Origin of the sequence: Rhizobium sp. BT04 (assembly GCF_030053135.1) — a bacterium.
In the GTDB taxonomy this organism is placed as follows: Bacteria; Pseudomonadota; Alphaproteobacteria; order Rhizobiales; family Rhizobiaceae; genus Rhizobium; species Rhizobium binxianense.
In genome coordinates this window covers 1,343,029-1,396,410 of sequence record NZ_CP125652.1, presented here as the reverse complement: position 1 = coordinate 1,396,410, position 53,382 = coordinate 1,343,029, and the positions used below count along the sequence as shown (strand labels likewise).

58 protein-coding genes, 1 tRNA gene and 2 pseudogenes (2 of these 61 cut by a window edge) are annotated in these 53,382 nt (G+C 61.9%); 28 read left to right on the top strand and 33 right to left on the bottom strand.

Annotation, left to right across the window (positions count from 1 at the left end):
* The 3 genes in view from QMO82_RS15450 to QMO82_RS15440 are tightly spaced (at most 34 nt apart) and all read right to left on the bottom strand, a layout consistent with a single transcriptional unit that may run on beyond the window.
* On the bottom strand, positions 1–624 hold the 5' portion of the coding sequence (locus QMO82_RS15450; protein ID WP_183606720.1) for an anti-sigma factor. Its footprint begins 159 nt before the window's first position; only the first 624 of its 783 coding nucleotides appear in the window; it begins with the start codon at positions 622–624; the stop codon falls past the left edge of the window.
* Complete coding sequence (locus tag QMO82_RS15445) at positions 621–1,136, bottom strand: RNA polymerase sigma factor (RefSeq protein ID WP_183606721.1); 516 nt, start codon at positions 1,134–1,136, stop codon at positions 621–623. Before QMO82_RS15445 ends, QMO82_RS15450 begins: the two co-directional genes overlap by 4 nt.
* A gap of 34 nt (positions 1,137–1,170) precedes the next feature.
* Positions 1,171–1,551, bottom strand: coding sequence for a hypothetical protein (locus QMO82_RS15440; RefSeq protein ID WP_183606722.1), 381 nt, complete (start codon positions 1,549–1,551; stop codon positions 1,171–1,173).
* A 376-nt stretch (positions 1,552–1,927) separates the two neighbouring features.
* Between QMO82_RS15440 and QMO82_RS15435 the strand changes: the two genes are divergently transcribed.
* A complete protein-coding gene (locus QMO82_RS15435) occupies positions 1,928–2,416 on the top strand; it encodes an Rrf2 family transcriptional regulator (protein ID WP_183606723.1) in 489 nt (162 codons plus the stop codon).
* 62 nt (positions 2,417–2,478) lie between these two features.
* Here QMO82_RS15435 and QMO82_RS15430 read toward each other — a convergent pair whose 3' ends face one another.
* From QMO82_RS15430 to QMO82_RS15415, 4 genes are all read right to left on the bottom strand, one after another.
* Positions 2,479–3,960, bottom strand: a complete 1,482-nt coding sequence (locus QMO82_RS15430; protein WP_183606724.1) for a mechanosensitive ion channel family protein — start codon at positions 3,958–3,960, stop codon at positions 2,479–2,481.
* A 97-nt stretch (positions 3,961–4,057) separates the two neighbouring features.
* Positions 4,058–4,474, bottom strand: a complete 417-nt coding sequence (locus QMO82_RS15425) for a cupin domain-containing protein (RefSeq protein ID WP_183606725.1) — start codon at positions 4,472–4,474, stop codon at positions 4,058–4,060.
* A 66-nt stretch (positions 4,475–4,540) separates the two neighbouring features.
* Complete coding sequence (locus QMO82_RS15420) at positions 4,541–5,296, bottom strand: SDR family oxidoreductase (protein ID WP_183606726.1); 756 nt, start codon at positions 5,294–5,296, stop codon at positions 4,541–4,543.
* 68 nt (positions 5,297–5,364) lie between these two features.
* Positions 5,365–5,844 (bottom strand): carboxymuconolactone decarboxylase family protein, encoded by a 480-nt coding sequence (locus QMO82_RS15415; RefSeq protein WP_183606727.1) that lies wholly within the window; start codon positions 5,842–5,844, stop codon positions 5,365–5,367.
* Positions 5,845–5,975: 131 nt separating this feature from the next.
* On the opposite strand from QMO82_RS15415, the gene QMO82_RS15410 reads away from it, so the two are divergent.
* The gene (locus QMO82_RS15410) at positions 5,976–6,902 is read left to right on the top strand and encodes a LysR family transcriptional regulator (RefSeq protein ID WP_183606728.1); all 927 of its coding nucleotides are present in this window, start codon (positions 5,976–5,978) and stop codon (positions 6,900–6,902) included.
* 104 nt (positions 6,903–7,006) lie between these two features.
* Positions 7,007–8,134 (top strand): ATP-dependent RecD-like DNA helicase, encoded by a 1,128-nt coding sequence (locus tag QMO82_RS15405; RefSeq protein ID WP_183606729.1) that lies wholly within the window; start codon positions 7,007–7,009, stop codon positions 8,132–8,134.
* Between the two features lie 42 nt (positions 8,135–8,176).
* Here the strand turns inward: QMO82_RS15405 and QMO82_RS15400 are convergent, their stop codons facing one another.
* On the bottom strand, positions 8,177–8,869 hold the full coding sequence (locus tag QMO82_RS15400) for a MerR family transcriptional regulator (protein ID WP_183606730.1): 693 nt from the start codon (positions 8,867–8,869) through the stop codon (positions 8,177–8,179).
* Between the two features lie 440 nt (positions 8,870–9,309).
* On the opposite strand from QMO82_RS15400, the gene QMO82_RS15395 reads away from it, so the two are divergent.
* Complete coding sequence (locus QMO82_RS15395) at positions 9,310–10,062, top strand: pyridoxine 5'-phosphate synthase (protein ID WP_183606731.1); 753 nt, start codon at positions 9,310–9,312, stop codon at positions 10,060–10,062.
* 341 nt (positions 10,063–10,403) lie between these two features.
* On the opposite strand, the gene QMO82_RS15390 is transcribed toward QMO82_RS15395, so the two are convergent.
* Positions 10,404–11,312 carry an SDR family oxidoreductase gene (locus tag QMO82_RS15390; RefSeq protein WP_183606732.1) on the bottom strand — a complete coding sequence of 303 codons (909 nt, stop codon included), beginning with the start codon at positions 11,310–11,312 and terminating at the stop codon, positions 10,404–10,406.
* Positions 11,313–11,435: 123 nt separating this feature from the next.
* Between QMO82_RS15390 and QMO82_RS15385 the strand changes: the two genes are divergently transcribed.
* Positions 11,436–11,852, top strand: a complete 417-nt coding sequence (locus tag QMO82_RS15385) for a helix-turn-helix domain-containing protein (protein ID WP_183606733.1) — start codon at positions 11,436–11,438, stop codon at positions 11,850–11,852.
* 153 nt (positions 11,853–12,005) lie between these two features.
* Here QMO82_RS15385 and QMO82_RS15380 read toward each other — a convergent pair whose 3' ends face one another.
* The 4 genes from QMO82_RS15380 to QMO82_RS15365 all read right to left on the bottom strand — a co-directional run bounded on the left by QMO82_RS15380 (position 12,006) and on the right by QMO82_RS15365 (position 15,892).
* Complete coding sequence (locus QMO82_RS15380; RefSeq protein WP_183606734.1) at positions 12,006–13,229, bottom strand: MFS transporter; 1,224 nt, start codon at positions 13,227–13,229, stop codon at positions 12,006–12,008.
* Positions 13,230–13,327: 98 nt separating this feature from the next.
* The gene (locus QMO82_RS15375) at positions 13,328–13,951 is read right to left on the bottom strand and encodes a TetR/AcrR family transcriptional regulator (RefSeq protein WP_183606735.1); all 624 of its coding nucleotides are present in this window, start codon (positions 13,949–13,951) and stop codon (positions 13,328–13,330) included.
* Between the two features lie 72 nt (positions 13,952–14,023).
* A complete protein-coding gene (locus tag QMO82_RS15370) occupies positions 14,024–14,941 on the bottom strand; it encodes a MarR family winged helix-turn-helix transcriptional regulator (RefSeq protein WP_183606736.1) in 918 nt (305 codons plus the stop codon).
* 231 nt (positions 14,942–15,172) lie between these two features.
* Positions 15,173–15,892 (bottom strand): aspartate/glutamate racemase family protein, encoded by a 720-nt coding sequence (locus tag QMO82_RS15365; protein WP_183606737.1) that lies wholly within the window; start codon positions 15,890–15,892, stop codon positions 15,173–15,175.
* Between the two features lie 17 nt (positions 15,893–15,909).
* On the opposite strand from QMO82_RS15365, the pseudogene QMO82_RS33825 reads away from it, so the two are divergent.
* Together QMO82_RS33825 and QMO82_RS15360 are read left to right on the top strand one after the other, a co-directional pair.
* A pseudogene (locus QMO82_RS33825) lies at positions 15,910–16,011 on the top strand (hypothetical protein); the annotation flags it as partial.
* A 37-nt stretch (positions 16,012–16,048) separates the two neighbouring features.
* The gene (locus QMO82_RS15360) at positions 16,049–16,513 is read left to right on the top strand and encodes an Lrp/AsnC family transcriptional regulator (RefSeq protein ID WP_183606738.1); all 465 of its coding nucleotides are present in this window, start codon (positions 16,049–16,051) and stop codon (positions 16,511–16,513) included.
* A gap of 216 nt (positions 16,514–16,729) precedes the next feature.
* Here QMO82_RS15360 and QMO82_RS15355 read toward each other — a convergent pair whose 3' ends face one another.
* Positions 16,730–17,035 (bottom strand): hypothetical protein, encoded by a 306-nt coding sequence (locus QMO82_RS15355; protein WP_183606739.1) that lies wholly within the window; start codon positions 17,033–17,035, stop codon positions 16,730–16,732.
* 172 nt (positions 17,036–17,207) lie between these two features.
* Between QMO82_RS15355 and QMO82_RS15350 the strand changes: the two genes are divergently transcribed.
* From QMO82_RS15350 to QMO82_RS15340, 3 genes are all read left to right on the top strand, one after another.
* On the top strand, positions 17,208–17,753 hold the full coding sequence (locus tag QMO82_RS15350; RefSeq protein ID WP_183606740.1) for a BA14K family protein: 546 nt from the start codon (positions 17,208–17,210) through the stop codon (positions 17,751–17,753).
* A 288-nt stretch (positions 17,754–18,041) separates the two neighbouring features.
* Positions 18,042–19,307 carry an NAD(P)/FAD-dependent oxidoreductase gene (locus tag QMO82_RS15345; protein ID WP_183606741.1) on the top strand — a complete coding sequence of 422 codons (1,266 nt, stop codon included), beginning with the start codon at positions 18,042–18,044 and terminating at the stop codon, positions 19,305–19,307.
* A gap of 363 nt (positions 19,308–19,670) precedes the next feature.
* Positions 19,671–21,611, top strand: a complete 1,941-nt coding sequence (locus tag QMO82_RS15340; RefSeq protein ID WP_183606742.1) for a translation factor GTPase family protein — start codon at positions 19,671–19,673, stop codon at positions 21,609–21,611.
* Positions 21,612–21,848: 237 nt separating this feature from the next.
* On the opposite strand, the gene QMO82_RS15335 is transcribed toward QMO82_RS15340, so the two are convergent.
* Complete coding sequence (locus QMO82_RS15335) at positions 21,849–22,895, bottom strand: NAD(P)-dependent alcohol dehydrogenase (RefSeq protein WP_183606743.1); 1,047 nt, start codon at positions 22,893–22,895, stop codon at positions 21,849–21,851.
* 205 nt (positions 22,896–23,100) lie between these two features.
* Between QMO82_RS15335 and QMO82_RS15330 the strand changes: the two genes are divergently transcribed.
* Complete coding sequence (locus QMO82_RS15330) at positions 23,101–24,009, top strand: AraC family transcriptional regulator (protein WP_183606744.1); 909 nt, start codon at positions 23,101–23,103, stop codon at positions 24,007–24,009.
* A 28-nt stretch (positions 24,010–24,037) separates the two neighbouring features.
* On the opposite strand, the gene QMO82_RS15325 is transcribed toward QMO82_RS15330, so the two are convergent.
* Positions 24,038–24,403 (bottom strand): DUF4087 domain-containing protein, encoded by a 366-nt coding sequence (locus QMO82_RS15325; protein WP_183606745.1) that lies wholly within the window; start codon positions 24,401–24,403, stop codon positions 24,038–24,040.
* 22 nt (positions 24,404–24,425) lie between these two features.
* Positions 24,426–24,866 carry a hypothetical protein gene (locus QMO82_RS15320; RefSeq protein ID WP_246718252.1) on the bottom strand — a complete coding sequence of 147 codons (441 nt, stop codon included), beginning with the start codon at positions 24,864–24,866 and terminating at the stop codon, positions 24,426–24,428.
* Positions 24,867–25,036: 170 nt separating this feature from the next.
* On the opposite strand from QMO82_RS15320, the gene QMO82_RS15315 reads away from it, so the two are divergent.
* Positions 25,037–25,702, top strand: coding sequence for a TetR/AcrR family transcriptional regulator C-terminal domain-containing protein (locus QMO82_RS15315; RefSeq protein ID WP_183607665.1), 666 nt, complete (start codon positions 25,037–25,039; stop codon positions 25,700–25,702).
* A gap of 50 nt (positions 25,703–25,752) precedes the next feature.
* A complete protein-coding gene (gene ilvC, locus QMO82_RS15310) occupies positions 25,753–26,772 on the top strand; it encodes a ketol-acid reductoisomerase (RefSeq protein WP_183606747.1) in 1,020 nt (339 codons plus the stop codon).
* A 49-nt stretch (positions 26,773–26,821) separates the two neighbouring features.
* Here the strand turns inward: ilvC and QMO82_RS15305 are convergent, their stop codons facing one another.
* The 5 genes and pseudogenes from QMO82_RS15305 to QMO82_RS15285 form a co-directional block, all read right to left on the bottom strand.
* A complete protein-coding gene (locus QMO82_RS15305; RefSeq protein WP_183606748.1) occupies positions 26,822–27,409 on the bottom strand; it encodes a bifunctional 2-polyprenyl-6-hydroxyphenol methylase/3-demethylubiquinol 3-O-methyltransferase UbiG in 588 nt (195 codons plus the stop codon).
* Complete coding sequence (locus tag QMO82_RS15300; RefSeq protein WP_097621719.1) at positions 27,399–27,734, bottom strand: type II toxin-antitoxin system RelE/ParE family toxin; 336 nt, start codon at positions 27,732–27,734, stop codon at positions 27,399–27,401. Before QMO82_RS15300 ends, QMO82_RS15305 begins: the two co-directional genes overlap by 11 nt.
* Positions 27,718–27,969: a transcriptional regulator gene (locus tag QMO82_RS15295; protein WP_183606749.1), complete on the bottom strand. Its 252-nt coding sequence runs from the start codon at positions 27,967–27,969 to the stop codon at positions 27,718–27,720. Before QMO82_RS15295 ends, QMO82_RS15300 begins: the two co-directional genes overlap by 17 nt.
* A 121-nt stretch (positions 27,970–28,090) precedes the next feature.
* Positions 28,091–28,258, bottom strand: a pseudogene (locus QMO82_RS15290) (PIN domain-containing protein); the annotation flags it as partial.
* A 53-nt stretch (positions 28,259–28,311) separates the two neighbouring features.
* Positions 28,312–29,412: a branched-chain amino acid aminotransferase gene (locus tag QMO82_RS15285; RefSeq protein WP_183606750.1), complete on the bottom strand. Its 1,101-nt coding sequence runs from the start codon at positions 29,410–29,412 to the stop codon at positions 28,312–28,314.
* Between the two features lie 240 nt (positions 29,413–29,652).
* On the opposite strand from QMO82_RS15285, the gene QMO82_RS15280 reads away from it, so the two are divergent.
* A complete protein-coding gene (locus tag QMO82_RS15280; RefSeq protein WP_183606751.1) occupies positions 29,653–30,873 on the top strand; it encodes a PLP-dependent aminotransferase family protein in 1,221 nt (406 codons plus the stop codon).
* Between the two features lie 124 nt (positions 30,874–30,997).
* Here QMO82_RS15280 and QMO82_RS15275 read toward each other — a convergent pair whose 3' ends face one another.
* On the bottom strand, positions 30,998–32,386 hold the full coding sequence (locus QMO82_RS15275; RefSeq protein WP_183606752.1) for a tetratricopeptide repeat protein: 1,389 nt from the start codon (positions 32,384–32,386) through the stop codon (positions 30,998–31,000).
* An 85-nt stretch (positions 32,387–32,471) separates the two neighbouring features.
* Between QMO82_RS15275 and QMO82_RS15270 the strand changes: the two genes are divergently transcribed.
* Positions 32,472–32,747: a DUF4242 domain-containing protein gene (locus QMO82_RS15270; protein ID WP_183606753.1), complete on the top strand. Its 276-nt coding sequence runs from the start codon at positions 32,472–32,474 to the stop codon at positions 32,745–32,747.
* Positions 32,748–33,080: 333 nt separating this feature from the next.
* Here the strand turns inward: QMO82_RS15270 and QMO82_RS15265 are convergent, their stop codons facing one another.
* Together QMO82_RS15265 and QMO82_RS15260 are read right to left on the bottom strand one after the other, a co-directional pair.
* Complete coding sequence (locus QMO82_RS15265) at positions 33,081–34,124, bottom strand: DUF2278 family protein (RefSeq protein ID WP_183606754.1); 1,044 nt, start codon at positions 34,122–34,124, stop codon at positions 33,081–33,083.
* A gap of 100 nt (positions 34,125–34,224) precedes the next feature.
* Positions 34,225–35,277 (bottom strand): aldo/keto reductase, encoded by a 1,053-nt coding sequence (locus QMO82_RS15260; RefSeq protein ID WP_183606755.1) that lies wholly within the window; start codon positions 35,275–35,277, stop codon positions 34,225–34,227.
* Positions 35,278–35,575: 298 nt separating this feature from the next.
* On the opposite strand from QMO82_RS15260, the gene QMO82_RS15255 reads away from it, so the two are divergent.
* From QMO82_RS15255 to QMO82_RS15245, 3 genes are read left to right on the top strand one after another with little or no spacing between them, the layout of a single operon-like run.
* The gene (locus QMO82_RS15255) at positions 35,576–36,553 is read left to right on the top strand and encodes an ABC transporter substrate-binding protein (protein ID WP_183606756.1); all 978 of its coding nucleotides are present in this window, start codon (positions 35,576–35,578) and stop codon (positions 36,551–36,553) included.
* A 7-nt stretch (positions 36,554–36,560) separates the two neighbouring features.
* Positions 36,561–38,255, top strand: coding sequence for an iron ABC transporter permease (locus QMO82_RS15250; protein WP_183606757.1), 1,695 nt, complete (start codon positions 36,561–36,563; stop codon positions 38,253–38,255).
* A complete protein-coding gene (locus QMO82_RS15245; RefSeq protein ID WP_183606758.1) occupies positions 38,243–39,262 on the top strand; it encodes an ABC transporter ATP-binding protein in 1,020 nt (339 codons plus the stop codon). The genes QMO82_RS15250 and QMO82_RS15245 overlap by 13 nt, the downstream gene beginning before the upstream one ends.
* A gap of 47 nt (positions 39,263–39,309) precedes the next feature.
* On the opposite strand, the gene QMO82_RS15240 is transcribed toward QMO82_RS15245, so the two are convergent.
* Entirely contained in the window at positions 39,310–39,516 is a 207-nt protein-coding gene (locus QMO82_RS15240; protein WP_183606759.1) for a hypothetical protein, read from the bottom strand.
* Between the two features lie 194 nt (positions 39,517–39,710).
* Here QMO82_RS15240 and QMO82_RS15235 point away from each other — a divergent pair, with 194 nt between their 5' ends.
* From QMO82_RS15235 to QMO82_RS15215, 5 genes are all read left to right on the top strand, one after another.
* Complete coding sequence (locus tag QMO82_RS15235) at positions 39,711–40,820, top strand: endonuclease/exonuclease/phosphatase family protein (RefSeq protein WP_183606760.1); 1,110 nt, start codon at positions 39,711–39,713, stop codon at positions 40,818–40,820.
* Between the two features lie 8 nt (positions 40,821–40,828).
* Positions 40,829–41,599: an NUDIX hydrolase gene (locus QMO82_RS15230; protein WP_183606761.1), complete on the top strand. Its 771-nt coding sequence runs from the start codon at positions 40,829–40,831 to the stop codon at positions 41,597–41,599.
* Between the two features lie 382 nt (positions 41,600–41,981).
* Positions 41,982–42,893 (top strand): PhzF family phenazine biosynthesis protein, encoded by a 912-nt coding sequence (locus tag QMO82_RS15225; protein WP_183606762.1) that lies wholly within the window; start codon positions 41,982–41,984, stop codon positions 42,891–42,893.
* Between the two features lie 227 nt (positions 42,894–43,120).
* Positions 43,121–43,196 (top strand) — tRNA-Lys (locus QMO82_RS15220).
* A 142-nt stretch (positions 43,197–43,338) separates the two neighbouring features.
* Positions 43,339–43,635, top strand: coding sequence for a hypothetical protein (locus tag QMO82_RS15215; protein ID WP_183606763.1), 297 nt, complete (start codon positions 43,339–43,341; stop codon positions 43,633–43,635).
* Positions 43,636–43,663: 28 nt separating this feature from the next.
* On the opposite strand, the gene QMO82_RS15210 is transcribed toward QMO82_RS15215, so the two are convergent.
* Positions 43,664–44,008 carry a hypothetical protein gene (locus tag QMO82_RS15210; protein WP_246718253.1) on the bottom strand — a complete coding sequence of 115 codons (345 nt, stop codon included), beginning with the start codon at positions 44,006–44,008 and terminating at the stop codon, positions 43,664–43,666.
* Positions 44,009–44,124: 116 nt separating this feature from the next.
* Here QMO82_RS15210 and QMO82_RS15205 point away from each other — a divergent pair, with 116 nt between their 5' ends.
* Positions 44,125–44,427: a hypothetical protein gene (locus tag QMO82_RS15205; protein ID WP_183606764.1), complete on the top strand. Its 303-nt coding sequence runs from the start codon at positions 44,125–44,127 to the stop codon at positions 44,425–44,427.
* Positions 44,428–44,778: 351 nt separating this feature from the next.
* Here the strand turns inward: QMO82_RS15205 and QMO82_RS15200 are convergent, their stop codons facing one another.
* Positions 44,779–45,096, bottom strand: a complete 318-nt coding sequence (locus tag QMO82_RS15200; protein ID WP_183606765.1) for a hypothetical protein — start codon at positions 45,094–45,096, stop codon at positions 44,779–44,781.
* A gap of 335 nt (positions 45,097–45,431) precedes the next feature.
* Between QMO82_RS15200 and QMO82_RS15195 the strand changes: the two genes are divergently transcribed.
* The gene (locus QMO82_RS15195) at positions 45,432–46,247 is read left to right on the top strand and encodes a chromate resistance protein ChrB domain-containing protein (RefSeq protein ID WP_183606766.1); all 816 of its coding nucleotides are present in this window, start codon (positions 45,432–45,434) and stop codon (positions 46,245–46,247) included.
* 1 nt (position 46,248) lies between these two features.
* A complete protein-coding gene (gene chrA / locus QMO82_RS15190) occupies positions 46,249–47,682 on the top strand; it encodes a chromate efflux transporter (RefSeq protein ID WP_183606767.1) in 1,434 nt (477 codons plus the stop codon).
* Positions 47,683–47,693: 11 nt separating this feature from the next.
* Here chrA and QMO82_RS15185 read toward each other — a convergent pair whose 3' ends face one another.
* Together QMO82_RS15185 and QMO82_RS15180 are read right to left on the bottom strand one after the other, a co-directional pair.
* Entirely contained in the window at positions 47,694–49,025 is a 1,332-nt protein-coding gene (locus tag QMO82_RS15185; RefSeq protein WP_097621970.1) for a hemolysin family protein, read from the bottom strand.
* Between the two features lie 166 nt (positions 49,026–49,191).
* Positions 49,192–49,575 (bottom strand): VOC family protein, encoded by a 384-nt coding sequence (locus QMO82_RS15180; protein WP_183606768.1) that lies wholly within the window; start codon positions 49,573–49,575, stop codon positions 49,192–49,194.
* Positions 49,576–49,881: 306 nt separating this feature from the next.
* On the opposite strand from QMO82_RS15180, the gene QMO82_RS15175 reads away from it, so the two are divergent.
* A complete protein-coding gene (locus QMO82_RS15175) occupies positions 49,882–50,205 on the top strand; it encodes an RcnB family protein (RefSeq protein WP_183606769.1) in 324 nt (107 codons plus the stop codon).
* A gap of 202 nt (positions 50,206–50,407) precedes the next feature.
* Here the strand turns inward: QMO82_RS15175 and QMO82_RS15170 are convergent, their stop codons facing one another.
* From QMO82_RS15170 to QMO82_RS15160, 3 genes are all read right to left on the bottom strand, one after another.
* Positions 50,408–50,599, bottom strand: coding sequence for a hypothetical protein (locus tag QMO82_RS15170; RefSeq protein ID WP_183606770.1), 192 nt, complete (start codon positions 50,597–50,599; stop codon positions 50,408–50,410).
* Positions 50,596–51,801: a zinc metallochaperone GTPase ZigA gene (zigA, locus tag QMO82_RS15165; protein ID WP_183606771.1), complete on the bottom strand. Its 1,206-nt coding sequence runs from the start codon at positions 51,799–51,801 to the stop codon at positions 50,596–50,598. Before zigA ends, QMO82_RS15170 begins: the two co-directional genes overlap by 4 nt.
* A 145-nt stretch (positions 51,802–51,946) precedes the next feature.
* Positions 51,947–52,966 (bottom strand): zinc ABC transporter substrate-binding protein, encoded by a 1,020-nt coding sequence (locus QMO82_RS15160; RefSeq protein ID WP_183606772.1) that lies wholly within the window; start codon positions 52,964–52,966, stop codon positions 51,947–51,949.
* A gap of 102 nt (positions 52,967–53,068) precedes the next feature.
* Between QMO82_RS15160 and QMO82_RS15155 the strand changes: the two genes are divergently transcribed.
* Positions 53,069–53,382, top strand: the 5' portion of a protein-coding gene (locus QMO82_RS15155; protein ID WP_183606773.1) for a metal ABC transporter ATP-binding protein. 646 nt of this gene lie beyond the right edge of the window; the window shows 314 of its 960 coding nt (coding positions 1–314); the start codon lies at positions 53,069–53,071; the stop codon falls past the right edge of the window.

Here is a 53,382-nt window from a genome sequence, read left to right as displayed (position 1 = left end):
ATTGCGGCCGACCATGACGGTCAGGCGCTCGCCGGACTGGTTTTCGTACATGAACATCGCCCCCGGCCTGCCGTCGACCGGCAGCAGGCGGCCTCCGACCAGCTTGAAGCCGAGCGGCTGCAGGTTCGGGATCTTGAGGTTTTCGATCGCCAGTCGCTTGCCGAGCCAGGTGGCAAGATGCGCCTCCTCATCGGCGAAGACCTCGACGGGGTGGCGGACCTCGGCAGCATAGACGGTGAAGGCGGTCTCGGCCTGCTTCGGCAGGGTTTCGGAGCTGGCAAGCTGCAGCTCCGGCTCTTCCAGAAGTGCGGTGCCATAATGGCCGCTGACGGCGCCGAGCGCGAAGACGAGGAGAGCCGCGGCGGCAACCGCCCAGCCTTTTGCGGTTGGCGAGACCGCGCGCGGGGGCGCGACGAGCAAGGCATCGGTTTCCTTGGCCTTCTCGTAACCGGCAAAAAGGGAGCGGATGCTTGTGTTCTGCGCCTGCCATTCGGCGACCATCTCCGCCTCGTCGGGATTGTCGGCAAGATAAGCCTCGATGCGGGCACGCGCCGATTCCGGCAGCTGGCCGTCGGCATAGGCGTGGAGATCGGCTTCGGTGACGATCGGGTTGGCTTCGTTCATTTCGGTCTCCGAAGCGTAATGACGTTGTCGGCCTTCAGCCGCTCCGTGACGCGCTGGCGGGCGCGCGACAGGCGGGACATGACGGTGCCGATCGGGATATCGAGGGCTGCGGCAACTTCGCCGTAAGTGTATCCCTCAATGACCACGAGCATCAGCACGGCGCGGTGCTCCTCCGAGAGGCTGTTCAGCGCGTCGTCGAGCCGCGCGCGCTCCAGCGGATCGGCCGGCGGTTCGGGTGCGGCGATATCCTCCGCGGCGACGAGTTCAACGAGGCCGTCGCGCGCCTTGCCGCGCCGGCCGTTGCGGTAGAGATTGGTCATGATGGTCAGGACCCAGCCGCGGAGGTTGAGGCCGCGCCATTGGCCGCGGCGCGCCAGCACCTTTTCGACGCAATCCTGGAGCAGGTCCTCGCCATCGGCATCCGAACGCGTCAGGCTGCGCGAATAGCGCCTGAGCGCGGGCAGGAGGGCCAGGATCTGGCCCTCGAAACTTTCGGGTGCGGGTGTTTTCACGCCAGCCGCTCTCTTGTGATCAAGGCTCCTGCGATCAAGGTTTGGCGAGATCCCAGTTGCCGCCGACGCCGTCGCCGGTGATGTCGCCGGACTTCTTGTCCTTGACCCAGTAGTAGAGCGGCATGCCGTTCTTGGCCCATTGCTTCGTGCCATCCTTACGGTCGATGATCGAATATGCACCATCGGCCTTGGCATCGGAAGCCGCCATCAGCGGCGGCCAGTTCTTGGCGCAATCGTCGTTGCAGTTGGAAACGCCCTTGGCATCCTTTTTGAAGGTGTAGAGGGTCATGCCGTTTTCGCCGGCAAGCACCTTGCCCTTGGCGGATTCGACTTCCTTGACGGGAGGGGCGGCGAAAGCAGCGGTCGCGGCGAGGGCGGCTGCCGCTACGACGGACAGGAATTTCACGGATGTCATGATGTCTCTCCTCAGGTTGGGCACGCAATGCTGCGATACCTGAGATGAGACACGGGCGGAGGCGATTTTATTCCCGTCACAGAGAAAGTTTTGTCGCGGCAACGGTGCGTTGCGGCAAGTACACCGATCAGCCCTCATGGCGAGGAGGCCCGCAGGGCCGTCTCGAACCACGAGAGCGGGTGGCGGGGCGCGTGCCTGCTGCATGCAGATTTGCCGGGTCCAGCGCCAGTGGCCAGCCCCGTCCTTCGGGGCGCCTCAGGATGAGGCCGGAGAGAGGACGAGCGCTAATTTTGCAAATCATTTACATCCACTCGATTTGTGGATATCATATATCCTTAATTTCATTCCCAGAACCAGCCATCATGTGAGTTGCTGAATGATCCTGAAAAGCCAGGTCGAGTGGGCGCTGCACTGCTGTGCCATTCTCGCGGGCCTGCCCGAGGGCAGGTATCTCTCCACCAAGGCGCTCGCAGAGCTTCATGGCCTGCCGAAGGAATATCTTTCCAAGGCGCTGCAGAGCCTTTCGCAAGCGTCGCTCGTCGAGACCACGCTTGGCCCGAGCGGCGGCTACAGGCTTGCGAGGGGGGCTTCGGAGATCAATTTTCTCGACATCGTCGAGGCGGTCGAGGGAAAGGCGCGCAGCTTCACCTGCACAAATATTCGTGAGAACAATCCATGCCGGCCAGCCGGATATTGCGACAGCAAGCCTTGCGCGGTCGCGCGCGTCATGTGGGAAGCCGACGAGGCTTGGCGGAATACGCTGCGGCGCGTCCAGCTTGCGGATCTCGTCGGCACCTTGTCGGAGGAGGTCCCGGCCGACATTTGGCAAAGTACGTTCCAATGGGTCCTCAAGCGCGCCGGCTGATTTCGCCTTTTGGTTTGCGCAATTCCGGACGCAAACCGCTGCACACTTTTTGCTAGGAAGGTCTAGGCCCTGAAGATGGTCCTGATGGTTTTCAGAATGGCGCGCGCGTTGTGGCCGTGTTCCGGGGGCAGGGCGCCGCCGTCGCGGAAGCGCTCGGCGCGACCGGCGAGGTCTTCGGCGATTTCTTCAGCCAGCGCCGGACGCTCATTCAGCAGCGGCGCGAAGGCCTCCTGATTGATTTCATAGGTGATCACAGGGGTCAGAGCCTCCAGGGTGCAGACTTCCTGCATGCCCGCCAGCAGGCCGGTCTCTCCGAAAAAATCACCCGGCGCCAGCCGTCCGCGCTCTTCCTCGCCGTGCCGCGCCGCGATGATGCCGGCCCGCACCATCATCAGTGAGGGAAGCATTTCGCCCTCCCGCACGATGACATCGCCCTTGCGGAATTCTCGCACAGCGGTGGTCTCGGCGAGCTTGCGCTTTTCATCTGATGTCAGCGTCGCAAAGATCGGAATGGCCTCGATCAGCGCAATCGGCGTCACGCTGGGCGGTTGCGCGGTCTCTTCGGACGGCAGATCAGCCGTCAGGATTGTCGCGGACGCCGGAACGGCGATAAGCAGGCCGGCCGATTTGCAGTGGCGATAGACGAGATCCAGCACCTCGTTTCGCGCCGGCACACGCTGGCTGGGGCTCTTCACCCGGAACTGCAGCTCGACCTCAAGCGCGGTGGCATCGAGCCCCTTCAGCGCCACGACCGGCGGCGGCTCGCGCACGATCGAATTGCAGCTTGCAAGCGCCGTTACCATGATGCGCCGGACCGATGCCGGCATCCGCGTCGGGGCGATGCGGATGGTGAGGGTCAAAAGATGGCTCTCGTCCGGCCGGCTGATATTGGTCAGGCCGAGCTTTGCCAGAAAACTGTTCGGCAGGACGACGATATTGTTGGCGCTGGTCAGGATGTGCGCCGCGCGCCAGTTGCTTTCGACGACCCGTCCCTCCGTACCGTCGCTGAGAAGGATCCAGTCGCCGATGACATAGGGCCGGCCGAGGGTCAGCGCGATGCCGGAGAAGACGTCGGCGAGCGTGTTCTGGAGCGCGAGACCGAGAATGATGGCGACCACGCCCGAGGTCGCAACGAGGGTGCCGATCGGCACGCCGAAGACGAAGGCAAGGATCGAGAGCGCCATGCCGATATAGACGACGCCGATGACGAGATCCTGGAGGAGGCGGGCCTCCCGCGGGCTGCCCTCCAGCACCAGATACAGCCTGATGAAACCGATGACGGCCCATGCCAGGTGAACCCACCAGAGCGATTTTGCGAGAACGACGAGTAAGGCCTGCGGATCTTCCGATTGATATTCCTGAAACCGGTGGGGTTCGATGCCGCTGCCGACGAGGATCAGCGTCATCACACCAAAGAACAGGATCTGCACCACCAGTCGCGTCGTCGGCCGCTGGCGGGAAAGCAGATGCCAGACGATGATGCCGGCGAAGCCGACTGTTATGAGCGATATCAGAGGCTTGCCGAAGAACACGTCGTAGATCATCTCTCTTTGTCTCCGGAAGGGGCGGGCGGCACATGATTCAGCATCTCGGCCGCCCGCGCAAGCATCGGAGCTTCGCGCGAACGGCAGCAGTGAACTGTCAGTTCTGGAGCGGATAGGTCAGCTCTTTCTGGTCGGTGTCGACGACGAAAACGGCGAGCAGACGGGCGGGCTCAGTCTCGCTGCCATTGGCGCTGACGCCATGGCGGTCGCCCGGCATTTCGGAGAAGTTCTCCCCGGCCTTATAGACCTTGACCGGGCCGTCATTGACCTGGCTGCGGATCGACCCTTCGAGCACCGTGGCGTAGATGAAGGCGGAGTCCGGATGGGTGTGGCCTTCGGAGAAGCCGCCGGGTCCGTATTCGACCAGCACGCCCTTGATGCTCTTGCCCGGCACGTTCGGTAGCTCGTGCTGATAGACGAGCGTTACCTTGGCGGACTTGCTGCTGTCGTGGGCGCTGGCGCCGGTGACGGCCAGAAAGGCGAGAGCGGCGGCGACGACTGATTTTCTGATCATGGGAATCTCCATGTTGCTGGGGTGGAGAGGACGCGCTCAAGCCGCCGCGTCCTGAGAGCAAGCCAGTCACTTCGGCTGGGCGGACTTTGCGAACCACTCTTCGAAGGTTATCGATCCGAGCCGTGGGTTGCCGTCGGAGACGAGCGACCGGTCGTTCAGCCTTGCGCCGAAATATCTCGCCTCGACATCGGCCTCGACGGTCCTCGGGTCTTTCATGGCCTTCAGATACCGGGCCACGAGTTCGCTGAGACGAGCCCGTTCCGGGCCTGATATCTCGACCGTCGCGTTGGCAGGCGGTGCGAGCGCCACCTCAGCCATGGCGTCGGCGACGTCGTCGGAGGCGATCGGCTGCACATAGGCCGGCGACAGAATGACCGTCTGGCCGACGGTGCCGGATTGGGCGATACCGTTCAGGAATTCCATGAACTGCGTCGAATGCACGATCGTATAGGGAATGCCCGACGCCTTGATCAGCTTTTCCTGGGCGAGCTTGCCGCGGAAATAGCCGCTCTCCTGCAGGCGCTCGGTGCCGACGACGGAGAGCGCGATATGGTGCTTCACGCCGGCAACTTTTTCGGCGGCGAGAAGATTGCGGCCCGAAGTCTCGAAGAATTCGAGCACCGCCTTGTCCTCGAAGGACGGCGAATTGGCAAGGTCGAGCACGACTTCGGCGCCTGCGAGCGCCTCTGCCAGCCCTTCTCCGGTGATCGTGTTGACGCCGGAGTTGGGCGAGGCGGCAATCACTTCATGGCCGCGCTTGCGCAGGCGTTCGACAGTCTTCGAACCGATGAGGCCGGTTCCGCCGATGACAACGATTTTCATAACAGATCTCCGTTCGCTGCCGGGGTACGGCGGCGTCAAAGTTGAATCTTCTCAATGAATTGCGAGGATCAGTTCAGGCCGGCTTTGTCGAGGCCGTAAGCCTTATCGGCTGAGCCGGGGACAGTCTTGAAGCCGACATTGACGCGGTTCCAGGCGTTGATCGCCATGACGACGAAGGTCAGGTCGGAGATTTCCTTTTCGGAAAGCTGGCCGCGAACCCGTTCGTAGATCTCATCGGGAATGCCGCCTTCGGCCAGCTTTGTCAGGGCTTCCGTCCAGGCAAGGGCGGCACGCTCGCGGGGGATGAACAGGTTCGATTCCCGCCAGATGGCGACGTGATGGAGCCGCAATTCGCTCTCGCCGAAGATCTTCGCCTGCTTCACGTGCATGTCGAGGCAAAAGCCGCATCCGTTGATCTGCGAAGCGCGGATCTCGATGAGGGCCTGAAGCTTGTCGTCGATTACGCTGCTCTTTAACGCCATGCTGAATTCCATGAACTTCTTGAAAAGCTCGGGGGACTGCTGGGCGTAGTTCAATCTCTGGCTCATGTCATCTCTCCTCTAATTAAGGATATTTGATATCCTTATGGATAAAAAATATCCTTAATTGCTGGACTGTAAAGCCCTTCCAGCTTAGTCTGGCTGCATAAAGCCTATGCGCAAAAGTATGAGGGGTGGGGATGGATATCGTTTCGGCATTGCGGACTTTCCTGCGCGTCGTGGAGACGGGTTCGTTTTCGGCAGCGGCGCACGATCTCGAGGTGACGCAGCCGGCGGTCTCGCGGCAGGTCGCCGCCCTCGAAGGCCATTTCAACACGCGCCTCCTGCATCGCACCACGAGCGGCCTGTCGCTGACGGCGGAGGGGGAACGGATGCTGCCGATGGCGCTCCGGATACTCGAAGCGGTGGAGGAACTCGGCGATGCCGCCGGATCGAACGGAGCCACGGCTTCCGGAAAAGTCAGGCTCAGCGTTCCGGCGCCGCTCGGCCTCTATCTCAGCGAAAGGCTCGGTGATCTTCTCGCCTTGCATCCGAAACTCTCGGTGGAACTGCTGTTCAGGGAGCAGAGCTCGGATATGATCGAGGAGCGCCTGGACCTCGAAGTGCGCCTCGGCCCGGTCGCCGACAGCAGCCTTGTCTGCCGGCGGATCGGCTGGACGACCGCCTTCCTCGTCGCATCGCCCGCCTACCTCGCGCGCAAGGCACCGCCGCGGACGCCGAAGGACATCAGGGACCATGAATGCCTCTGTTACAACAGGGCGGGCGAGGCCAATGCATGGTCTTTCTCGAACGGCTCGGAGGATATATCCGTCAGGATCTCGCCGCGGCTGACCGCCTGCAACGCCGTCGCCATTCACAGGGCAGCGCTTGCCGGTGCGGGTCTGGCGGTGCTCTCCCACATCATTGCCGTGCCTGATATCGTCGCCGGCCGGCTGATCCCTGTGATGGAGGATTTCCAGCCGAGCCGCCTGCCGATCACCGTCGTCTATCCCTCGAGGCGCAACATGCCGTTGCGCGTCAAAACGGTCCTGGACTTCTTGAGCGATGCCATCGGACAAGACCCATCGATGGGCACAAGCGGCATGGACCGGCGGTGGGAGCTATGATTGCCCCGCCGAGCGGTTCGCACCCGGGATCTTGCCGTCGTCGGCGATGCCGCATCAGTTTCCGCCTTGCCTAACGCCCGCGAATCCTGCCAAGTCGTGCAATCATGCAATTTGCGCCGCAACAAGACGAAGCCCTCAAGGCTGTTTCGAAATGGCTGAATGAAGGGCGCTCGCCGCTCTTTCGCCTGTTCGGCTATGCCGGAACGGGAAAGACGACGCTTGCCAAGCATTTTGCCGAGAATGTCGACGGCGACGTGCTGTTTGCCGCCTTCACCGGGAAGGCCGCGCAGGTGCTGCGCTCACGCGGCGCCTCCAATGCCAAGACGATCCACTCGCTGATCTACCGGCCGCGCGGCGAGGAGGCGGTGGAGGACGAGGAAACCGGCAAGACGTCGATCGCGCCGATGTTTTCGATCAACCGGCAGAGCCCAGTCGCAAAGGCGGCGCTGATCATCGTCGACGAATGCTCGATGGTCGACGAGGCGCTCGGCAAGGATCTGATGAGCTTCGGCACGCCGATCCTGGTGCTCGGCGATCCCGGCCAGCTGCCCCCTGTCAGCGGCGGCGGTTACTTCACCAATCAGGATCCGGATTACCTGCTCACCGACATTCACCGCCAGGCGCGCGACAATCCGATCATCAAGCTTGCCATGCAGGTGCGCGAAGGCAATGAGGTGATGTATGGCGATTACGGCACGGCCAAGGTGATCTCGAAGAACGAGGTGACGCAAGATCTGGTGATGAAGGCCGACCAAGTGCTCGTCGGCACCAACCGGACGCGCCGCCGCTACAATCAGCGTCTGCGCGAGCTGAAAGGCTTCAATGCCGATTATCCGCAGACCGGCGACAAGCTCGTCTGCCTGCGTAACGACCCGGCCAAGGGCCTGCTCAACGGCTCGCTCTGGCAGGTGATGACCTCGTCGAAGGAAACGACGAAGCCCGGCATCAATCTGCTGGTCCGTCCCGAGGACGACGACATGGACCGCGGCGCGGCCAAGATCAAGCTCCTGAAACAGGCCTTCGAGGATGTCGAAGGCGAGATCCCCTGGAACACCCGCAAACGCTACGACGAATTCGACTACGGCTATGCGCTCACCGTTCACAAGGCGCAGGGCTCGCAATGGAACGACGTCGTGCTGTTTGACGAGAGCTGGGCGTTTCGCGACACGCGGGAGCGCTGGCTCTATACCGCGATCACACGCGCGGCGGAGACGCTGACGATCGTCCGTTGACGATTGGCGCGGAGGCGACGGTGGCGGCCGTCGGAGGTCTGTTCAGGCCTGCACGATGCCGAGCAGAACCGCCTTGGCGATGGCCTGGAAGCGGTTGTTGGCGCGGAATTTCAAGATGATTCCGGCTTCGAGATCCCTAGTCTCGTCATGCTTCAGGTCGAGGGCCCGGGCGATGCGCTGGGTGGAATAGCCTTCCGCCATCAGTTCCAGGCAACGCCGTTCCTGCGGGGTCAGGCTGGCGCTGTCCTGATTGTCGTTCAACGGCGGCTCTTCGATGCTGCCGTCGAAATCCAGGAGGTCGCCGACCTGCTGGAGCTGGCGGTGCAGCGTCGACATCTCGGCCGTCAGCTCGCGTTTGCGCACCTGCAGGGCCTCGCGGAACATCCCCTCGGCTCTTTCCTGCGAATCGGCCTTGCGAAGCTCGTCCATCAGTTCCTGGATGACGGCAATCGGCATGCCCGTCTCGCGGCAGACGGTGATGACCGCCATGCGCATCACATCGTCTTGTCCGTAGACCCGCATCAGGCCGATCCGATTGGCCGAAATCAACTGTTTTTCTTCGTAGAAATGCAGTGTCCTGTGCGTAACGCCGAATGCGTTTGCCATATCGGCAATGGGCACGGGACCGTCTGGTAGATCCGGCGGCAGCGCGGCCGAAGGCAGAAACCGGTATTTGGACCGGGCCTCCGACGCAATACCGGCGGTAGCAAACAGGCGTTTGGAACCGTCTGGCATGAACCCTCCTAGGGCATCGTGTTGCACCTCATGCGGATTTGCCAGTTGCTTCCCGGGCGCGGCGAGTGGGGTTTTCCTCTAGGCATTCTTATCATGGGAAGAAGCAGTACGCGGCCTACGTTTAAGCGATACAATGTCCACGTTATGCGTGAACGATCTTTTTTATAAGTGCTAAAAATAATCTCTTTTAAATGGGATAGCAACGTGACGGCATATTTTACGCCGGTTATCGGGTGTGTTGCAGCAAAACATCTGCTGCGCTGCGGTATCTGCCGGTCGTCTTCAAAGGCGACGGGAATTACTATTTGCGGTACGCACGGGGTGAATGCCCTGGCCCATCAGCGATCTGCATCGCATCCATCTGCGAATCTCGTTGGCCATCGCACGGCACTTGGCTTAAAAGCAGGGCCTCTTATTTCCGTGACCGATGGATATCAGCCATGCCCGCCAAGCTCTCCGTGAACCTCAACGCCATCGCCATGCTACGAAACCGGCGCGATCTGCCTTGGCCGAGCGTCGAAGCGCTCGGACGAGTGGCCCTTGCTTCCGGCGCAAGCGGATTGACGGTGCATCCACGCCCCGACCAGCGGCACGTAAGATTTTCCGACCTGCCTGTGATCCGCAATCTGATCGACGATGAATTCCCCAAGGCCGAGTTCAATATCGAGGGCTATCCCACAGAGGAATTCTTCGAACTCTGCGCCGGGGCGGCGCCCGAGCAGGTGACGCTGGTGCCTGACGATCCCGCGCAGGCGACCTCCGATCACGGCTGGGATTTTCGCACGCACCGCGCGTTCCTGACCGATGCCGTCGCGCGGCTGAAGAGGATGGGATGCCGGGTCTCACTGTTTGCCGATGGCGATGGCAACGCCGAAGCCGTCGAGATCGCCAAGGCGGTCGGTGCCGACCGGATCGAACTCTACACCGGCCCCTATGGCGGCTGTTACGACGCGCCGGAGCGGGCTGCCCCGATCCTTGAAGCGCTCGGACGGACGGCAGATGCGGCCCTTGCGATCGGCCTCGCCGTCAATGCCGGTCATGATCTGACGGTCGAAAATCTGCCGGCATTGGTGAAGCGCATTCCTGAACTGGCCGAGGTTTCGATCGGCCACGGACTGACTGCCGATGCGCTGGAATACGGCATGGCGGAAACGGTGCGGCGGTTCCGCCGGGCGTGTGGGCAGGCGGTTTGAGGGGGCGTTGCCTTCAAGGCTTTGACCGGAAGCGGGTTATTACGTCACAGAGCGCGGCTGGAAGGAAGAGTCTCCCGCGCCAAAGGACTTGGGCGCGCTGGATTCCTGGGACGAGCACAGAATGGGGGTGGGAGAGGTAGCGCATCCCATCAACCGTTGTCTCAATGTAGACGGGAAATCTTGGCGAAGGCGCTTAATTCACCCTCCCTCATTCCTGTGCCTGTCACAGGAATCCAGCCACGGCGCGTCGGCGCCGTGAGTGACTCATCTGACGTGATGAGGGATCCAGAATCGGAGTTTGCTGCATCCCCGCGGCAAACGCAGGGATGCGGCATAAAGGCTCAATGGCCTCCGGCATTGCCTGAAGCCGTCAAAGCAGCCTTGTGCTGCACGAAGAAATCCTTCAGCGGCTGCGGCTGTTTGCCGGTCAGCTTGGTGAAGTCTTCGGTGACGATGTCGAATTTGCCGGCGCGGGTGTTGGCGTCGGCCGAAACCAGCATGTCGGCGACGAAGCCGGGGAGGCCGGCGCCGCGGATGCCCTGGCCGAGCTGCTCGTCATTGACGTCGACCACGTCGAGCGGCCTGCCGGCGACATCCGAGACGATGGCGGCGATCTGCCGGTTGGTCAGCAGCTCGGCGCCGGTCAGCGTATAGGTGGCGCTGTCGGAGATGCCGGAGGCAAGGGCGGCTGCGATCGCCAGCGCGCAGTCGTCGCGCGAAATGGTCGAGATCTTGCCGTCGCCCGTGGCGCTGTACCATTTGCCGCCCTGGAGATTGTGCGGCATGCCGTGCAGGTAATTGTCGTGGTACCAGGCGTCACGGATGATCGTATAGGCGATGCCGCTCGCCTTGATGGCGTCTTCGCTGCCGAGATGGTCGGGTGCGAAGGTGACGAGCGAATCGTCGGGCGCCGGCATCGAGGTATAGGCGATGTGCTTGACGCCCGCCTTGGCGGCGGCAGCGACGGCGGCCTTGTGCTGGGTGAGGCGTTTGCCGGGAGTATCGAGCGCATCGGTGCTGATGATCAGCAACCGGTCGACGCCGGCGAAAGCCTTCTCCAGCCCGGCCGCGTCATCGAAATCGGCCTTGCGGGTGACGACACCCTTATTCGCGAGCTCGGCGAGCTTTTCCGGGCTGCGCGTTGCCGCGACGATGTTGCCGGGGGCAACATTATAGGTCTCGATCAGGTGATGGATGACACGCTGGCCGAGCTGTCCGGCCGCGCCGGTCACCAGGATGGTTTCGCTCATACGTCGTTTCCTTCTGCGTTCTGATGGTGGTCTCAAAAAGAGAGTAACACTAGAATAGGAATTGACTTCACGGTGTAAAGGAGGCAGTTTTTTGGCTGTACGTTACCAAAAGGGAACCAGCAGATGAGCGGCGCAGTCGTCAGTCTGAAGAACAGGACGCCGGGGATGCGGCGTGAGATCGATCTCGCCGATCTCGATTTTTCCAATTGCCCAGTCCGGGACATGATGCAGCAGATCGGCGGCAAATGGTCGACACTGCTGCTCGAAGTGCTGGCGGCCGAGCCCCGCCGCTTTGGCGAGCTGCGGCGCATGCTTCCCGATATTTCGCAGCGCATGCTGACGCAGACGCTGCGCGACCTCCAGAGGGACGGTTATGTCAATCGCGAAGTCTTCCCGACCAAGCCGCCGAGCGTCGAATATTCGATGACCGATCTCGGCCGCTCGCTCTACCAGCCGCTGTCGCAGCTTCTGAACTGGGCGGAAGCGAACCATGAGGCGGTTCGCGCCGCCCGTTCGCGTTTCGATTCCGCCGACAGCTAGCCGTCATTCCGTCGGTCGCGTAAACAGCGCGCGGAACAATTCTTCCGATCGCCGTAAACCTTTGTCGCTGAGGACGACGGCGGTGAGCGGGTGCGCGCGTGCTCACCGTATGTGCGAATTTGTAAACCGGCATTGGGGTTTTTGTATCGGGTCTCAGATTTTACCTTCCTGTCTGCCGCGTCCTTCCGTCAGGAATAAGAGGAAGGCCAGCGCGGGGAAGCAGAAGCCGATCCAGGCCGCCATCGTCCAGCCGCCGGTCGCATAGGCCCAGCCGCCGAGCGCCGAGCCGAGCGCGCCGCCGGCAAAGAAGGTGGCCATGAAAAGGCCGTTCAGCCGGCTGCGGTGTTCCGGGTTCAGGCCATAGATGGCGCGCTGGCCGCAGACGAGATTGGTCGTGACCCCGAAATCGAGCATGATTGCCGCTACCGTCAGAAGGATCAGGGCGATGAGCGAGCCGTCGCCGGCGAAATGGCCGATCAGGAAGGAGGCCATGCCGAGCAGCATGGCAATCGTCGAGGCGATCTTCGTCATGCCGCGGTCGGCGAGCCGGCCGGCGATCGGCGAAGCGACGGCGCCGGCGGCACCGGCAAGCGCGAAGAGGGCGATGCCGTTCTGCGTCAGGCCGAAAGCCGGGCTTGCGAGCAGCAGCGGCGTCGTCGTCCAAAACAGGCTGAAGGCACCGAACATGCCGGCCTGATAAAGTGCCCGGCGCTGCAGCACGCGTGAGGTCAGCGCCAGGTGGCCCATGGAAGCGAGCAGCTCGCCGTAGCGCAGCTTTGTCTTCGGCCGGCGGACCGGCAGGTTGGCGCGCAGGACGACGGCGAGCACGATCATCAGCGCTGCGGTGATGTAATAGACCGTATGCCAGGAGGACGCCTCGGCGACGAAGCTTGCGAAGGGGCGGGCGAGCATGATGCCGCAGAGCAGGCCGCTCATGACATTGCCGACGACTTGGCCGCGTGTTGCATCGGGCGCCATGTTGGCGGCGAAGGGAACCAATACCTGAACTGCGACCGAGGAGAGGCCAATGCAGAGCGAGGCGACGAGGAAGGCCGTGGGTGTCGAAGAGAGCGCTGCGCCGATCAGGGCAAGGGCGGAGACTGATATCAGCAGCAATACCAGACGGCGGCTCTCCGTGAGGTCGCCGAGCGGCACGATCAGCAGCAGGCCGAGGCCGTAGCCGATCTGCGTCAGCGTGACGACCAGGCCGGTTGCGGCGGGCGTGAAGCCGAGATCGGCGCTGATCAAGCCGGCGAGAGGCTGGCCGTAATAGAGATTGGCGGCCACCAGCCCGCAGGCGGCGGCGAAAAGGAAGGTGAGCCAGGGAGATAGCGCCCGTGGAATGGCCTTGTCCGGCGTGGTGGCTGAAATGCTCATCAGAAACTCCGGTATGATTGAAAAATTAGTCACAAATCGTTCTGCCGCCGACCACCCGTTTCCCGCGGGGAAATGCACGGCATTTCCCCGGGGGAATATCATGTCACCAGCTTCATCGCGGCTTCGGCAGCCGTCGCCATCTGCTCGCCGCTGCGTCCCGTCTTGCCGATGACGCGCATGCCCTTGGTCAGGCAGAGAAGGGCAAGCGCTACCGCCGACACATCGAGATCCGCCGAAATCGAGCCGTCGGACTGGCCGAGGCGGATGAGGTCGGCGAGAAGCGTCTCGTCGGCCGTGAAGGCGGCAGCGACGCGCGCGGCCGCCTCTTCGTCGAAGAGCGCGAGATCGCCGGCGCTGCCGACAACGAGGCAGCCCTGCCGGCCGATCTGCCCGTGCGAGGAGGAGGCAAAGAAGGTGATCAGCGCATTGAGCTTGTCTCGGCCGGTCTCGACGCCGGCGAGCCTGGCGTCGAGCAAGCCGCGGCGTACCGCGCGGTAGCGATCGAAGACGGCAAGAAAAATGCCGCGCTTGTCACCGAAGGCCTTGTAGACGCTGCCGGCAGCAAGCCCCATAGCTTCGGTGAGTTCGCTGATCGAGGCGGCGTTGTAGCCGCGCTCGGAAAAGACGCGGAGGGCCGCGTCGAGGGCGGCGTCCGCATCGAATTCCCTCGGACGGCCACGGCCCCGGGTCTTCTCTTGACGGTCGAGGGTTGTTGCATTCATGTCCGCCTAATTAGGAAATGATCGTTTCCAAATCAAGCGAAATTTTGCGACGCAGCAAACCAGAGAGTGAGCTCACAAGGTAAGAGCCCAGTTTTGACCGTTGGCCTCCGGACCGAACATTCGATGTCTCCCCTCGGAGACAAGGCGGAATCCTGTTTTGACGTAGATGGCGCGGGCGGTCTCCAGCATGTCGTTCGTCCAGAGCTGGATCTCACTATAGCCCTTCTGACGGCAAAAGCGGATGCATTCGCCGACCAGCAGCTTGCCGAGCCCGAGACCGCGGGCTGATTTGTCGACATAAAGCAGCCGCAGCTTGGCGATGCCGTCGCCGCCATTGGTGATGAGGACCGAGCCGATATTGACCCCGCGGCGTTCGGCGATCCAGCAATATTCCAGGGCAGGATCGAAGTTGGCGAGGAATTTTCCGGCGACCTCGGCGACCAGTGCCTCGAAGCGCAGATCCCAGCCATATTCCTCGGCATAGAAGCGGCCCTGGCTCTGAACGATCCAGCCGATATCACCGGCGCGGTGGGCACGGATGATGGCGGGCGCCGGCTTTGCCGCCGGGTCGAGCAGGGCGCGGATCGTGCCCATGGCGCGGACCGCCGCCTCCGGCTCGCCGGCCGCCAGATCATCGAAACGGGCGGCGATCTGCGCGTTGGCGCGCCGGCCGAGTTCCTCGAATTTCTCTCGTCCCTGGTCGGTGACAATGATGACCTTGCTGCGCAGATCGGCCGGATCGGGACTGGTCTCGATCAGTCCCTCGGCGCGAAAGCGCTTGAGGATGCGACTGAGATAGGCCGGGTCGAGATGAAGGTCGCGGAAAAGGCTCACGGCGCTGATGCCATGATGCGAGCCGATCTCGAAGAGGACGCGGGCATCGGTCAGCGTGAAGGGCGAGTCGAGATAGGCCTTGTTCAGAAGGCCGAGGAAGTTCGTATAGAAGCGGTTGAAATCGCGGGCGGTTTCGATGAGGGCGATGTCGGACATGATGATCTCCAAGGGGAGATCCCTGTCGGTTTGTTGACAAACCCCGCCCTTTGCTCCGCGTCATCCTCGGCCTTGTGCCGAGGATCTGCTGCGCCTGATGCAGATGCTCGGAACAAGCCCGAGCATGACGAAAGAGAAGTTGGCCGCTTTGTCAGTAGGCCGACAAGGATCTTCAGATAGAGACTATGTCGTGTATTTAGTGGACTGAGTCAAATAAATTGTCGGTGCGTATCAGGCCGCTTCCTCTTTCGCCACTTCTTCGGCGCCGAGCGCGAAATCGACCGCCGCGCGCGCATGGATCGCAGTCGTATCGAAGCCCGGCAGCGGCAGGCGGTCGGGATCGAGGATCATGCAGATCTCGGTGCAGCCGAGGATGATGCTGTCGGCGCCGCGATCCACTGCGCGGTCGATGATATCGATCAGCTTTTCGCGCGAGCTGTTGTGCACTCTGCCGGCGCAGAGCTCGTTGAAGATGATGTCGTGCACGGTGGTGCGGTCGGCTGCATCAGGCACCATGATGTCGAGACCGAGGCTCTTCATGCGTTCGGCGTAGAAGCCGTGCTCCATGGTGTAGCGGGTGGCAAGCAGCAGCGGGCGCTTGCTGCCGGCGGCATGCAGCGATTTCGCCGTCTCGTCGATGATATGGATCAGCGGCACGGAAATCCCAGCTGCGACCTCATCGGCGATCAGGTGCATGGTGTTGGTGCAGATCAGGACGCAGCTGGCGCCGCCAGCCTCGAGGCGCTTGGCCACGTCGCGGAGGCGGCGCCCGGCCCCATCCCAATCACCCGCCCTCTGAAGAGCGACGATCTCCTCGAAATTGACCGAATGCAGAATGAGCTCCGCCGAGGCGAGGCCGCCCTTGCGGACGCGCACCATCTCGTTGACGAGGCGGTAATAGACCGCCGAACTTTCGAAACTCATGCCGCCGATCAGACCGATCGTTTCCATCTCTTCATGCTCCTCATGCTTCGAGTTTCGAAAATCATGCCGCAAGGGCGGCGCGGCGTGTTTGCATTGTTTGTCCTGTTCGTCGAACGTGTGCTATTATTTTGCGCGATTTGGAGTAATCGCGCAAATCAGGGGCGGAAGGTTCATTTCTCACACATGCTTGATGATCGCGACAGACGCATTCTCGACATGCTGCAGAAGGATGCAGGCATATCCGTGACCGACCTTGCGGAACGCGTGGCGCTTTCGGTGTCGGCCTGCTCACGGCGCATTCAGCGGCTCGAAGAAAGCGGCCATATCGCCCGGCGCATCTTCGTGCTCGACCGGGAGAAAATGGGCGTGCCGACGACGGTCTTCGCTCTCGTCAAGACCGCGCACCATTCCGACGAATGGACGGAAAGCTTCCGCAGGATCATCAGCGATATTCCCGAGATCGTCGAGGCGCACCGGTTGACTGGCAACCACGATTACATCCTGAAGATCGTGCTGCCGCGCGTCGAGCATTACGACGTGATCTATAAAGGGATCGTGCGCAAGCTCGAGCTCTTCGACGTCTCGGCGTCGATCTCGATGGAAGAATTGAAACATGGAATGGCGATACCCGTGGGTTACGCCCGGTAAAATGTCATTTGAAGGGGCATGATAGTATGAGCGATAGCGATATTCGTAGCTTTTTCATGCCGGGGGAAAAGCTTCTTTGGTCAGGGCGTCCCGGACAAGGATTTCTTTTGACATCGCGGGATTTCCTCCTCGTTCCGTTCTCGCTTCTCTGGGGCGGCTTTGCGATCTTCTGGGAAATTACCGCCATCAGCACGGAAACGCCGGTTTTCACAAAAATTATGGGGTATTCCATTCGTGCTCATAGGCCTTTACATAATGGCCGGACGTTTTTTCGTCGATGCCGCTGCGCGGGCGCGGACGGAATATGTGCTGACCAACAGACGCGTGATCATTCGCAGAAGCGGACTCTTTCGACATTTGTCCACCAACCAGCTCGAACTCCTGCCGTCGATCAGTCTTGAAGAAGGCAGCCGCGGCAGGGGTACGATCAAGTTCGGCGAGCCGCCCAATAGGAGGATGAGCGGCTGGACGCCAAGTCTGGCCAACGAACCTCAGCTTCTGGGGATCGAGGATGCGCGACACGTTTACGGCCTCCTGGAAACAGCACGGTCGGATTGCACTAGGAGCCGATAATTTTCAGCGCCATTGATAGGGATTAATTTGTCTCTATACGGAACGTTTTTCGACATATTACGTTCACCTTTGGTTCAGGAGGGGGTAAGATATTTCCCCCACTTGGAGGAGGAGAACAGTCATGAGAAAGCTAACCGTCGCCGCGTTGTGCTTGATCATAGGTGCCCCCGGCATCACGCCGGCTCAAGCGTTTCCGGCCATCAACCCACCCAGGATCGAAGCACCGCAGCCAATAGAGCAAGTGCAATGGCGTGGCCATGGCGGCCACTGGGGTGGCGGCCATGGCGGCCACTGGGGTGGCGGCCATTACCGAGGCGGGCATTACGGCCATCATCACGGAGGATCTGGTTGGGGCTGGGCCTTGGGCGGTCTGGCCGTCGGCACCATCATTGGCGGCGCATTGGCACAACCCTATTACGGCTCGTATTACGGTTCACCCTACGGCTACGGCTCGCCCTACGGCTATTATGGTTCGCCGTATCGCTATTATGGCTCGCCCTACCGCTATTATGGCCGGCCCTATCGCGCCTATGCGTCGTCTGCCTATTATGGAGGGGGGAGCAGCCACGAGAGGTGGTGCTATGCGCGTTATCGGTCGTACAGGGCGTTCGACAATACGTTCCAGCCCTATTACGGACCCCGTCGCCAGTGCGTCGGTCCCTATTGATTTGGCACGTTACGCATATGTCGCTGTGAACTGATCGCCGGCCGGCGACCGTCGTGCGACCCTTCGAATGGCATGCCTGTCACATCCCGACCGAGGCTCGGTCGGGACAGGTATAACTCTGCCTGACTTCCGCTCCCCACCCTTCGCTGCGCTGGATTGCAGCAATAGCTGATGATCTCGGCGCCCTCGACTGCGATCGGCGCAGGGGAGACATGCCGAAACGGCGGTTGCAACCATTGCGCCGAAGGCCACATTGGCTTTGAGCAAAATGGCGCAAAGGGGTATGTCATGACCGACCATCATGTCGTCGTTGTCGGCGGCGGTTTCGGCGGGCTGCAGCTCGTGAACGGGTTGAAGGGCGCAGGCGCGAAGATCACGCTCGTCGACCGGCGCAATCATCATCTCTTCCAGCCGCTGCTCTATCAGGTGGCGACGACCATTCTTTCCACCTCGGAGATCGCCTGGCCGATCCGCCGCCTCTATGCCGATCGGCCTGATGTGACGGTGCTGCTCGGCGAGGTCACGGGCGTCGACAGCGGCGCGAAGACGGTTTCCTTACGCAACGGCATGACTCTTGGTTACGATACGCTGGTGCTAGCGACCGGGGCGACGCACGCCTATTTCGGACATGACGAATGGGAGCCGGTGGCGCCGGGCCTGAAGACGCTGGAGGACGCGACGACGATCCGCCGGCGCGTGCTGCTCGCCTTCGAAAGGGCGGAGATGGAGAGCGATCCCGCCGTTCGCGATGCGCTCCTGACCTTCACCATCGTCGGCGCCGGGCCGACCGGCGTTGAGCTTGCCGGCATCATCGCCGAGCTTGCGCATTTCACGCTGCCCAAGGAATTCCGCAACATCGACACGCGCAAGACCCGCGTCGTACTGGCCGAGGCCGGCCCGCGCGTGCTGCCGACCTTCGCCGAGGAACTTTCGGCTTATGCGCAGAAGGCGCTGGAGAAACTCGGGGTCGAAATCCATCTCGGCAAACCGGTGACGGACTGCAATGCGGACGGCGTGAAGATCGGCGAAACCTTCGTTGCCAGCCGGACGATCGTCTGGGCCGCCGGCGTCACTGCCTCGCACGCGGCGCGCTGGCTTGGCGTGCCGGCCGACCGCGCAGGGCGCGTCGTCGTCGAAAAGGATTTGAGCGCGCCCGGCCTGCCCGATGTCTTCGTCATCGGCGACACCGCATCGGTCATGCGCGAGGACGGCAAGCCGGTGCCGGGCATCGCACCGGCAGCCAAGCAACAGGGCGGCTACGTCGCCAAGGTCATCCACGCCCGCCTGTCCGGCAAGCCAGCGCCCGCACCCTTCCGCTACCGGCACCAAGGGAGCCTCGCGACGATCGGCCAGAGTGCCGCGATCATCGATTTCGGCCGGATCAAGCTGAAGGGGTGGATCGCCTGGTGGATCTGGGGCCTTGCCCATATTTACTTCCTCATCGGCACTCGCTCCCGTTTCTCCGTCGCCTGGAGCTGGCTGTGGATCTATCTGAGCGGCCAGCATAGCGCCCGGCTGATCACCCAGCGGGAGACGATGCGGGACGAGGGGTAGATGCTACGGTGCGCACGGCGATCCTGCCGCCTTGTAAGCGCGTGCCGGGAATGCGATGTCTCTCCGGGGCTCCGGTATGCAGCACGCACGCAACCACCCGCCCTCGTGGTTCGAGGCGGCCCTGCGGGCCTCCTCACCATGAGGGCTGATCGTTGTGCCCTGGGGCGCACACGCTGACGACCGGAGCTCGGAGTAGGGACGCCTACGCTTGACACCTCTTCCCACATCGCCTTAGCATCCCGCCCGCGTCTCCCAACCACCACCGCGGGTTACGCATCCAGCCGTATCAACGGATAGAGGTTCCAATGCGCCGATTCACTTCTCACGAAAATCACATCCGAAATTCTGAGAAGTTGGTGGTTCATGCGCACTTTGAATCTGGGCATCCTCGCCCATGTGGATGCAGGCAAGACTAGCCTTACCGAAAGACTGCTTTTTAACGCCGGCGTCATCGACAAGCTCGGCAGCGTCGATAGCGGCAATACACAGACGGACACGCTCGAACTCGAACGGCAACGCGGCATCACGATCAGGGCCGCGGTGGTGTCCTTTGCCATCGGCGACAGGATCGTCAATCTCATCGACACGCCCGGCCATCCGGATTTCATCGCCGAAGTCGAGCGGGTGCTGGGATTGCTGGACGCCGCCGTCGTCGTCGTGTCGGCGGTCGAAGGCGTGCAGGCCCAGACGCGCGTGTTGGTACGGGCGCTGCGGCGGCTCGGCGTTCCCTTCGTCTTCTTCGTCAACAAGGTCGATCGTCCCGGGGCGCGGTATCCGGAGGTGCTGGCGGCGCTTGCCGCCCAATTGCCGGTTCGTCCCATAGCCATGTCGTCCGTCATCGATGCCGGCAGCAAGCTTGTCCGGGTGGAGGCGCTCCGTCCGGAATGCGAGCCGCTTTTTTCGGCGCTCTGTGAGGCGCTCGGGGAAAACGACGAGGCGTTGCTCGACGACTACGTGCTCGCGCCTGATCGGCTCACCGCGGGAAGGCTCCGACGCTGCCTCGCCGATCAAATGGCAAGCGGCGTGGTACATCCCGTCTTCGCAGGAGCGGCCATGACCGGTGCCGGCGTGCCTGAGCTGACCGCGGCCATCGCGACGCTATTGCCTGAACGGCGGCTTGACCCGGACGGGCCGATTGCCGGAAAAATCTTCAAGATCGAGCGCGGCTGGGGCGGGGAAAAGCTATGCTATCTTTCCCTGACATCGGGCACGGTGCGGCTCCGGCAGTATCTGGATCTGCCGAAGGGCCCGGAAAGAATAACCGCGATCCAGATCTTCGAGGCCGGCCGCCGTCATGGGGCCGAGAGCCTGCGCGCCGGGCAGATCGCGTGCGTCAGCGGCCTCGCCGGCGCCCGTATCGGCGACGCGGTGGGCGGAGATCCCGCAGGCGAGCGGCCTCACTTCGCGCCGCCGACGCTCGAAACCCGCGTCCTTGCCCGGCGGCCTTCCGACAAGTCGGCGCTCTGGCTGGCGCTGAACCAGATGGCCGAACAGGATCCCCTGATCAATCTGCGCCGCAACGAGAATGCGGACGAGGTCTTCGTGTCGCTCTACGGCGAGGTGCAGAAGGAGGTTATCCAATCGACCCTGCTGACCGATTTCGGCCTTGAGGCAGGCTTCGAGGAAAGCACGGTCATCCTGGTAGAGAGGCTTGTGGCAGCTGGAACCGGCTTGCAGGTTCTCTTCAAGGAGCCCAATCCCTTTCTCGCGACCATCGGCCTGCGCGTCGAACCGCGTCCTCACGGAGCGGGCAACAGCTTCGCGCTCGAAGTGGATGTCGGCCAGATGCCCGTCGCCTTCTATCGAGCGGTCGAGGAAACCGTGTTCGAAACGCTGAAGCAGGGGATTTTCGGCTGGCAGGTCATCGATTGCTACGTGGCGATGACGGCGGCCCGCCACAGTTCACCCGCAAGCACCGCCGCCGATTTTCGGCAGCTGACGCCATGGGTGCTGGCAACGGCGCTATCGGCTGCGGGGACCGTCCTCTGTGAGCCGATCGACCGCTTTCATCTCGAAACGCCGGCGGAAGGTTTGAGTGGCGTGGTCACCTTGCTTGCAAAATCCGCAGCTACGCTGACGGATTCGGTGATTGCCGATGGAGTCGCCCGGCTCGAAGGAACCATGGCGTCTCAGATGGTCCGCGGCGCCCAGCAGCAATTGCCGGGCCTGACGAGCGGGGCGGGGACGATGGAAACCTCCTTCGATCACTACGCCCCGATCGCCGGCCCGCCGCGCTTGCGTGGGCGCTCCGGCCCCGATCCGTTCAATGCGGAATATCTGCTGCGCCTGCGGGGGAGTGGTTGAGGTGTCTTGCGAAACGGCTGCGCCTCCTGAGGCTCAAGAGAGCCTCATGTTGGCGTATCCAGGCCGGAGGCCGGAGCCTCGAAGCACGGGGCGGACGCTCCGACGTGGCGGGCGGGAGCGGCGTTCGCGGGGGATGCTTCGAGGCTCCGCTCTATCGGGCGGCGCACCTCAGCATGAGGACGTATGGAAAATGCCGGTATCAAAAAAGCGGCCCCCGAGGGAGCCGCCCGTCGTTGCTCAGGCTGCTAGTGAGGCGATGTCGATGACGAAACGGTAGCGGACGTCGCTTTTCAGGACGCGTTCATAGGCTTCGTTGACCTGCTGGATGTTGATCTTCTCAATCTCGGAGACAATGTTGTGCTTGCCGCAGAAATCCAGCATTTCCTGCGTTTCCTTGATCGAGCCGATCATCGAGCCGGAGATGCTCTTGCGGCCGGGGATAATCGAGAAGGCATGAACCGGGATCGGGTTCTCCGGCGCGCCGACGACCACGAAGGAGCCATCCACCTTCAGCAGGCCGAGATAGGCGTTCCAGTCGATCTCGGCGCTGACGGTGCAGATGATCAGGTCGAAGGTGCCGGCGAGCTTCTTGAAGGTTTCCGGATCGTTGGTGGCGTAATATTCCTTGGCGCCGAGCTTCAGCCCGTCTTCCTTCTTGGAAAGGCTCTGGGAGAGAACGGTGATGTCGGCGCCCATGGCGGAACCAAGCTTGACGCCCATGTGGCCGAGGCCGCCCATGCCGACGATCGCAACTTTCTTGCCGGGGCCGGCATTCCAGTGGCGCAGCGGCGAATAGAGCGTGATGCCGGCGCAGAGCAGCGGCGCGGAGGCGTCGAGCGGAAGATTGTCCGGGATGGACATGACATAGCCTTCCCTGACGACGATCGAGTCGGAATAGCCGCCCTGAGTGCGTGTCTTGCCGTCGGCTTCGAAGTCATTGTAGGTGCCGCTGAGCCCCGGCATGTACTGTTCGCGATCGAGGTCGCGCTCGGCGCAGCCGATGCAGGAATCGACAAAGCAGCCGACGCCGACGCGGTCGCCGACCTTGAACTTGGTCACGGCGGAACCGACGGCCGAGACGATGCCGGCGATCTCATGGCCCGGCACGATCGGATAGACGGCGTTCTTCCATTCGTTGCGGACGGTGTGGATGTCGGAATGGCAGATGCCGGCGAACTTGATGTCGATGACGACATCATCGGGGTTCGGGTTGCGGCGTTCGAAGGTGAAAGGGGTCAGCGGCTTGGAAGCGTCGGTTGCGGCGTAGCCTCTTGCAATAGGCATAGGAACCTTCCTTTTCGTTTTCGGGAGGGGGTTGAACGGGATGGCGGACTATTGCCCGGAACTGCGTGAGTGGGTTAGAGCGATCCTCTCAGCTTTTTGCACGATCCTGCAAAAGTGAGGCGCCGGCCTGTTTGCGAAATGGCGAAGGCACTCTAGATAGAGGCGGTATCACCGGCGTCAGCCAGTTGACAGAAAGAGTTGCCGCATGACCTTGCCTTTCAGCCCCTATCAGGAAATCGTCGACATCGCGCTGCGCTTTGCGCCTGGGGACGGCGAGTTCTCGACTGCTATCGGCAATCTTCACGTCAGCCGTCGGTCCAAGCCGAGCGATCCGCTGCACAGCAGCTACCGGCCCTGCTTTGCCTTTGTGCTGCAGGGGGCCAAGAGCCTGCGCCTCGGCACCGAACTTATCAGCTACGGCACCGGGGACTATCTGCTGACCTCGCTCGACTTGCCGGTCGCCTGGCAAGTCACCGAGGCAAGCCCTGAAGTGCCGCACATTTGCCTGGGACTGGCAATCGATTCCGAAAAGCTGCTGGAGCTTTTGAGTCGCATCGATATTCCGCGCCCGGCCGCCCATACCGATGGGCAGCGCGGGATGGCGGTGAACGTCGCGCCGCCGGAGCTGCTGGATGCGGCCGTCCGTCTGTTGCGCTTGCTCGATCGTCCGGGCGACATTCCTGCCATGGCGCCGCTAATCGAGCAGGAAATCCTCTACCGGGTGCTGACCGGGCCGGATGGCGCGCGGCTGATCAACATTGCCACGGCAGACAGCCACAGCAACAGGGTCGCCCGCGCGGTGGCATGGCTGAAGGAGAACTTCGCGCGGCCGCTGCGGATCGAGGATCTTGCCGACCGCGTCAGCATGAGCGTGTCGTCCTTCCATCATCACTTCAAGTCGGTTACGGCGATGACGCCCGTGCAATATCAGAAGCAGCTTCGCCTGCACGAGGCACGCCGTCTGATGCTCGTCGAGCGCCTCGATGCCGGCACCGCCGGCCACCGTGTCGGTTATCAAAGCCCGTCGCAGTTCAGCCGCGAATACAGCCGCCTCTACGGCGCCTCGCCGGCGCGCGATGTCGACGGGGCGCGTGAGGTCATGGCGGTGGAATAAGCCGGGCGCCGCGCGTTTGACGGGACACTCAGCCGGGGAATTTCAGCGCCTTGTCGGCACGGCATTGGGCGAGTTTTAGCTGGCGGAAGGAGAGGATTTTGGTGATGCGCTCGTTCCCATCCGTCTCCACGCTCATGCAGGCACAGGCATAGCCGTAATTGCCGTTGGTTTTGACGTAATCGTGCTCGGAGATGTCGGGGATCAGTTCCATGCCTTCGACCGCGTCGGCATCGTCGCCCTGGGTCATGATCGTCCAGGTGTTCTCCGCATCCTCCAGCCACCAGTTGGCGGGCGTCGGATTCTCGATCCAGCCGCAACGGGTCTCGGCGGCCTGCGCATTTGCCACGATGGCAAGGGCCGCGGTCACGACCGCCACGGCTATCTGATATTTCATTGGTTTTTCCTCGTCGCCAAATTCAGTTGTTGATCGCGGTGATCGCCCAATGGCTCGCTTCGCAGGCGCTATCCTCGCAGATTGCGCCCATCCAGACGGCGCCGTTCGCGAGCATGATACCGTCGCTGTTGACGAAGGGATCCTGGTATTGCTGGCGGCCGACGGCGCGGCGCGTTTCCGGCGTCACCAGATCGTCGAAATTGTCGACGAAATCTTCCGCATTCTCCACATCATAGGTCTCGCCGTTGGCCTTGACGGTCAGCGGATACTCGGCAAGGTCGGCGATGGCCCCGGCATCGCCGGAGCGCATCGCTTGAACGAGCTGGCGCAGGGGCCGGTCGAAACCCGCGGCGTCGCCGTGCAGCTCCTCGATCCTGCTGTAGACGTCGCTATCCCGCGCGAAGGAGCCGGAGGCGGCGAGGAGTGTTGCCCCGAGCAGGAGAAGGGTAGGCAGGCGCGACATGGAAGGCTCCCGGCAAATGGCGTGGCGCGACATTATGTAATCGCCCGGAGCGCGCCTATCCAATTCTGGTGTCTCACTGCGCTTTCCCGTATAAAAATATGTCGGGACCTTCTTGACGGCCTGACCGGTTTATCGCATAAACCTCACGAACCGTACCGTACGGTACTTATCTGGGAGCCGTGACCGTGTCCGTCGATACCGCAGAGCCGAGCGAATTTTCGCCGCGCCAGAACGCCGTTCTGGAGCAGGCGCTGCAGTTGCTCGTCGATGGAGGGGAGAAGGCGCTGACGACCTCGGGTGTGGCGCGCGCCGCCAATTGCTCGAAGGAAAGCCTTTACAAGTGGTTCGGCGATCGCGACGGACTGCTGTCGGCGATGATTGCCTATCAGGCGAGCAAGGTGCGGACCTTCGAACGCAACGGCGAGCGCCTGACGGCGGCGAGCCTGCACGACCATGTCGTCATTTTCGCGCGCGACCTGCTGGAGGTTCTGGCCGGCGACGTCTCGCTGGCGCTGAACCGGCTGGCGATCGGCCAATCGAACCGCGACGGCTCGAAGCTCGGCAAGCTGCTGCTCGAGCGCGGCCGCCGCCAGATCGACCGGCGCGCCATGGCGTTGATCGATGCCGGAAAGAGGGCAGGACTGCTGCGTTTTTCCGACGCCGACGAGGCCTATCACACGCTTTACGGCCTTGTTGTTTCCGATCTGCATGTGCGCATGCTGCTCGGCGAACCCGGCCTCAAGGATACCGCACGCCAGGCGGAGAGGGCGGTCACCGCCTTCCTCCGGCTCTACGGCACGGACAAGGTTCTGGCGGAGATGCCGGTTCTCGGCTGATTTCGCCTTAATGACAGTCAACACGACAAGCACAAGGGAAGGAACTTCAAATGCGCGTCTATTACGATCGTGATGCCGATCTCAATCTCATCAAGGCCAAGAAGGTCGCCATCATCGGTTACGGTTCGCAGGGCCGTGCCCATGCGCTGAACCTCAAGGATAGCGGCGCCGGCAACGTCGTCATCGCGCTGAAGGCCGGCTCGCCCACGATCAAGAAGGCTGAAGCCGACGGCTTCCAGGTCAAGACGGTTGCCGAAGCTGCCGGCTGGGCCGACCTGATGATGATGGCGACCCCGGACGAACTGCAGGCCGACATCTATAAGGCCGACATCGCTCCGAACATTCGTGACGGCGCTGCGATCGCCTTCGCACACGGCCTCAACGTTCACTTCGGCCTGATCGAGCCGAAGGCGACCGTCGATGTCGTCATGATCGCCCCGAAGGGCCCGGGCCACACGGTTCGCGGCGAATACCAGAAGGGCGGCGGCGTTCCCTGCCTCGTTGCCGTTCACCAGAACGCTTCCGGCAATGCGCTTGAACTCGCTCTCTCCTACGCCTGCGGCGTCGGCGGCGGCCGTTCGGGCATCATCGAAACCAACTTCCGCGAAGAGTGCGAAACCGACCTCTTCGGCGAACAGGTCGTTCTCTGCGGCGGTCTCGTCGAACTCATCCGCGCCGGTTTCGAAACGCTTACCGAAGCCGGTTATGCGCCTGAGATGGCCTATTTCGAGTGCCTGCACGAAGTGAAGCTGATCGTCGACCTGATCTATGAAGGCGGCATCGCCAACATGAACTACTCGATCTCGAACACGGCCGAGTGGGGCGAATATGTCTCCGGTCCGCGCATCATCACTGCCGAGACCAAGGCCGAGATGAAGCGTGTCCTCAAGGACATCCAGACCGGCAAGTTCACTTCCGACTGGATGCAGGAATACCGCGCCGGCGGTGCACGCTTCAAGGGCATCCGTCGCTTGAACGACAGCCACCAGATCGAGGAAGTCGGCACGAAGCTCCGCGCCATGATGCCTTGGATCGGCAAGAACAAGCTGGTCGACAAGTCCGTCAACTAAGCGGTTTCCAGGCAGTTCGTATTGAAGGCCGGGGTGAAAGCTCCGGCCTTTATCGTTGCGCGCCGATGGTGAGCCAGCGGGTCGGTTTGCGGTCATATCCGCCGCCGTCATATTGGCGTATGGCGATATTCCGCCAGCCGCCTTTCGTCAAAAGCTCAGACAGCCATTCGGCGGAGGGATAGTTGTAGTAACGCCCGAAGCCGTCATGGCCCTCTGCTTCCCCGGCCTTGAAGCTCGCGTGAAGGAGGCCGCCGGGGCGCAGGGCGCGGCGGATGCGGGCGAAGACGTCGGGCAGCTCAGGCCTCGGGACGTGGAGAAGGCTCGCATGCGCCCAGATGCCGTCGAAGGCGCTGTCGGCGTCGAGCTCTTGGAACAACATGACCCTGACCGGCCTGCCGATCAGCCGTTCCGCCTGTCTTGCCAGCTCGGCCGAGCCATCGGTCGGCGTCACGTCGAAACCCTGCGACAGCATGTAGGCGCTGTCCTGCCCGCCGCCGCAGCCAAGTTCGAGGATTGCGGCACCCGGCGTAAGACCGGCGAGGAAGGCTTCGAGCTGTTGCTTTGGCAGGCTGCGCGCCCGGTTGGCGTATGTCTCGGCGTTTTCCGCGTAAAAGGCTGAGGTCGTGTCACGAGGCATGCGGGTCGGCCGTTCGGGGGCGTCGGTTGGATTGGAGATGTCTTTCGGGAAGCCGGTCGGCGCCGATGATGTCGATGACGAGGATGCCGTCGGGTATTTCGCGGTAGAACGCAACATGGCGCATGTGGAGGAGGCGGCGAAGACCGGCGCCGAGTTCGTCGCACTCGTCTCCCATGGAGGGCACGCGCGAAAGAAGCACGAAAATCCTGTCCCAATCGAGAAGATAGGCATCCGCCTGCGCCTCACCGAAATGGAGGCTGGCATATTCGTCAATGCCTGACAGCACGGCGTCCGCGGTTCGGGTCAGCCTATAGGTGGTGGTCACGCAGTTTCGCCTTCGTTTCCAACAGGATGTCGGCAATTCGTCGGTCGCTGATGCCGCTCTCCTCAGCCAGCCTCAGAATCTCACGTATTTCGTCGTCATCAAGCTTGCGATGGTCCTGGTCCTTCAGGATGAGTTCCGTCAGATATGTGCTGGCACTCTCGTATCTGCCGCTTGCGACACGACGCGCGACGTAATCCGCCAGATTATCCGGAAGCGAGATCGTCATTTTCGCCATTGAATTTGCTGCCGAGTGTCCATGCCGGCTTTCAGCTGTTCCTGATGCCAGATTACCATTCCCTCCACTGTGATAGAAGCGTTAACCGCCACCGTCGAGCACTTGGGTCACATGAAGGTGAGTCTTTTTTATCGATATGGATGACGCGCTCGAGGCCCATGAAATGGGCATCGCATGTCAGGATATCGGCTTTGTGGCGCTCGGCCGTCGCATAGATGATCGCGTCGGCGGTGGCGAGCTTCAAGGCTGCGGATATTTCGGCGGCGCGGCGGGCGAGAACCGTGTCGAGGGGCGCCCACCATGTCGGTGTGGACGCCGCCGGTTACGTGGAAGGTCCGGAGGTCAGGCCGGGATAAGGCGTGTCCAGCCACGCTCGTCGTTCGTTACGCCTTTCTGCAGACTGACGAGCTGCTGGCGCAGTTCGCTGGTCAATTTGCCGGTCTGTCCGTCTCCGACCAGAAACTCGCCACCGGCATGTCGCACCAGGCCGATGCCCGCCAGGACCGCGGCAGTGCCGCAAGCGAAGGCTTCGACGAGCTTGCCGCTGGCGGCGTCGGCCTGCCATTCCGCGAAGGAGTAGGGACGCTGCTCGACGCGCAAGCCCTTTTCTCCAGCGAGCGTGATCACCGAGGCCCGGGTGATGCCCGGCAGGATCGTGCCGCCAAGAGGCGGGGTCACCACCGATCCGTCATTCATGACGAAGAAGACGTTCATGCCGCCGAGTTCCTCGACCCAGCGATGCTCTGCTGCATCAAGGAAGACGACCTGATCGCAATCCTTCTTCGCCGCTTCCGCTTGCGCCACGAGGCTGGCTGCGTAGTTTCCGCCGCATTTTGCAGCACCGGTGCCGCCGGCGGCTGCACGGGTGTATTCGGTCTCGACCCATAGAGAGACCGCCTTCGCGCCGCCTTTGAAGTAGGCGCCGACCGGAGAGGCGATGATGCAGAAGACATATTCCTGCGCCGGACGAACGCCGAGGAATGCTTCATTGGCGAACATGAAGGGGCGAAGGTAGAGGCTCGCGTCGCCTGATGGAATCCAGGCCTTGTCAACGCGGACCAGTTCTTCGACCGCCTTCAGGAAGAGTTCTTCGGGCACGGGAGGCATTGCCATGCGGGTCGCCGACTGCGCGAAGCGGCGGGCGTTTTCTTCAGGCCGAAAGAGCAGAATCCGGCCATCGTCCGCCTTGTAGGCTTTCATGCCTTCGAAGATTTCCTGAGCATAGTGCAGCACGGCGCTCGCAGGATCGAGCTCCAGAGGGCGCCTCGGCGTAACCTTCGCATCGTGCCAGCCCTTGTCGGCAGTCCATCGTGCCAGGACCATATGATCCGTGAAGACCTTGCCGAAGCCGGGCGTCTCCAGAGCGTGGATGCGGTCGGCGTCGGAGACGGGAGACTTATGGAGTTCGATTTTGATTTCAGGAGAGGCCGACGTCACGGTCATTGCTGGCACCTTGATAGTACATTGAATAGTGGCGGCGACACTACTGCCGCCGGGCTGGTTTTGGAAAGGTCTGAATCAGCCGGTTTCGGCTTTGATCAGAGGAATAATCGTTTGAGGTGGCCGACGTCGAGCAGCAAATTCGGGTTGAGCGTGTCACCATGACACGAAAATAGGTCAGTATTATTGACATAAATTACCTGGCATGGTCTGCTGGGGAATAGAAAAATATGAGGAAACCCCATGCTGAACTGGGACGCCATGTTTGCGTCGCGCTCGTCGCGTATGCGCGCATCCGAAATCCGCGAGCTGCTGAAGCTTCTCGACCGGCCCGATATCATTTCCTTTGCCGGCGGGATTCCGGATCCGGCGTTGTTTCCGGCTGAGGAATTCCAGCGGGCCTATGCCGATATCTTCTCCGGCGCTGCCGTCAATTCGGCGCTGCAATATTCCGTCAGCGAAGGCCACAAGCCGCTGCGCGAATGGCTGGTCGGGCAGATGGCCGATCTCGGCATTCCTTGCGAAATCGACAATGTCTTCATCGTTTCCGGCTCGCAGCAGGGGCTCGATTATCTCGGCAAGCTGTTCCTGTCGCCCGATGACACCGCGCTGGTGACATGGCCGACCTATCTCGGCGCACTGCAGGCCTTCAACGCCTATGAACCGGCCTACGACCAGCTGACGCCGAACGGCAACCGGACGCCGGAGTCCTACCGTGTCGCCGCGGCGGCTGCCGGCGGCAAGGTGAAATTCGCCTATCTCTCCGCCGATTTCTCCAATCCGACCGGCGAAACGGTTGATCTTGCCGGTCGCAGGAAGGTGCTGTCGCTCGCCGAAGAGCTCGACATCGCCGTCATCGAAGATGCGGCCTACCAGGCGCTGCGTTACGACGGCGATCCGATCCCGCCGATTCTGGCGCTCGAGATTGCCGAAAAGGGCCATATCAACGATACGCGCACGATCTATTGCGGCAGCTTTTCCAAGACGCTGGCACCCGGCCTTCGCGTCGGCTTCATCGTCGCCAATGCGCCCGTTATCCGCAAGCTGGTGCTGATGAAACAGGCGGCCGACCTGCATTCCTCGACGATCAACCAGATGGCGATATCAGATGTCGCCGAGCGCGGCTTTGATACTCAGGTGGCCAAGATCAAGGCCGTCTATAGCCGTCGGCGTGACTGCATGCTGGCAGCGCTTCGGAAATACATGCCCAAAGGCACGAGCTGGACGAAGCCGGAAGGCGGCATGTTCATCTGGATCACGCTGCCGGAGGGCATGGACGGCGCCAAGCTGCTCGCCAGATCGCTCGAAACCGCCAAGGTGGCCTTCGTGCCCGGCAAGGCCTTCTTCGCCGACGGCTCCGGCGCCAACACCTTCCGCGTCAGCTTCTCCTGCGCCAACGACGAGATGATCGAGGATGGCATCAGCCGGCTCGGCAAGCTGATTGCGGCGGAGATTGATGGGTAGAGAGGCGGGAAAGCCAAGCCATGTGATCTCCCCACCTGTTGCAGGGCCCCGATACATACCTGCCAGATGTTCGGAGACATGCCTGACACTTCCGGAATGATTTTTCGGGATGGCGGCAAGGAGCTCATTGTCGAGCGTTGGCCTCTCTTGCGCGCTTGAAGAACATTTCCGCCCGGTCATTGTCCCCCTTAGCTCGCGAAAGCAGGCCGAGATTGTGGTTCGTCTGTTGGTCGTCAGGTCGAAGCCTCAGGGCATTGGCATAGTGCTCCTCGGCTGCATCCAGATCACCGGCTTCGTGAAGCAAAACGGCCAGATTGTTGTGGGCCTCAGCGTAATCTGGATCGGCGAAGATCGCCGCGCGATAGTGATCCTCGGCCAGGCTTGGATCGCTCAACTCGAGGGACGACGCGAGATTGTAGTGGGCTTCGGCGTAGTCGGGCTGTAATCGCAAGGCCTCTGCATAATGTGACTGCGCCGACGCCGTATTACCCTTCCGCTCAAGGAAGACGCCATAATTGTTGTGGGCCTCAGCGAAGCCCGGTCGTAAGCGCAGGGTTTCCTGAAAATGCCGCTCCGCTTCAAACCGATTGCCTGTCGCTTCCAAAAAGCCCGCATACCGCAGCCAGGCGTCGATGTAATCCGGCCGCGACCGAATAGCCTCGCGATAGTGCACAGCCGCTTCGGCGTGTTCGCCACGAGCCTCCAAAAGGATCGCGTAGTTGTAATGTGCCTCGGGATACTGAGGCCAGTGGCGGAGCGCTTCCTTGTAGTGCTCATCAGCCAAAACCGGATTGCCGATCGCTTTGTGCAGAACCCCCAGGTTGTTGTGGGCCTCCGGATATGACGCTCGAAGTTGGACAGCTCGATCATAGCACCGCAGTTCCTCATCGACGCCTGCAGTCGATTGGTTGGCAACGCTTACGCCCTTGAGGAACCAGTCCTCCGCCGTCATCGCCTCTTCCGATCGCGCCGAAAGTGCCAAGCTGTCTATCGATGACACCCTGTAAAGCTGCCTCTGCGGAAGGAAATCACCTCGGAGTTCAAAAAAGCCAGCTTCGGCAAATTGATAAACAGGGAGGTCGATCAGTTCGAGGATCGTTTGCGTGACGAACAGCGAATCCGCCTCAGCGTTCGATTCCACCCTTTTTGCGATGTTGATCGCACGTCCAATCCACGCGTCCTCGTCCGCCATCCTAAAGCATTCGCCGAAATGGCACCCCACACGCATCGGCATGTCCTGTGCGTTCGGCGCGGCCACCAGCGAACGACGGCGCTGCTTCCAATAGGCAATGAGCTTCAGCCCGAAGTGCACTGCCACGTCAGCGGATTCGAACAAATAGAGGTGTCCGTCGCCGGTGAAGTTCTCGTGTCTTCGGCCATATTGGCTTGCGAGGGACTGCGACAAGTAGCGGTGCTCCGCGATGACGTGGGTGATGTTGTCGCGAGGCATTCTGGCCCAGGCTGCTGAGTGGCGGACCAGATCGGTAAACACGGCGGCGAAATAGATATTCATTCCGTTTTCCACCGGGAAAAGCTATATTTTTGACGGCGGGCGTGGATATTTCGCCGCCGCATGTCTCATGCCGAAGGAGACTATTATGCCACAGTATATGGTTGAAAGACACTTGCCCGGCATCACTCCGGAACAACTCACCGCCGCCGCGTCTCGTGCGAAGGCGGTCACCGCCAAGTTGACGAACGAAGGTAAGCCCGTGCGCTATCTGCGCTCAACGTTCGTTCCCTCGGAGGAGAAGTCTTTCTGTCTCTTCGAAGCGCCTTCTGCCGAACGCGTCCGAGAGGCGAATGTGCTCGCGGAAATACCCTTGCTCCGGATCACCGAGGTCGCTCACATCGCTGCGGACGACCTACCCTGAGCAAAGTCCGCCGTTCGCCAGTTGTTCGAAGAGCAAGAACGAACCGAAGCCGCTGCACCGCGGACGGGTTCCGGTTATTGCGGTCCTTCCTTTCCGCAACATGAACAACGATCTCTCACGTCTTTTCCAATGACACTACGGAACGGCTTTGGGCTGAATTTCATCTGCATCCGGACGGAGTACGTCGCTGGGTCGAAATTCGCATCTGACCGCGGTCCGACGGCCGCTTCGGAGCCGAAAGCGGTCGTTGGTGGCATTTGCTACATAATTCCGAATAGACGCTATTGAGGAGGTTGCCTGACGCTCCTTCTCGCCAGCCAGCCGGAACCCCAATCAAAAGATCGTCGTCCAGCCTTCGTTCGCCGTCTCGCTTTTGCCGTAACCGACGCGGTCGGCCACCGCCCCGTCGCCGTTGCGCAGGATGATGTCGCCGCCTCTGTTGGCGAGTTGCGGACCGCCGGCTGCGGCATCAAGCGCGATGGTGCGCAGCTCGCCGGCGGCAAGCATTCCCGACAGCGTCTGGGTTCGGCCGTTTTCATCCTCCAGCTTCCAGCCGTCGAGCGATGTATCCATGTCGGAGCGGTTGATGAGCGTTACCGTTTCGGCTTCCACGTCGCCTGCGCCGTTCACCGGGTTGATCAGCGCGGCGATGATGCGCAGCGACGAGGCGACGACTGGCTGCGGCCGGCGTGTGCCTTCGCCGCGGCCCTGGCCGCCGCGATTCTCGGAGACGGGATGGCCGGTCGCCGCATCGGTGTTCCAGTTCTGCGACTGGAAGCAGAGGAAGATCGCCGCCCATTCGTCGGTATCGTTGAAATGAACGAGCAGTGCGCCGTCCTGGTTCGGTCCGTTGGTGGCTTTGAAGCTGCCGCCGTCGCCCTGGTTCATGTGGATGTCGTGGATGCCGTTGCCCGGCTCAAAACGGAAATACTGGTCCGGCTTCTCGTGCTCGGGCCCCCAAGCCTCCCCGAAGGCGTAAAAATGCACGTCGGTATCGGCAATGCCTTCCTGGACGATCGGCTCGATGAAATCGCGGAGATCATTCTTCGGGCCGGACAGCTGGAAGGGCGCGACATTCATGTCCTCGCGCTCGATCAGCCCGCCGCGAACATAATCGATCGCCAGCTCCGGATGGTCCTTGCGGATGTCGGTCAGGCCCATCGGCAGGGCTTCCAGCGCCTCGGTCAGCGCCCCGTGCTTGAAGTCGACGATATTTGCGTAGAGCAGGTCGTGCGGCGATTCCTTGGAGCGGACGTTGAGCGCGATGCGGTAGCTGACACCGTTCGCTTCGATGCGGATTTCGATGTGGGGATCGCTGTCGTCGTCGAGGGCGAGTGCGCTCGCCGTACCCTTCAGGACCTTGTAATTCTTCAGCATGACGAACCTCGCGGGTTGAGCGGGGTCGCAGAGTAACACGGCGAAAGTGCATCTTTTGTGACGTCTGTCTTTCGCCGTGCAATGTCGCGGTGCGTTATTGCTAGATGTGCGGGCCGAAAAGCTCCAGATCGGCTTCGCCAAGTCTGTCGCTAACCGTGTTCAGCTGGTGCCAGTAGGGATAGATCACCGGCGGCAGGCTGACGGCGTCGAGGCGCTTGCGCTCCTCGTCCGTGAGCTTCAGCTCGGCGGCGGCGATGTTGTCGCGGAACTGGGCTTCGGTGCGCCCGCCGATGATGACCGAGGTCACCGCCTTGCGGCCGATCAGCCAGGCAAGTGCCACCTGTGCGGCGGAGACGCCGCGCTCCTCGCCGATCGCCACCAGCGTCTCGACGATGTTCCACAGGCGGTTCTCGTCGCGGATCGGCGGTTCTGTCCAGCCGGCGAACTGGCGCGTGCCTTCGGGGGCCGCCTGGTTGCGGCGGTGTTTGCCGGAGAGCAGACCGCCGGCAAGCGGGCTCCAGACCAGCACGCCGAGGCCCTGGTCGATTGCGATCGGCAGCAGCTCGTATTCGGCGTCGCGGGCTTCCAACGTATAGTGGATTTGCTGGCTGACGAAGCGCTGGTACCTGTGCTCGTTGGCGATGCCAAGCGCCTTCATGATGTGCCAGCCGGAATAGTTCGAGCAGCCGACATACCGCACCTTGCCCTGTTTGATCAGGGTGTCGAGGGCTTCCATCGTCTCTTCGAGCGGCGTCTGGCCGTCCCATTCATGCACCTGGTAGAGGTCGATGACGTCAGTCTTCAGGCGCTTGAGGCTCGCCTCGCATTCGCGGATCAGGTGGTAGCGCGACAGGCCCTGGTCGTTCGGGCCGTCGCCCATGCTGAAGCGGGCTTTGGTGGCGAGAAGCACACCCTGCGGCCGCTTGCCGGAAAGCACCTCGCCGATGATGTTTTCGCATTCGCCTGATGAATAGGCATTGGCGGTGTCGAGCAGGTTGATGCCGGCATCGATGCACATATCGATCATCTTGCGGGCCTCGGAAACGCCGAGGTCGCCGACGGTCTTCGCCCAGCCGACGCCGCCGAAGGTCATCGTGCCCATGGTCAAAGTCGAAATCTTCAGGCCGGAACGGCCAAGCGAACGATATTCCATTGAAACTCCTCCTTCATTGAAACGTGAGTGACGTAGCGCAAAGCCCGTCCATGGCAAATCGCCGGGTGTTCACGCCTGTGTGAGATCGCTTACGCGCGAGGATACCAGATGATCGGCTCTTTCACAGGGCTGAAGACGACGGCGAGATTGCGGCAAAAGGCGACTGGCCCGACGTCGGCAAAGCCGGTGGACATCAGGGAAGGTTGTGAAACCGAGACCTGGTGGGCTGCGGCGCGCTGTCACATGTCTGTCAACGACCCCTAATAAGGGAGGGGTATCGAAATCGAGGATCCTCCCCATGAAAACGATCGTTTCCGCCGCAGCACTTGTCGCTGCGAGCCTTTTCGCCATTCCGGCTTCTGCAGCAAACCTCGTTCTCTACACCAGCCAGCCGAATGAAGACGCGCAGGCGACCGTCGACGGTTTCATGGCCGCCAATCCCGATATCAAGGTCGACTGGGTGCGCGACGGCACGCCGAAGATCATGGCCAAGCTGCAGGCCGAGATCCAGGCCGGCAACCCGGTCGCCGACATCCTCCTGATCGCCGACGTGGTGACGCTGGAGCGTCTCAAGGAAGACGGCAAGCTGCTCGCCTATAAGTCGCCTGAGGCTGCTCAGTACGACGCCGCCCTCTATGACGCCGACGGCTATTATTACTCAACCAAGCTGATCACGACAGGCATGGTGTACAACACCGCGGCGGCAATGAAGCCTGCCAGCTGGAAGGATCTGACGAAGCCTGAGGCCAAGGGGCTCGTCACCATGCCGAGCCCGCTCGCTTCGGGTGCGGCCCTCATTCACGCCCAGACGCTCGCCGCCGTTCCCGGCCTCGGCTGGGATTTCTACAAGTCGCTTGCTGAGAACGGCGCGATCGCCGCCGGCGGCAACGGCGCCGTGCTGAAGTCGGTCGCCTCGGGCGAAAAGGCCTATGGCGTGGTCGTCGATTACCTGCCGATCCGCGAGAAGGCCAAGGGCGCTCCCGTCGAGTTCGTCTTCCCGAGCGAAGGCGTCTCCGCCGTCACCGAGCCGGTCGGTATCCTTGCCAGCACTAGGAATGCCGATGCCGCCAAGAAATTCGTCGATTACGTGCTCTCCGAAAAGGGGCAGGAAGGCTTCCTGAAGCTCGGCTATATCCCGGCCCGCAACGGCATGAAGGTTCCGGAAGGTTTTCCGGCGCGCGATACCATCAAGGTCCTGCCGATCAAGGCGGCCGAAGCATTGAAGAATACCGATCAGGACCTGAAGACCTTCTCGGGCATCTACGGCTCGAACTGATCCTTCCATGCAAGGATATGTGAGACCAGGAAACAGCCAGCCCGTCTGGCTGTTTCCTTTTATCGTCATCACCGTGCTGATCCTCAGCGTGCTGCCGCTCGCCCGCCTTGCCATGGTCGGGATATCAGCCTTCGCCAATGGCGGCGTGATCGATGTGCTGAGCGCGCCGTCGCTCTGGTCGGCGACCTATTACACTGTCGTCACATCGGTTCTCGGCACGATCATCTCGCTCATCATCGGCTGCATCTTCGCCTTCCTGCTGACGCTGACCGATATCCGCGGCAAGGGGCCACTCAGCTTCTTCTTCGTGCTGCCGATGATGATCCCGCCGCAGGTGACGGCGCTTGCCTGGGTACAGATGTCCGGCCCCTCCAGCCCGCTGTTGAAGGCGCTCTCCATCGCCCCGCCGCTCGGCTCGCCGCAGCCGCTCTATTCCGTGGGTGGCATCGCGCTGCTCTATGGCGTGCAGCATGCGCCGCTGGTCTATCTGGCGCTCCGGGCCGGATTGATGACGCTGCCCCGCGACGGCGTCGAGGCCGCGCGGCTTTCCGGCGCTTCCGCCCTCAGGGTCTTCCGCGACATCATCCTGCCTTTGTCGCTGCCCGGCATCATCGCCGGCGCGGCGATCTCCTTCGTTTCCTGCACCGGCAATTTCGGCATTCCGGCCATTCTCGGTATTCCGGCTTCGATCTTCACGCTGCCGACGTTGATCTTCACCAAATTCTCAGCCTTCACCAGCCGCACCTTCGGCGATGTCGCCGTGCTCTCGATGATCATCGCCATCATCTCTGTCGTCGGGCTGATGATCCAGGACCGGGCGTTGCGCGGCCGCGACTACCGCGTCATCGGCCTGTCGGGCGCGAGTGCCGCCTTCGAGCTCGGTGCCTGGCGCCTGCTATTCACGCCGCTGCTCTGGGCTATCCTGTTCTTCATGCTGGCAGCACCCTTCTTGGCGCTGGTTGCCGGCGCGCTGGTGCCGGCCTATGGTTTGCCGCTCAGCTTCAAGACCATGTCGCTGCATGCCTTTCAGGAGATCCTGTTCCGGCAGGCGGTGACGCGCACGGCCTTCGTCAATTCGCTGTCGCTCGCCGGCGCCGCCGCCGTCGGTCTCCTCATGATGACGGTGCTTGCGGCCTATGCCCTGACGCGGCGCAGGGACGCGCTGTCGCGCATCGTCTCCAGCCTGATCGAAATACCTTATTCGCTGCCCGGCATCGTCATGGCGGTGTCCTTCATCCTCGTCTTTGCCGCGCCGATCCCGCTCCTCAACGTCTCGCTCTACGGCACGATCTGGATCATCCTGATCGCCTATTTCTCCTCCTTCTTCGCCGTCAGCCTGAAGCCGGTGGTCAGCGCCTTCCATCAGCTCGATCCGGCGCTGGAAGAGGCGGCACGGCTTTCCGGCGCCGGCTTCTTCCGCCGGCTTTTCGATATCATCGTGCCGCTGATTGCGCCGGCTGCCGGCGCTTCCGTCATCCTCGTCTTCCTGATCGCCTGCAACGAGCTGACGATCTCGGCACTGCTCTGGTCGGCCGGCACCCAGACGCTCGGTGTCGCCATCTACAATCTCGACGACAGCGGCAGCTCGGATCTTGCTTCGGCGCTCTCGGTCCTCGTCGTCCTTATGGTCGTCGTCATGATGCTGCTGCTCGAGCTTTTGGCCAAACGCCTGCCGAAAGGGGTGGTCCCATGGCGCAACTGATCCTCAACCGGGTGGCCAAGGATTTCGGCACCGGGCGGGCTGCCGTCAGGGATTTTTCGCTCGATGTGCGCGAGGGCGGCTTCCTGGCGCTGCTCGGCCCTTCCGGCTGCGGCAAGACGACGGTGCTGCGGATGATCGCCGGTTTCGAAACGCCAACCGATGGCTCGATCCATCTCGGCGAGCGGCTGCTGGCAGATGCCGACCGGTCGTTGCCGCCAGAGAAGCGCAACATGGCGATGGTCTTCCAGTCCTATGCGCTGTGGCCGCATCTGAGCGTTGCCGACAATGTCGGCTATCCCCTCAAGGTGCGCGGCACCTCGGGCGAGACCTACCAGGCGAAGGTACGCGAAGCGCTTTCCACCGTCCGGCTTGCGGATTACGCCGGGCGGCGGCCGGCCGATCTCTCAGGCGGCCAGCGCCAGCGCGTGGCGCTCGCCCGCTGCCTGGTGACATCACCCGACGTCGTGCTGCTCGACGAGCCGCTGGCCAATCTCGACCGGCACCTGAAACAGGAGATGGAAGAGACCTTCCGCGAGTTCCATCAGCGCTCGGGCGCGACCATGATCTACGTCACCCACGACCAGAGCGAGGCGATGGCGCTGGCAACCGACGTCGCTGTCATGTCGGAGGGCCGGCTGTTGCAGGTGGCGCCGCCGGCCGAGATCTATGCCCGGCCGGAAGGGCGTATCGTCGGCGGGCTGATCGGACGCGGCGCGATCCTGACGCTGCCTGTCATGGGCGGCGAACGGCATCTGGAGTGGGATGAGCTTGAGGATGCGCTGCAGGCCGCCAATACCGATGGCGCCGATATTCTGGTGCGGCCGGAGGATGTGATCATCGGCGGCGAAGGGGGGCGGGCGACGGTCGAATCCGTACTCTTCGAGGGGGAGCGTTATGCCGTAAAACTCACGCTCGGCAACGGTCAGACGCTGCGCGCTTTCAGCCGCGTGGCTGTCGTGCCCGGAGAGATGGTGCGCGTCGTCATCCGCGCCGGCTGGCGGCTTTAAAGGAACTGGCGCGAGCTCTTCATCGCAGAGATAGCAGTGTTGAAGCCTTACGACTCGTCAAGTAGGCGCATGCCTTTGTCAGTCCAGCGATCACCTAGAGGAGTTGGCTCAACGAGCCCGTAAGCAGCTAGAACTTCGATCGCCAGTTCACCGGCGTGCATCGCCTTGTGATTCAGATAGCCGTTGTCGTCACTTATGTATTGTTCACACATCCACGCCAGCGCGCCGAGGATTTCTCTCTCTTTGGGTGTCATGACCTTCCGGCTCCGAATACGCAGAATACCTAAATAATATTAGACGTTATATAACCTCATTAATCTCCGCCACACCCCCTTTGGAGCCGACGCCTGATAATACAGCACGGCAGTTGTCCGCATATTTCTTGGCTCCGCCACCTTTTCCTGCGGCAATTGCCGGATAATGTACGGGACGCAACCGGACTCCTGCCATGTCGCTTCGCCTCGCCACCTTCAATGTCGAAAATCTCCTGACCCGTTTCGATTTCACCGGCTTCCGCAACCAGTTGCGCCAGGACCGCGTCATCAAGCTTTTCGAGGTCAACAGCGAGGGCGTCTACCAGCAGCTCGAGCAGGCCCGCGTGATCGCCGCGACCGACGATACCAGGCAGATGACGGCGCTGGCGATTGCCGATGCGGATGCCGATATTCTCTGCTTGCAGGAAATCGACAATATGGCCGCGCTTCAGGCCTTCGAATACGGCTATCTCTTCCGCATGGTCGGAAACGGCTACCGGCAGAAATATCTGGTGGAGGGCAATGACAGCCGCGGCATCGATGTCGCCGTGCTGATGCGCGAGGAAACGCGCGACGGCCAGAAGATCGAACTCAGGGATATCAGAAGCCATGCAATGACGACCTATCGCGATCTCGATCTCTTCGACGAGGAGCTGGCGCTCACCAACCGCATCGACGACAAAATCTTCAAGCGCGATTGCCTGGAGCTCGACCTTCTGATCGGCGGCCGGCCGTTTTCGCTCTATGTCGTGCATTTCAAATCGATGGGCAATCCGCGCGACGGGCTCGACGGGCGCCAGTCGACGATGCCGATCCGCCGCGCCGAGGCGCGCGCCGTGCGCCGCATCATCGAGGATCGCTTCGGCGCCGACCAGACGGATAAGAAGAGCTTCGCCATCTGTGGCGACATGAATGATTATCAGGAGCGCGTCGACGTCATCGGCCGCCGCGGCACCGGCTATCGTTTCGAGCATCAGGACGAGGCCGAAAGCGCGCTCGACGTCTTCAGTCGCGACGGCTTTGCCGAAAACGTCGTGCGCCGCCGCGATGCCCTCGACCGCTGGACGCTCTATCACGCGCGCGGGCCGCAGGAGCAGTGGCTCTGCCAGCTTGATTATCTCTGGCTTTCGCCAGCGCTCGCCGCCCACAATGCCGGCCGCCTGCCTGACATCATCCGCAGCGGCCAACCCTATCGCACCATCTTCCCGCCGGGGCAGGAAGTGGAGCGTTATCCGCGCACCGGCTGGGACCGGCCGAAGGCGTCCGATCACTGCCCCGTCGTCATGACACTGGATCTCCCCTGAGAGCGAACATGAAAACCAATTTGAACATGAATTTTCCGAATAGCGATTTTTCCGATGATTTTGCCGGCTGGCCGCCTGAGGCCACCGTCTTCCCGATCGCCGGCGTCGATCTGCGTGTCCTGCCCGGCACCCATCCCTTTGTCCTTGCCGAGGAAGCGGCGATCCGCGAGAACTGGGCCAAGGAAACGGCCGCCAACCCAGCGCTCTTCGACGGGCGCCTGGTGTTCCAGCAGCAGCTATCGCTCGGTGAAGACGGGATTTCGGGCGAGGGCTACGTCATTCCCTTTTCCGCCTTCATGTGGTGGCGCCGCCAGCCTGAGCGCCAGGGCGGCATTCATATCTTCGCCTATCCGGTGCTCGAAAGTTCCGATGGCGCGCTGGTAGCGATCCGTATGGGCGCCCATACCGCCAATCCCGGCCAGGTCTATTTCGCCGCCGGCTCGCTGGAGCCCGAGGATATCGTCGATAACAGCTGCGACATTGAGGCCAATATGCGCCGCGAGGTCCATGAGGAAACCGGATTGGATCTGGCTCACGCGGTGGCTGGGCAGGGGCTCTACGCCAGTTATTCCAGGCGCACGGTAACGCTCATGCGGCTCTTCCGCTTCGACATGACGGCGGACGAGATGGTGGAGCGGATCGAGGCCCACATGCTGGTTGCCGAGGACAAGGAGATTGCCGGCGCGGTGGCGATCCGCTCGGCCGATCACGCGGCCTATCCTTACAACGTTGCCATGCTGCCGGTGATCGACTGGTATTTCGGCAAGGCTGGCGGGTGACGGGAGGCCACATCCTTACTGCCGGTGGCCGACCTCGTCCTTCGGGGCCCCTGCGGGACACCTCAGGATGAGGTCGGGGAGAGGTCGCGGCATCGTCCACCTGCGTTGGTTATCAGCGCGGCGTCCACCAATGCCCCCATCCTGAGGTTGGTGCGCAGGCCAATGGCTGGAGCCTCGAAGGACACGCTCCAGCACTGCTTCCTGCATCCATCCACCGCCGTCTCCAAAAATCGAATGCAGTTTTCATTAACAATCACGCATAAATCCAAGGGTGCCGGCGTCTCCTGCCAGGGGTGCGTTGTTCTTAGCGGACTTACCGCCTTGCACTCGGCCGTTTGGTCGGGCAGGTTGGCGGCGCGATGACCGATTCAAGGAGGCCGATGTGGCGCGAAGCTACAGCGTCTATGACGTTTTCACCGATCGAAAGCTTGCGGGCAACCCGCTGGCGGTGATCTTCGACGGAGACGATCTCAGCGACGAGGCGATGCAGGCGATCACCCGGGAGATCAATCTCTCCGAGACAGTTTTCGTCCAGCCTTCGGCCAATCCCGCTTATGCGGCGAAGCTCAGGATCTTCACGCCCGGCCGCGAACTGCCCTTTGCCGGTCATCCGACGGTCGGCACGGCGATTGCGCTCGCCGAACGCATCCATGGCGACACGAACCGCGATCTCGTCACCGTGCTCGAGGAAAATGTCGGGCCCGTGCGTTGCGCCGTGCGGTTGAGGGAGGGCGAGGCGAGCTTTGCCGAATTCGACCTGCCGCGCAAATCGCAGCAGGCCGTCATGCCGCTCGACAAGCTCGGCATGGCCGATGCGCTGTCGCTGAAGGTCACCGAGATTGGCTTCGAAAATCACGTGCCCTCGATCTGGAGCGCCGGCGTTCCCTTTCTGCTCATTCCGGTGCACGATGTCGGTGCCGCGCAGCGGGTGGAATTCGATCCGCAGCTCTGGGAAAAGATCGTGCCCTTCGTCGATGGTGCACTTGCCTCGGCCTATGTCTATTGCCGCGGCGGCGTAAACCACGTGGCGAAGTTCCACGCGCGCATGTTCGCAAGCGGCATGGGCATCGTCGAAGACCCGGCCACCGGTTCGGCGGCGGCCGCACTCTCCGGCGCGATCCACCATTTCGACCGGCTGACGGACGGGCATCACCCGATCATGATCGAGCAGGGTGTCGAGATGGGCCGGCCCTCCTTCATCCACCTGCATATCGATGTCGATGGCGGGGCGATCTCCAACGCCCGGATCGGCGGCCAGGCGGTGCGACTGGCGAGCGGCACGCTGGACCTTTGATTTCATCGGAGCGCCGCGCGTCCGATAGGCCGCGCCAAAGACGCTCTATGACTTTGAATCTGCGGATAATCCTTTCCGAAAACCGGCTCTGATTTTCGGGGCTACGTGCTGCATTTCAGCCATGCCGAAAAATCTTTGCAATTAACCAAAGAAATTTCGCCGATATGCTGGACAAGCCTGCCGATCCTGTTTATACGCCCCGTCACACCGCGCAGCCAAGCGCGAACGGGTGATTAGCTCAGTTGGTAGAGCAGCTGACTCTTAATCAGCGGGTCGTAGGTTCGAGCCCTACATCACCCACCAAATCTCTTGATAAGATTGATGTATTTGTATTCGGGCCGGATTTTCCGGCCCGCTGGAAATCGTTCCGGAAACGGGCGATTCGGTTCGCACTGGCCGCATGCATGCGCTTGCCCTATCTTCTTCTCATACACTGGAGGGGGCCATGAGAAGCGTCATCTTCGCTGTCGTCTTGTCTCTACCGCTGCCGGCTTTTGCCGCCGGGGTGATGCAGGTCAAGGCGGTGGATCACAGTTGCGGTGAGATTGCGCAGATCATCCGTCAGAACAAGAAGGTCTTTGTCCGCGTCGGTTTCGGCGGGCGCAGCTTTCGTTATCCGCCGGCTCAATGCAGCCTGGGCGACATGCGAAGCACGGCCAGTTTCCGCGACGGCGGGGGAAAGCAATGCGTTCTCGATTATGCCTGCGTCTACGACCCCGCGTCATCCTATAATTTCCCGTGATACTCGAACGGTAGGATTGATAAGCGTCTCAGTCGCGGTCGGTCGGCTTTACGCCGAGGAGCCAGAGGCCTCCGAGGATGAATATCACCAGTGCCGCCATGGGTGGTCCGTATTCCGAGAAAGAGTAGGAGGTGTCGAGGGCGGCGACGTGTGTGGCCGCGATGGCAAGCTTTGCGGCGATCAGAAGGGCAAGCGCACCGTTTCTGGCGTATTGCCCGATCTTGCGCCAGTCATATAACGCATCATTCCCAGGGGCTGGCGCGGCCTCGATCCGCTTTCGCTCGGGTAATGCGGGGCGCCTGCGTCCAAAGGTCGGTTTCATGAACCGGCAGGATAGGCGAAACATCTTAACGGATGGGATGTGCTCCGGCATGACCGATTGCACGGAAAATTCGCTCGAGCGGTTTACAGGCTATCATTCGAGGTGTTGAAGGCTGGCGGCACGGGTGCATATGCCCTACCTCCATCCTCTCGTATTCAGGAGTTTCCATGAAAAGCCTTGTTCTGGCCGTTGCGCTGTTGCTTCCTTCCGCAGCCCTTGCCGCCGAGGCGGTGGAGGTCAATGCCAGGGATCACAGCTGCGGCGAGCTTGCGCAGATCATCCGTCAGGACAAGAAGGTCTTCGTGCGCATGGGCTTCGGCGGCCGCAGTTTCCGCTATCCGCCGGCTAGATGCAGTCTGGGCGATAAATACGACACCGCGAGGATCAAGGACCGCGATGGCAAGCTCTGCCTGCTGGACTATGAGTGCGTGTACGATCCGCAATCCTTCTACAACAGGATTCCCAAGTAGGTCCCCGAGCCAAATCTTAGCGAACGCGTCGAACCCGCGAGAGGCCGAGCCAGGTTGGCGGACGGCGAGGACAAGAAAAAAGGCCGGGCGAAATTCGCACCGACCTTCCTCGATCTGTCTCAACGGCGGCTGCCAGTACATCCGTGGTCAGCCGTCGGAGACAAATTACATGAGTGGTATGTAAGGTTAGCTTGAGGAGGTTCAAGGGCCACGCGGTAAAAAGATGCCCGGATGGGCGCATGACCCTGCAAATGGAGATCGTTTTTCCACTCATGTGCCCGAACAATGGACTTTCCCTGGGTGTCGTGTCCGACACACCAGGGACGTATCCGTTCCGTGCGCCGGGCAGGGCTACTGCTGGGCAGGGGCAGCCGGCGGCGTGGCTGGAGCCGGCGTTGCTGGTGCCGGTGCGGGCGTTGCGCTGTTGTCAGTCGGAGCGATCGGCTTGACCGGCACCGGCTCGGATTGGGTCGTGGAGGCTGTCGTGTCCGGGGATGTGCCGGGGGTGCTCCACTGCGAATAGGCGAATGCAGCGACAGCGATCACGGCCAATGCAGCGACCCAGACAACCCACGTATTATTGGTGCGTGCGGCAGGCGTGGTGCGCAGGTCCAGATTTGGGTTCAGCGGGCGGTTCGGGTCGTTGGCATTATTGGGGTCGTACGTCATGGTACTTTCTCCTCTTTCGGTGAGAGAAGAATGCCGAAGTGGTCATTTTGTTCCACGCGGGTGCCGGGAAGCCGTTGCCAGCAGGGGTTTTCGGGCGCAGCCGACCTGAATCGGCAGCCAATACCGCCTGGCTTGCCGATGGGCCGTGGGCTTAGTTCACCCGCCGAAGTCGCTTCCGCTTCGACAAGAATGTTGCGCGACCCTTTTCCATGCAAGCGCGCGCTTGACACGAGGCGGTGTGTTTGCGCATGGTTTTGTCATGGGGTTGCGATCATCCCACGAGGCGTCATGCTGAAGAATCGCGTCCATTAAACCCGATCAACGGAGGACGCGTCATGCCGTCATTTCTCGAAATTTCTCCCGACAAGCTCAATCGCCTCATCGGAACGCCCGGTGCGCCTGCCGTCATCGACGTGCGTACGGAGGAGGACTTCGCGCTCGATCCGCGCCTGGTTCCGGGCTCGATCCGGCGCGACCATGCCGAGGTTGCGTCCTGGGCGGGCAGCATCGATGCGGATGCCGTCGTGGTGGTCTGCCAGAGGGGCGCCAAGCTCAGCCATGGCGTCGCTGCTTATCTCAGACATGCCGGTATCGACGCGGAAAGCCTCGAAGGCGGCTTCGAAGCCTGGATTGCAACAGGACCGGCAGTGCCTGAGGAAAAGCTGCCGCGCCGCGACGCGCAGGGACGCACCGTCTGGGTAACGCGGGCGCGGCCGAAGATCGACCGCATCGCCTGTCCCTGGCTGATCCGGCGCTTCGTCGATCCGGACGCCGTCTTCCTGTTCGTGCCGGCGCCGGAGGTTCTGGCCGTCGCCGAGCGTTTCGGGGCCGTGCCCTTCGATATCGAAGACGTGTTCTGGAGCCATCGCGGTGAGTTCTGCACGTTCGATGTGATGATCGAAGAATTCGGACTGGCATCGGAACCGCTGCTGCGCCTGGCGCGGATCGTCAGGGCGGCGGATACCGCAAGGCTCGATCTCGCGCCGGAGGCGCCCGGCCTGCTGGCTGCATCGCTCGGCCTTTCCAGGATGTATTCCGACGATCTGGAGCAACTCGAGGCCGGAATGCTTCTCTACGACGCCTTCTTCCGCTGGTGCCGGGACGCGACCGAGGAAACCCACAACTGGCCCGCGCCGAAGAAGAGGGTGTGAGATGACGGAGATGACGGACATTCCGCTCCTGGGACAAGCGGGAGGCCAAATGGAGGGGAAAGACGCAGGCGAGAGGCATCACCACGGCGTCTCCTTCGGCGAGGCCGTCAAGGTGTGGCTGCGCGTTGCCGCCCTGAGCTTCGGTGGCCCGGCCGGCCAGATCGCCGTCATGCACCGGATCGTCGTCGACGAGAAACGATGGATCGGTGAGCACCGTTTTCTGCATGCGCTGAACTATTGCATGCTGCTCCCCGGACCCGAGGCGCAGCAGCTCGCCATCTACATCGGCTGGCTGATGCACCGCACGCTGGGTGGTCTCGTTGCCGGCCTGCTGTTCGTGCTGCCGGGATTTCTGTCGATCCTTTGCCTCAGCTATATCTACGCGGCCTATGGCAGCGTCGGCATCGTCGCCGGCCTGTTTTTCGGGTTGAAGGCCGCGGTGCTTGCCGTCGTTGTCCAGGCCGTCATCCGCATCGGCAGCCGTGCCCTCAGAAATAACGTCATGCTCGCAATTGCGGCGGTGGCTTTCGTTGCCATCTTCTTCTTGCACGTGCCGTTCCCGCTGATCGTGCTTGCCGCCGGCATCGCCGGCTTCCTCGGCGGCAGGTTCGGCTTTGCCGCCTTCAGGCCAGGCGGCGGGCACAAGGCCGGGAGCGGTTCGGTCCTTTCGGATGCCGAGTCCGCGCTCGGAGAGGGCATACCGCCGCATGCGCGCCCCAACCTTATTTGGTCGCTGCGTATGTCGGCCGCGTTGCTCGCCCTCTGGCTCGTGCCCGTCGCGGGCCTCTATGCGGCTTTCGGGGCACACGACGTTTTCACCGAGATCGGTCTGTTCTTCAGCAAGATGGCGGTCGTCACCTTCGGTGGTGCCTATGCCGCGCTCGCCTATGTCGCGCAGGAGGCCGTGCAGCGTTTCGGCTGGCTGAAACCCGGCGAGATGCTCGATGGCCTCGGCATGGCCGAGACGACGCCAGGGCCGCTGATCATGGTCCTTCAGTTCGTCGGCTTCATGGGCGCCTACCGTAATCCCGGATCGCTGGATCCGATGCTCGCCGCGACGCTCGCGGCGATCCTGACAACTTGGGTGACGTTCGTTCCCTGTTTCCTGTGGATCTTTCTCGGCGCGCCATTCATCGAAAAATTGCGCGGCAATGTCGCGCTCGCCGGCGCGATGTCGGCCATCACGGCTGCGGTGGTCGGGGTTATTCTCAACCTCGCCATCTGGTTTGGCCTGCACACGCTCTTTGCCGAGGTCGCGACCGTGCACCTTGGAACCTTGCGGCTCGATATCCCCGTGCTGCAATCGGCCGTGCCGGCGGCAATGGCGCTGTCGGCCGCCGCCGCCATCGCGATCTTCCGGTTCAGGACGTCTGTTATCACGACGCTGCTTGCTTGTGCGATGTCAGGAATGCTCTGGACGCTGGCCGTGAGATAGAGCCTTTCAGGTTAGGCTTCCGCCCCGTCTGCAGGGATGCGCGTCGCGAGCATCTTGTCGATGCGCATGCCGTCCATATCGAGCACTTCGAAGCGCCAGTTATCGAAGACGAAGGTTTCGCCGGCTTCTGGGATATGCTGGAGCTGGTGCAGCGCAAAGCCCGCAAGCGTATGGAAATCGGCATCCGGACGGTCGCGCAGCCCGAGCCGTTCGAAGGCGTCGAAGGCCGGCATCATCGCATCGATCAAGAGCGAGCCGTCTTCGCGCACAACGATGTCGGGCTCTTCGTTGGATCCCGGCAAGTCGCCGGCGATGGCTTCGAGCAGATCGGTCTGGGTGACGATGCCTTCCAGGCTGCCATACTCATCGATGACGATGGCGAGGCGGACAGGCGAGGCCTTGAAACTGTCGAGCACACGCACGACCGAGGCGCCCTCATGCAGCACCAGCGGCTGCTTGATGACCGCCATCGGCCTGACCTTGCCGCCGTCGAGAACCTGGTCGAGAAGGTCCTTCTTCAGCACCATGCCGATCGGTTCGTCGATCGAGCCGCGGGCGACCAGCAATTGTTCGTGGCTGCATTCGCGAATGGTCTTCAGGATCTCGGCCTCGCTGTCGTCAGCGTCGAACCATTCGATATCGAGACGCGGGGTCATGATATCGGAGATCGGCCTGTCGCCGATGTTGAAGACCCGCTCGACGAGCTGCTGCTGCACCTGGTTAAGAAGGCCGGCCTCCTGGCTCTCGGCGACCAGCAGCTTGAGCTCCTGCGGCGAATGGAATGACGATTCGCCGGTGCCGGCGCGAAGACCCACACCCCTGAGCACGAGGTTACCCATGCCGTTCAGAGCAAAGATCGCCGGCTTGAACAGCACCAGGAAGAGGCCGAGCGGTCGCACGACGGCAAGCGAGGTGGCTTCGCTGCGCTGAAGCGCCAGGCTTTTCGGCGCGAGCTCGCCGAGCACGATGTGCAGTGCCGTGATGATGACGAAGGCAATGACGATGGCGACGGTATGTGCACCTGTTGTCGCCCATTGTCCGGGCAGCCAGGACAGCAGAGGCTCGATCAGGTGGGCAAGCGCTGGTTCGCCGACCCAGCCGAGGGCGAGCGAGGAGATGGTGATGCCGAGCTGGGTGGCCGCGAGGTTGGCGTCGAGATTGTCGACGGCGCGCTGGAGAGCGGAGGCATTCATGCGGCCTGCCGCGGCAAGTTCGGTGACACGGCTGCGCCTGACCGACACCAGCGCGAATTCGGCGGCGACGAAGAAGCCATTGGCGGCCACGAGAAGCAACACGGCTAGTATCCCGACATAGTCGAAGAGCCCGCCCGCGGATTCGGACATGTTTCCCTACCTCTGAATTGACGCGAGTCCGAAACTACACGCTCGGGCAGAGGTAGCAAGGCGCAGCCGCCATTCTTGCCGTTGGCAACGTCGATGTCGGCCTGCCGTCATCAGGATCTTGCCTGCCATTCAACCGACGGGGAGAGCATGACCGCTGCCGCGGCACTCATCTCTTCGGCGCTTCAAAGAGCTCGATCGGGTTTCCGGCCGGGTCTTCGAGCAGGATCTGCTTGCCGCCTATGCCCTGGACGATTTCGTTGCGAAACCGCGCGCCCGCCTGGCGCAGCGCGGCGACTTCCGCCGCCAGGTCCGCGACCTCGATCTGCATGCGATTCCATCCGCCTGGTTCCGGTGTTCGCCCGTCGGGCATTGCCTGGGACGCGCCGCCCGGTCCCGCCATGCCGCTGACGAGCAGACGAAAGCCGTCCCTGGTCAGGATGGCGAAGCTGGACGCGGGGTGAAGCGCGACCGTGAAGCCGAGATGTCTCGTGTAGAACTCCAGCGCGGCGTCAACGTCGTCAACGATATAGCGCATGCTGATACCGGGCATGGTTTTCCTCCATTATCTTTTGCGTTGTCTCGCCCTTGCGGCGTCCGACGGCGCCAAGGGCGTGATCGCAAAACGTTCGATGATTTTGAATCTGCGCTCAATCCTTCCGGAAATCGAATCCGATCTATGGACGACGTGCCGACTTCGGCAAAACGGTGGTTTGTCAAGATGTGTGAGTCTCATCTAAAATACAAGAATCTGGCCCCAAACCACCGGATTCCATTACGAAAGTTTAACTTAAGTTTCAGTTTCGGTTCATCTTTTCAGCCCTAGTTTGTTCTCGTGCCCGCCACTGAGGAACCCCACATGAAAAAGATTTTTGCAGCTCTTCTTTCCGCCTCCTTCCTCCTCTCGCCGATGGTTGTCTCCCAGGCCAGCGCCGATGATTATCGTCGCCCGCCTGTCGTGCACAAGCGGGTGATCGTTGAGAAGACGGTCATCCGGCCGCATTGGAAAAAGGGATACCGCGTCAACGCCAGCGAACGCCGGCGGTTCTCCGATGTCAACGACTACCGCCGCTACCGGCTGGCGCCGCCGCCGCGCGGCTATCGCTGGGTCCGGGCCGACAACGACTACCTGCTGATCGGCGTCACCAGCGGCATCATCTCCAGCGTCATTGCCGGTCGTTGATCGGTGGATGGATAAGAAAGGGGCGGCTTCGGCCGCCCTTTTTGCGACTGTGAGCCGAGCATCCACACCGCATCCATCAGCAGTAGTGGCATGGTCTGGGATGACGGAGAGTGGGGTTGGCGTTCGCGCCAAACTCGACCTGGCCTACAGAGCGTGGGGTGTCGTTCGCGCCAAATTCGTCGTCGGCTTGGAGGATACTGCGTCAGTCATCCCCGCCTTGGTCCTGCCGGCGCAAAGGCATTACCCGTTCGGCGATGATGCCGAGCAATCCGCTGGTCTTGCGCGGCGCCTCGTCCGAGGGGTCATGCGTCAGCGGATGCAGCCCCTCGATCGGCGGCAGAGGATCGCATTCCTGGCACAAGCAGCGGTAGGGTTTGATTGCCGTCGCCTTCATGCCGCGTGCCGGCTCCAGTTGGCGAAGGGGTCGGGCAGGTCGCGCCAGCGCTCCGGTGCGAAGACATCTGTCCTGATGAGACAGGCGTCGAGTTCCCTTCTGATCCAGATCTCGTCCATCGGATCGGCGCCGATGAAGACGATTTCCTGGCGGCGGTCGCCCCAGATGGGGTCGAGATAGGGGCCGATGGCGCGCATGAAGCCTGGTTCCTCAGGCCATTGTTCGCGCGGCACCGCTGCCCACCACAGGCCCATCTTGCCGGTGCGCACGATCGCGCCCGCCTGGCTGATCTCGCCGACGTGATGCGGGCGCGTCGCCAGCCAGAAGAAGCCTTTGGCGCGCACCACGCCCGGCCAAGTCCTGTCGAGGAAAGCCTGCAGCTTTGCCGGATGGAAGGGCCGCTTTTCGCGATAGACGAAGGAGCGGATGCCGTATTCCTCGGTCTCCGGCACATGATCGCGGAAGCCGTGCAATTCCTTGTACCAGAGCGGATGGGTCTCGGCTTTATCGATATCGAAGCGGCCGGTGCCGAGCACCTCCTCGAGCGCCACCTTGCCGAAATCCGCTTCGATCAGCCTCGCATCCGGGTTGAGTCCGATGATGATTTTCCGCGCGGCATCGCGCTGTTCGTCGCTTGCCGTGCCGATCTTGTTCAGCACGACGACATCGGCGAATTCGATCTGCTCGACCAGCAGGTCGACGATGGTTCTGTTGTCGCCGTCACCCGCCGTTTCGCCACGGTCGGCGAGGAAATCGGCCGACGCATAATCGGCAAGCAGATTGGCGGCATCGACGACCGTCACCATCGTATCGAGCCTTGCGAGGTCGGAAAGGCTCTGGCCGTTCTCGTCGCGGAATTCGAAGGTGGTGGCGACGGGCAGGGGCTCGGCGATGCCGGTGGATTCGATTAGGAGGTAATCGAAGCGGCCCTGGGTGGCGAGATCGCGCACCTCCTTCAAAAGGTCGTCGCGCAGCGTGCAGCAGATGCAGCCATTGGTCATCTCGACCAGCTGCTCCTCGGTGCGCGAGAGATTGGCGCCGCCGTCGCGCACCAGGCTGGCATCGATATTCACCTCGCTCATGTCGTTGACGATGACGGCGACGCGCAGACCCTCGCGATTGGCGAGCACATGGTTGAGCAGTGTCGTCTTGCCGGCCCCGAGAAAGCCTGAAAGCACCGTGACCGGAAGTCTGTTGTCCATGGGAACCTCATCGGATCTTTATTAATGTTATATCATTACATAGATTGCGCCGAAAAAGGCGGAACGGGGGTGTCCGCCTTTTTCCGCTTCGGCTTTCTCCACAACGCTGCGTGTCCGGCAGGACGCGCAGTACGGCGCATGACAATCATGCGCCGGAGAGGCAGCCCTTCATGCTGCTGGCGATGCCGCGCATGAGGGTGAAGTAGAGATCGGGACCAGCCTTCAGCGTCGCGGCTTCAGGGTCGAGCACGCCTGACCTGGCTCGCGTGCCTTCGATGACCACATCGACGAGGCGCGGCTCGAACTGCGGTTCGGCAAAGACGCAAGTTGCGCCGAGTTGCCCGACCTTGCTGTGGATTTCCGAAACACGCTCGGCGCCGGGAATAGTTTCCGGGCTGACGGTGATCGAGCCGGCGACCCGGATGCCGTAGCGATGCTCGAAATACTGGTAGGCATCGTGGAAGACGATGAAGGGCTTGTCCTTGACGGGAGCGACGATGCCCCTGATCTCGGCATCGAGCGCATCCAGCCTATCGTCGAGCGCCTCGGCGTTGCCCTGATAGGTCAGTGCATTGGCGGGATCGGCGGCGACCAGCGTCGTGGTGATCATGGCGGCCATCGCCTTGGCATTCATCGGGTCGAGCCAGAGATGGGTGTCGAAGGCGCCGTGGTCATGGGCATCATCGGCATCATGCGCGGCTTCGGCATCATGATCATGATGTTCATGACTGGAGGCAGTGTCGTGCTCATCGCCATCATCGTGCGCTTCAAAGGCGCCGCCCTCGCGGAAGGGCAGCTTGACGAGGCCGGGCGCTTCATCGAGTGCGGCGATGCTGGCATCCCGGCCCAGTGCCTGCAGCGGCTTTTCGAGAAAGGCCTCGAGGCCGGGGCCGACCCAGAAGATCACCTTGGCGTTTTGCAAAGCGCGGGCGTTCGAGGGCTTGAGATTGTAGGTGTGCGGCGAGGCGGCGCCATCGACAATCAACTCCGGTTCGCCGACACCCTGCATGATCGCCGAAACCAGCGAATGGATCGGCTTGATCGAGGTGACGACGACAGGCGCATCGGCTGCTCGTATCGTTCCAGGAAAGAACAAGGCGGGGATTGTGACGCCCATGATTGCGAGAGCCGGCATTTTGAGGGCTGACCTCAAGGCACGTTGCATCGGTATGCTTCCCTTGAATTACAATTGTTATGTTATTACATCAATTGCGTTATGCTATAACGTGTGCAATAGCAGGACGCAACAGCACTTTCGGAAAATTTGATGCTCTCTCCCGCAAAGATCCCCGGTGGTATCAAGGCCGAACCGCTGGTTTTGCTTGAAAATGTCGGCGTTCTCAGGAACGGCCGCTGGCTGGTGCGGGGCGTCGATTTTTCCGTGTCGCGAGGTGAGATCGTCACGCTGATCGGGCCGAACGGCTCCGGCAAGTCGACGAGCGCCAAGGCGGCGATCGGCGTGCTGAAGCCCGACGAGGGCAGGGTGGAGCGCAAGGCCGGCCTCAAGGTCGGCTATGTCCCGCAGAAGCTCACGATCGACTGGACGCTGCCGCTTTCGGTGCGCCGGCTGATGACGCTGAC

Excerpts from the sequence above, each read along its gene's own strand:
- QMO82_RS15440 (WP_183606722.1), bottom strand. The coding sequence starts at position 1,551 with ATGACATCCGTGAAATTCCTGTCCGTCGTAGCGGCAGCCGCCCTCGCC.
- QMO82_RS15435 (WP_183606723.1), top strand. The coding sequence starts at position 1,928 with ATGATCCTGAAAAGCCAGGTCGAGTGGGCGCTGCACTGCTGTGCCATT.
- QMO82_RS15430 (WP_183606724.1), bottom strand. The coding sequence starts at position 3,960 with ATGATCTACGACGTGTTCTTCGGCAAGCCTCTGATATCGCTCATAACA.
- QMO82_RS15425 (WP_183606725.1), bottom strand. The coding sequence starts at position 4,474 with ATGATCAGAAAATCAGTCGTCGCCGCCGCTCTCGCCTTTCTGGCCGTC.
- QMO82_RS15420 (WP_183606726.1), bottom strand. The coding sequence starts at position 5,296 with ATGAAAATCGTTGTCATCGGCGGAACCGGCCTCATCGGTTCGAAGACT.
- QMO82_RS15415 (WP_183606727.1), bottom strand. The coding sequence starts at position 5,844 with ATGAGCCAGAGATTGAACTACGCCCAGCAGTCCCCCGAGCTTTTCAAG.
- QMO82_RS15410 (WP_183606728.1), top strand. The coding sequence starts at position 5,976 with ATGGATATCGTTTCGGCATTGCGGACTTTCCTGCGCGTCGTGGAGACG.
- QMO82_RS15405 (WP_183606729.1), top strand. The coding sequence starts at position 7,007 with ATGCAATTTGCGCCGCAACAAGACGAAGCCCTCAAGGCTGTTTCGAAA.
- QMO82_RS15400 (WP_183606730.1), bottom strand. The coding sequence starts at position 8,869 with ATGCCAGACGGTTCCAAACGCCTGTTTGCTACCGCCGGTATTGCGTCG.
- QMO82_RS15395 (WP_183606731.1), top strand. The coding sequence starts at position 9,310 with ATGCCCGCCAAGCTCTCCGTGAACCTCAACGCCATCGCCATGCTACGA.
- QMO82_RS15390 (WP_183606732.1), bottom strand. The coding sequence starts at position 11,312 with ATGAGCGAAACCATCCTGGTGACCGGCGCGGCCGGACAGCTCGGCCAG.
- QMO82_RS15385 (WP_183606733.1), top strand. The coding sequence starts at position 11,436 with ATGAGCGGCGCAGTCGTCAGTCTGAAGAACAGGACGCCGGGGATGCGG.
- QMO82_RS15380 (WP_183606734.1), bottom strand. The coding sequence starts at position 13,229 with ATGAGCATTTCAGCCACCACGCCGGACAAGGCCATTCCACGGGCGCTA.
- QMO82_RS15375 (WP_183606735.1), bottom strand. The coding sequence starts at position 13,951 with ATGAATGCAACAACCCTCGACCGTCAAGAGAAGACCCGGGGCCGTGGC.
- QMO82_RS15370 (WP_183606736.1), bottom strand. The coding sequence starts at position 14,941 with ATGTCCGACATCGCCCTCATCGAAACCGCCCGCGATTTCAACCGCTTC.
- QMO82_RS15365 (WP_183606737.1), bottom strand. The coding sequence starts at position 15,892 with ATGGAAACGATCGGTCTGATCGGCGGCATGAGTTTCGAAAGTTCGGCG.
- QMO82_RS15360 (WP_183606738.1), top strand. The coding sequence starts at position 16,049 with ATGCTTGATGATCGCGACAGACGCATTCTCGACATGCTGCAGAAGGAT.
- QMO82_RS15350 (WP_183606740.1), top strand. The coding sequence starts at position 17,208 with ATGAGAAAGCTAACCGTCGCCGCGTTGTGCTTGATCATAGGTGCCCCC.
- QMO82_RS15345 (WP_183606741.1), top strand. The coding sequence starts at position 18,042 with ATGACCGACCATCATGTCGTCGTTGTCGGCGGCGGTTTCGGCGGGCTG.
- QMO82_RS15340 (WP_183606742.1), top strand. The coding sequence starts at position 19,671 with ATGCGCACTTTGAATCTGGGCATCCTCGCCCATGTGGATGCAGGCAAG.
- QMO82_RS15335 (WP_183606743.1), bottom strand. The coding sequence starts at position 22,895 with ATGCCTATTGCAAGAGGCTACGCCGCAACCGACGCTTCCAAGCCGCTG.
- QMO82_RS15330 (WP_183606744.1), top strand. The coding sequence starts at position 23,101 with ATGACCTTGCCTTTCAGCCCCTATCAGGAAATCGTCGACATCGCGCTG.
- QMO82_RS15325 (WP_183606745.1), bottom strand. The coding sequence starts at position 24,403 with ATGAAATATCAGATAGCCGTGGCGGTCGTGACCGCGGCCCTTGCCATC.
- QMO82_RS15320 (WP_246718252.1), bottom strand. The coding sequence starts at position 24,866 with ATGTCGCGCCTGCCTACCCTTCTCCTGCTCGGGGCAACACTCCTCGCC.
- ilvC (WP_183606747.1), top strand. The coding sequence starts at position 25,753 with ATGCGCGTCTATTACGATCGTGATGCCGATCTCAATCTCATCAAGGCC.
- QMO82_RS15305 (WP_183606748.1), bottom strand. The coding sequence starts at position 27,409 with ATGCCTCGTGACACGACCTCAGCCTTTTACGCGGAAAACGCCGAGACA.
- QMO82_RS15295 (WP_183606749.1), bottom strand. The coding sequence starts at position 27,969 with ATGGCGAAAATGACGATCTCGCTTCCGGATAATCTGGCGGATTACGTC.
- QMO82_RS15285 (WP_183606750.1), bottom strand. The coding sequence starts at position 29,412 with ATGACCGTGACGTCGGCCTCTCCTGAAATCAAAATCGAACTCCATAAG.
- QMO82_RS15280 (WP_183606751.1), top strand. The coding sequence starts at position 29,653 with ATGCTGAACTGGGACGCCATGTTTGCGTCGCGCTCGTCGCGTATGCGC.
- QMO82_RS15275 (WP_183606752.1), bottom strand. The coding sequence starts at position 32,386 with ATGAATATCTATTTCGCCGCCGTGTTTACCGATCTGGTCCGCCACTCA.
- QMO82_RS15270 (WP_183606753.1), top strand. The coding sequence starts at position 32,472 with ATGCCACAGTATATGGTTGAAAGACACTTGCCCGGCATCACTCCGGAA.
- QMO82_RS15265 (WP_183606754.1), bottom strand. The coding sequence starts at position 34,124 with ATGCTGAAGAATTACAAGGTCCTGAAGGGTACGGCGAGCGCACTCGCC.
- QMO82_RS15260 (WP_183606755.1), bottom strand. The coding sequence starts at position 35,277 with ATGGAATATCGTTCGCTTGGCCGTTCCGGCCTGAAGATTTCGACTTTG.
- QMO82_RS15255 (WP_183606756.1), top strand. The coding sequence starts at position 35,576 with ATGAAAACGATCGTTTCCGCCGCAGCACTTGTCGCTGCGAGCCTTTTC.
- QMO82_RS15250 (WP_183606757.1), top strand. The coding sequence starts at position 36,561 with ATGCAAGGATATGTGAGACCAGGAAACAGCCAGCCCGTCTGGCTGTTT.
- QMO82_RS15245 (WP_183606758.1), top strand. The coding sequence starts at position 38,243 with ATGGCGCAACTGATCCTCAACCGGGTGGCCAAGGATTTCGGCACCGGG.
- QMO82_RS15240 (WP_183606759.1), bottom strand. The coding sequence starts at position 39,516 with ATGACACCCAAAGAGAGAGAAATCCTCGGCGCGCTGGCGTGGATGTGT.
- QMO82_RS15235 (WP_183606760.1), top strand. The coding sequence starts at position 39,711 with ATGTCGCTTCGCCTCGCCACCTTCAATGTCGAAAATCTCCTGACCCGT.
- QMO82_RS15230 (WP_183606761.1), top strand. The coding sequence starts at position 40,829 with ATGAAAACCAATTTGAACATGAATTTTCCGAATAGCGATTTTTCCGAT.
- QMO82_RS15215 (WP_183606763.1), top strand. The coding sequence starts at position 43,339 with ATGAGAAGCGTCATCTTCGCTGTCGTCTTGTCTCTACCGCTGCCGGCT.
- QMO82_RS15210 (WP_246718253.1), bottom strand. The coding sequence starts at position 44,008 with ATGCCGGAGCACATCCCATCCGTTAAGATGTTTCGCCTATCCTGCCGG.
- QMO82_RS15205 (WP_183606764.1), top strand. The coding sequence starts at position 44,125 with ATGAAAAGCCTTGTTCTGGCCGTTGCGCTGTTGCTTCCTTCCGCAGCC.
- QMO82_RS15200 (WP_183606765.1), bottom strand. The coding sequence starts at position 45,096 with ATGACGTACGACCCCAATAATGCCAACGACCCGAACCGCCCGCTGAAC.
- QMO82_RS15195 (WP_183606766.1), top strand. The coding sequence starts at position 45,432 with ATGCCGTCATTTCTCGAAATTTCTCCCGACAAGCTCAATCGCCTCATC.
- chrA (WP_183606767.1), top strand. The coding sequence starts at position 46,249 with ATGACGGAGATGACGGACATTCCGCTCCTGGGACAAGCGGGAGGCCAA.
- QMO82_RS15185 (WP_097621970.1), bottom strand. The coding sequence starts at position 49,025 with ATGTCCGAATCCGCGGGCGGGCTCTTCGACTATGTCGGGATACTAGCC.
- QMO82_RS15180 (WP_183606768.1), bottom strand. The coding sequence starts at position 49,575 with ATGCCCGGTATCAGCATGCGCTATATCGTTGACGACGTTGACGCCGCG.
- QMO82_RS15175 (WP_183606769.1), top strand. The coding sequence starts at position 49,882 with ATGAAAAAGATTTTTGCAGCTCTTCTTTCCGCCTCCTTCCTCCTCTCG.
- QMO82_RS15170 (WP_183606770.1), bottom strand. The coding sequence starts at position 50,599 with ATGAAGGCGACGGCAATCAAACCCTACCGCTGCTTGTGCCAGGAATGC.
- zigA (WP_183606771.1), bottom strand. The coding sequence starts at position 51,801 with ATGGACAACAGACTTCCGGTCACGGTGCTTTCAGGCTTTCTCGGGGCC.
- QMO82_RS15160 (WP_183606772.1), bottom strand. The coding sequence starts at position 52,966 with ATGCAACGTGCCTTGAGGTCAGCCCTCAAAATGCCGGCTCTCGCAATC.